Source organism: Vreelandella halophila (assembly GCF_019903425.1).
Lineage (GTDB): Bacteria > Pseudomonadota > Gammaproteobacteria > Pseudomonadales > Oleiphilaceae > Halospina > Halospina halophila.
This window is the reverse complement of the sequence record NZ_JACHUZ010000012.1, coordinates 286,947-339,644: the sequence shown is the minus strand read 5'-3', so window position 1 is coordinate 339,644 and position 52,698 is coordinate 286,947. Positions and strand designations below refer to the sequence as shown.

Here is a 52,698-nt window from a genome sequence, read left to right as displayed (position 1 = left end):
GTAAATACTACTAATTGAGCGTGGCTATGATTCGTGACCGGGTTATTGAGCTATTCGATTGTCTGGACCTCTCCTCAAAGGAGATGGAGGCCAGAACTGGGATAGATCGATACAAGTGGGGAAATATCCGCGGCAAAAAACAGAAGGTGAACGAAGATCACCTGGATGCTCTAACCAAGGAATTTCCGCAGTTCGCCTATTGGTTAATGACCGGCGAGACGATGCCTGAGCAGGGGCAAATCAGTCCCAAGGAAGAGCTAGCGAGGCGCACCAACGCCCTCGGACACGGAGAGGCTTCCGGTTAGCCGCAACAATCCGACAACGATGGCACCAGGGAACGCCCAGGGAATAACAAGGACAAGAGGGAAACGGCCAGAGTGCATAGGGGTACTGGCTTACTTAGCGTTAATGTTTGTGACACTTTTTGACAGTGACAGATTCTGTATCTGACAAATCCGTCATATGACTAACTCAATGAATTATGTATAAATCCCTAACAAAGCTCTCAACGCTGACGCTGGCCCTAAAAAGTGGTGTAAAAATAACCAGTATCTTTCTGTGCAACTATGTGGTGACATGTGCGTACTGGTCCTGTAGAGTCGCCAAGCCGTAATATAGGCAGGGAGAGCAAAGGCGATGAGCTATAGCCTTATACAGGTTGGCCCCAAAGTTATCGAGGATCTGCATAACAACTGGCTAGATCCTCTGAAAGATGAGGAAAACATCCCAGATACACCATACGAGATGGCTGTATCATGGGCGGAAAAATCACGGAATTCTCACGACAATTCAACAGCTTATGCTGTTTATGGTGGTGAAGAACCCCTGGCGCTAGTTGATATCCGCCAAGTGTTTCCAGGGCAGGAAAATGGCTGGCTAAAGGTGATGAATATCGTCGTGGCACCGCGCTACGACCTTCGACAGCCGAACACAGAAGCGCTCAATAAGTGGACACGAGGGAAGGAGTTTGGCGACATAGCGGCCGCTTTGGTACTTGAATCCCTCGAATTAGCAACTACTGTTAAGGTACCTAAGGTCAAAATTTACGCGAGTTCTGAGATCACGCTCGATTTCTTCGAGCTGGTGATCTCGCACATGGACGAGCAACTACTGGAGCGAGCCCAACTGGATGTGGACTCCCACGGTAACTGGCTTGTCTTCACAATCGGCTGATAGATAGCTGAAAGTGTCAACTGGAGGATAAAATGACTACCAAGCATGCTGCCTTTGCAGCTCATAAAGAAGCTCTTAGGAAAGACTTCTCCAATGCCTTTGCAAAAGCGTTAACCCAGATGGGAGATGACGCTAAGCGCATCGATTGGTTTGCTGGTAACTCTAAGCAAGAAAGCCGCAAAGCCGCGTAAATCATTAAAGAATTTCTAAGCCTGGTTCCATGAGCCAGGCTTTTTTTTGTCTGCGACATCCATAGCGATTAACGACTAAACAGTGTCAACGAGCTGTCAACATAACTGCGGCTTACAGTGATTCAGTAAGGAACTACAATTTGCTAAAAGACTGACTGTGAAGGATTATGGTTTACTGTGATTGCTAAGCTCTGGATTGAAAATCCTCGTGTCGGTGGTTCGATTCCGCCTCCGGGCACCATTTCCCTTTCTTTAGCCTTCCAAACGACGAACCGAACCCCTCTTAACCCCCTGATTTTGCAGTAACAGGCAGGATTCACGGACACCCGTGGAACCCGCTAGAACCCGTTGGCAGTGTAGCAGCCTTTGGGGTATGTTTGGGGGTACGTTGGCGATACCCCGGTTATTGGCCGTTTACATACCCCCAAACAGGGCTGAGAGATGGCGCACTCGCTGAATCGGCTGACGGACTCGACGCTCAGGAAGTCGACGTTCTACACCGTTGGCAATACCAAGCTGTTCGACGGCGGCGGCCTGTATCTGCACGTTCAGAAGGCAGGCCAGTATTGGCGGATGAAGTACCGCATTCACGGGAAAGAGCGCCTTCTGTCTATCGGCAAATACCCCCAAGTTACGTTGTCGCAGGCCAGAGCGGAGCGCGATGAGGCCCGCAGGCTGGTGAGCCAGGGCATCGACCCGGTGCAGCAGCGCCGCCAGCAGGAGCAGCAGCGCCGTGCTGAGGTCGATAACAGTCTGATGGGGGTATCTCTGGAATGGCTTGAGCACGTCCACAAGCCCGGCGTGGCGGCCAATACCGCCCGGCGCAATGAGCAGCGCCTCCACCGTCATGTATTCCCGGCCCTCGGACGTACCCCCATCGCTGACATTGAGCCGCCAGCAATACTGAATCTGCTGCAATCGCTGGCGGATAGGCCGGAGACCGCGAGCCGGATCAAGGTTCTGTTGAGCATGGTATTCCGCTATGGGGTAGGTGCGGGGTATGTCAGCCGAGACCCGACTCAGGATTTGAAAGGGCTGACGCCTACACCGAAACGCAATCACTTTGCCGCTCAGGTAAAGCCTGATGACCTGGTGCCGGTGCTGACGGCGATGGACGGCTATCAGGGCGCCCCTGAGACGACTGTGGCGCTTCAACTGTTGCCGCTGGTGCTGTTGCGCCCCTATGACCTGCGTAACCTTCAGTGGGATCAGGTGGACGTCAGCGCCCGGCAGATTGAGCTGCCCGCGACGAAAAACGGCGATCCGCTGGTGGTGCCGCTTTCGGATCAAGCGCTCGCCCTGCTGGAACGAATCGAGCCGCTGAGTCGTCACCGTAGCCGCTATGTCTTCCCCGGCGCCCGCAGTGCCGCCCGACCCATGAGTGAAAACACGCTGGGGGCTGCACTGAGGAATCTGGGATTCAGCGGCAAACAGACAGCGCACGGATTCCGGGCCACCGCCCGCACGATGCTGGTCGAACGCCTGGGGTACCCGGTGGAGCTGGTGGAGATGCAGCTCGCGCACTCAGTCCGCGACGTTCACGGCAGAGCCTACAACCGCACTCAGTGGTTCGATGAGCGCACCCGCATGATGCAGCAGTGGGCGGATTACCTGGATCAACTGAAAGCCGGTGGCGGAAACGTGGTCTCGATTGGGGCTGCCAGCGGTTAACTCAGGGTTAACGAGCATGGCCGCATCTAGCCTTGGCCGGGCGAAAAGCGGGAACACCCTGCCCGCCTGGTGCGGCCTCCTATTCAAGGGGCGCTAAGGGGGCGCAATGTACTGGGTGATTGATCCCATCAAGTCTTTCTTGCCCGGCGAAGAAGGTGAGCAAAGCAGGTTGCTTGTGGCAGAAACCCCAGGGGGACCGTATGAAGACGAGACCTTGTGGATGGCGGGTAAATGGGCTTTCGACGTAATTCATCATCGCTGCTTTGAGGCTGTAGAAACTAAAGATAGTTTGGAGCAGGTAATCCACAGTAACGCCGAAGAGTTGCTAAAGCTCTGGAACGGGATGGTCGATCTCCTTAATCCGTACTTGGCTGAAGGATGGCTGCAAGTTGTAGATCAGGATACTAAGGAACCGGTTGCTGAACTGGAGTCTTTAACGATTGATCTAGGGAAGACCGGAGCCCTGTACAAGCTGGAGTCCTCTATCTGGATGCTGGACGACCTGTATGAGGATTGGGTCTTGCAGGGTGGGGAGGTTGACTTCCCTTACGACCGAGAGTTTGTGGCTGCTTACTTTACGCTGTTGCACGTCAATGATTCAGCTATGGGGCTTGAAATGCGGGACTCTTTTGAGCCTGATGCTTATGCTTGGGCAACCCGCTGGCGTGAAAAGCTGGATTTCTACCAGAAAACGGAGCGTGCGATACAGGCGAGACAAGAGCGCATTCAACGAGACAAAGCTCAGGCCATGAATCAGAGCCGTCATGCTCGACGTAACGAGGCAGTTAGACTGGTTACGGAAGACTGGAACCAGCGAAAGTCTGAGTTTCGGAGTGCTGAGAAGGCGGGGCAGTATTACGCAGACTGGCTTGCCGCTAAAGGGTATGAGTATGAGCCAAGAACTGTAACCGACTGGATCAGGAAGTTCGCGAAAGACAATAATATCCGTCTGAAATAGCAGTCTCCTGAGGAGACCGTACCCTCTCCCGAATGCGCTGCGCCCTGTCCAGAGGACGGGCGTTTCAGCGCTTAATGACTCCCTTGAACATACCCCTGTGTTCCAAGCAACGGCACAGAGGTATAGCCATGACCAAGCGACCTACCCCCGAACCCCGCGAGCGCCTTCTCCGTCGCCCGGAAGTTGAACAGCGCACCGGTAAGAGCCGTTCCGGTATCTATCTGGATATGCGCAGGGGCTGTTTCCCACTGCCGGTACGCATCGGCATGCGCGCCGTCGCGTGGCGTGAAAGCGACGTGCAGGCATGGATTGATGAGCGCGGGGAGGGCAATGCGGCATGAGCAAAAAAAAGCCAGCCCCCGCCACCGACCAAGGCATGCAGGGGGCCAACGACACCAACAACGACAGCGTAACCCGTCGCCAGCTCCAGAAACTACAGCCGCGTCACATCCGTCTGCTGGCGGCCCTGATTCAGCGCCCGTTATGGCGAGAGGAAGCGGACAGAATCGCGGGTGCGTCCAATTCACCCCACTACATCCAGGAACTGCGGAGCCTGGGGCTACAGATCCACTGTGAGCGCGTTGAATCACTGGATCGTGACGGGCGCCCATGCCGCCCCGGGCGGTACCACCTGCTCCCCTCGTCGCGGCGTCAGGCCCGCGCCCTGCTGTCGGCTGTGTCGGGCATGGGGGATGCGGCATGAGAACTATCATCGCTGTGAACAAGGCCGACAATGAGGCCACCGGCAACGACTTCACGCATGGCAACTGGCTGCACTGCATTCGGTGGTCGCGGGTGAGGGCTGAGGCGACCGGCAATCCTTATGTCATCGCTGTGGCCCGGCCCGGGGAGAAGTACGCGCCGCTGGTGGCAGAGGTTACTGCTGATGGGGTCAGGCCGCTTTCCGGTGGCCGTTATCTGCGCACCAAGCGGATGCGGCAGCTCTATGGGTAAGCGAGCTGGAGCGAAGGACGCGGCGCACGTTCGCCTGCATCACTGGTGGATGGAATCGGAAGCGTATCGAGACCTGAAACCAGTGAGCCGGTGCCTGCTGCATGAGCTGATGCGCCTGGCGGGTAGGGATAACAACGGGCGCGTTTCACTTGGAAGGCGACGGGCAGCGCCGATCCTCAACGTGAACCCGGGTACCGTCACATCCGCCTATGCAGAGCTGGTGGAGCATGGGTTCCTCGCGCTCACCCGGGAGGACCAATGGCAGCGAGGGCGTGAGCGTGAGTGGCGGATTACCGTGCTTCCGTGTAATGGCCATGAACCTACCCATGACTGGCAGCAGTGGCAGAAGGGCCAGCCGGTGCGCCGCCCGCCTCGGAAGCGTCCAGGATGACGCCCGGGGTGCCGACTCAAAAAATCCCGGGGTATCCGATTGGGCCAGTACCGGGTACTCGATTGGGCCACCCCTGGGTATCCGATTGGGCCACCCTCTGAAATCGAGAATGCCCGAAAACGAAAAATCAATGGTTTACGCGCCTTCAAACCCTCCCGAGGTGGCCCAAAATAGTGCCCCCCATATAATTACCAAGGGCGCAGCCCACTACGGATACTGTTCAGCACCGGGCGCGGCCCAGCGAGATCCGCGAAAGCTCGCCCGAAGTTTCTGCATCCCCTAAAGGCACCTCGATGCAGGCAATCTCTGGCGGCGGGTGCTCAAAAGAGTTTTTCGGAGTCCTGAAAAAGGGGAACCGAACCCTTGATGCAGTAGTCGGAAGCCTACATGCAGGAAGCGTCTCAGAAGCCACACAGAGCCCGCCCCGCAGATACCGGACTCGCGCACCAGCAACCGCCCGGAAGACCACACAGCGCTTGTCAGGGCGGCTGAATGCTGAGGTGGTGTTAAGGTTTGCGAAGGTGAGATGCACCCCAAGGTTACCCCAAGGTGAGCCGGGACACGCTAACATCAGGCTAAGGGCCAGCCCTGGCACGGTAAGGTTGCCGTAAGGGCCAGGCGCAGATCCTCGCTGCCGGATAATCCGACAACAGCGCAACCGGCAGGCAACTCCGGAGCGGCGGCGGTTTTCGGAGCAGTAACGTGCACGGGGAAACGGCGTAACGCACCGTAACGCTCGACAGTAACGGCACGATTGCCCGGGATTCCGGGTGTTTTATAGGCGGGAAAATCCCGCAATTCTGGTTGCGTGACAGAGATCCGCGAAATCAGCAGGTTGCACGTCCCCAAAGTGATTCAGGCTCACTTTTACTGGCTGGCCCGAGGCAAGCGCCCGACAACGGAAGCCTTACAATGCCGGACACCGGCCCCGGATCAGCCTGCGGTAAGCCCTGGTTCACTGAATGTCGGCAATCTCAGCGTCCCGAGCACCAGCGTCACCACAGAAAAGCGTGATGCAGCAGGTGCGGGCGCCGGGGTGCGTCCGGGCCAGCTCGCTCAGTGCGGTTTCTGCCTGTTCTGGCGTGGCGTATTTCGGGCTGATTGGGCATTGATGAACCTTGGTCCCGTCGGCCAGGGTGCGATCCTCAACCACGCGGTAATAGCTCACGTCGAGACCGTCACCTCTGATTGCTTCGTGCTCCGGCATGATGTCGTCCTCCGTCGATTTGCGCTATGCAGTTGCTTGAGGGGTATTACGCCCCGTCACCGCCTGAATCGGTACCGAACTCGCGCTTCAACTCATCCGCCAGCAGATCTGCCAGATTTGCTGCCTTGTTGAGCAGCGCCGCCTGCGCTTCCTGCCGGTAACCGTACTCCGGCGTATTGCCTTCGCCTTGTAGCACCATGGCATCGAGATCCGCGCCCATACCTTGTGAGGCCCCGGTGGCGAGACGTACATCCTCAGCGAGTCTGAGCAGCGCCTCGTGCCGGGTCTCAATGCCAGGCAGATCCAGCCTGGGGCGGGCGGCTTCATAGCGGGTTTCCATTACGCGTCCTCCGTCTGGTCGCTACGTTCAACGTGTATTTCAGGTCCAGAGACCACGAGCCGTGAATCATCGGCAAAGGTCCACACCGTGCGCTCGCCTTGCCAGTCCTGATCCACTCCTGCATCGCTGTCCGCCAGCAGAGCTGCGTGCTCCGCATCGACAGCGCTGGCAGCAGTCGCCTCTGCCTCCGTACTGGCAACAGCGAGGTGCCGCACCATTTCCGTTAGCGCGAACACAGACAGGCCCTGGTGCCGCCCCGTCTCTGCCGGTGACAACCCGGCCCGCTTGCGCAGATACATGAGCTGTTCCAGCAATCGCCAGTGCTCCGTCACAGGAAAGCCCACAGCACGTTGTGTGCGGCAATCGGCCCCGCCTATGGCGTACCAGTCCACTACGGGGTCGGTCCAGCCCACCAGTGTTTCAGTGTCAGCAAATGTTAGCTCTGCGTGAGCGTCCAGGTAGGCGCGAGGCGTCCAGTCTTTCGCGTCAGCGGTCGTAATCTGGCCGGATTCGTCGCGGTAGTAGATGCGTTGCATCGTTGTTTCCCCCTCAAAGTCGCATCGGGATTGCGGGGGTATTTTTGGGGGTAGGTCTGCCGTTTTCGTTAGGTGTTTTCCAATTAAATCAGCAACCTATAAGACGGAAGTGGTGCCGCCTCCGGGCACCACCAAATTGAAAAGACTCAGCCCGCCTTGTGCGGGCTTTGTTGTGTCTGGGGACCCTCAAGTGTTCCACAGCGCGCAGCTCAGCTAGAACAGCGTGGTACATAGCGACGCTTACCCATAGGCCGCCAAGAAACTGATTGCGATGTCCCGGCGTAGAGGAAGACCCAGCGACTTCGACCTAGCGAAACTGATTGTAGGGACAATCTTTCTGCTGTCGCTTGTTTATACCGGGAGTCTGAAAGGGGCATTGCAGCTTGGCACTGCCGTTCTTCTAATTGGTGGTGGCCTTGTAGTTGCAGGTCTATTCATTCTGAAAAGCAGGCGTCAGGCTATCGCCACGCCAGCAAGATCCTCCCGGCGACCCTACGTAAAGCATCATACTGATGATCCGCCCATCTCTGGTCTGGATCAGGAAGTTGATCGGCAATCCCACCGCCCCGTAGATACCGAAGCTGAGAAACCCACCGAATGGTCCCATGAACTCATTCAGAGCCTGGATTGGAAGCGCTTTGAAGAGCTTTGTGCTGCCTACTTCGAAGCAAAAGGAAGAAAGGCCACAGTTACCGACCTCGGAGCAGACGGAGGTATCGATGTACTGCTGTATGGGGAGAGCGATCCTGAAAAGGTTCTGGGAATCGTTCAGTGCAAAGCGTGGCGTGAAAAGCCAGTAGGCGTAAAAGAAATCCGCGAACTGCTTGGGCTGATGACCGATAAAGGCTGTCCGCTGGGAGTCTACATAACCACGTCAGGTTACACCCCGGACGCCAAAGCATTCGCGGAAGGAAAACATATCAAGCTCATGGATACCGGGCAGCTCCTGCAATTGATACAGGAACTGCCACCAGAGAGCCAAACCGCACTGCTTCAGAAAACCACGGAAGGCGATTACACTACGCCCTCCTGCCCAAATTGCGGCACAAAGCTGGTCTCACGTACATCTCGCAAGGGTAAAAACGCTGGGCAGTTCTTCTGGGGGTGTCCCAATTTCCCTGGTTGCCGGTATACGATGCCTTTTGGGAAGTTGACCTAACTATCCAGGGCTGAATACTTGGGAGGTATTCTACAAGGGCCCTGAGGTGCTCTGGTGACAGATGCGCACAGCGCATCGTCAGCTTTATTCTGGGCATACCATCAATTGGCTCTATCTGAGCGTGGAGCATTTAACAGCTTTTCAGCTCCCATCCCCACCGCGCCACCGGCCAAAAGTACGCCTGTTGCAGCTATCCAGGACCAGAAATAGAGCCCAACCAGAAGAGCTGCTATAAACGTTATACTGAAAATGAGCTGACTGGAGATATAACCCAATACGGGGTGAGTCTTTTTCATGGAATTCGGCCACTCCTCGTTTCTGGGCTTGTTTTGGCTTATTGGCAGATGCTTTCGAGATTTTTGTTTCTGGGTGTTTGGATTTTAGGATGCCGCTCTCAATCGCCTGCGGTCAGCTTCCGATCAATCGCCTTCAAAAGACTACCAAACGCCTTGGTCCCAGCCTTAGCGGCAACTGGAGACAGAACCCTACCCAACACCGGAATCCGGATCCGGAACACAGACGTCCAGGTAACCCTGGTCCCCTGCTCGGTCTCTTCCAGCCTGATTTGCCCGCTCTCATGCTCAATGGGCGGCCGTGAGCGCAGAATCCGGTAGTCCATGCTTGTGGGTCGGTGGAAGTTGCTGATCTCCTCCTCGAACCAGACCGCGCCCAGGTCAATCCGGCGTACGGCTCCGTTGCCGTTTCGCTCTTCGGTACCTTCCTTCACAAGCCAGGAATCCCGGATGCCGTCGAACTGCTTGTAGTTGGCGTGATCACTCAGCAGATCAAATACCTGCTCAATGGGGGCGTTGATGGTGCGTTCCACGACGATCGTCTGCATGGTTTGGGACCTTGGGAGGGGTAATTAAAGGGAAATGTCGATGGCCCGCGCTGATAGGCAGGCGGCCCATCGGTACTGACGGCGTCAGCGTTTACCAGTCGGAGTCGCCAGCGTGTTCGTCGCTTTCTTCTGATTCAGCTTCCTCGCCGGCGTGTTCGTCGGATTCGGATTTTTTGTCTTCCTTGGACTTTTTATCGTCCCTGGACTTGGCTTCATCTCCGGCATGCTCGTCTTCGGCATGTTCTTCGGAGTGAGCTTCGTCACCCGCGTGTTCGTCTCCGTAATTGGACGCGAGAGCCTGGCCCCCGAATGCAAGACCTGCCAGAACCGCCAGTACTGTTGCGATGGATTGGAAACGTTTCATTCTTTCTTCTCCTTGTTGATGGAACCTGCCTGCCAGCGTACACCTTGGACTCTTGAGAAGTGCGCTTCTACAGTCAAGTACTTATGAAGTTTACGTCGTTGAGCCTCGCTCCGGATCATCCTGGTTGTGGTTGCGCCGGGTGAACGGCTCAGCCAGCCAGGTGGCGAAGGAGAGGTAATCGTCCCGCCCCTCGGCCAGGCCGAGCTCCCGCATCTCCGTTTCATCCGGCTCCTTGTAGGTGTCGAAGAGGTGATCCCAGATGATGAAGATGGTGGCGAAGTTGGCATCGCCTGTGCGCCGGGAGACCGTGTGATGGCTGGTGTGGAAGCGGGGCGTGACGATGAACAGGCGCAGGATCCGCTCCCAGCGATCCGGAAAATCGATGTTCGAGTGGTGGAACTGGCTGGCCAGGCTGACCGAGATCTCGAAGGCCGCGAATGCAACCAGACTCGGGCCCCAAACGGCAATCCAGACCAGTTTGACGAAGAAGGAGATGAAGAGTTCGCCGGGGTGAAAGCGCAGTGCCGTCGTGACGTCCACATGAGTATCCACGTGGTGCACCTTGTGGAACCGCCAGAGCAGGCCGACTCGGTGATTGAAGCGGTGCCACCAGTAGTCGAACATGTCCAGCACGATGATGGTCGCAACGATCCCCCCGAACCCGCTGTAACCAAGCATGGGGGCCAGCCCCCAGCCCTGGCTGGCAATGTATTCCGTCCAGTAGAGGAAGGGCGCCAGGATGATCAGCTTGAGCACCACGGTGTTGAACACGGCCATGGCCGCGTGCATTCTCAGGCGTTGCCCGCGTGGTTCCTGCCAGGGCCGTTTGGCGGCGAGCCCCTCGATCAGGAAGAACAGCGCAAAACCGCCAAGGAAGATGGGTAGCTTCAGCTCGTCCATAGTCGCTACCTGAGCAGGTTGATCCGGTCATCCACGAAGTTGTACCGCGGCTGCTGTACCCATTCGCCGTGCTTGTGCACGGGCAGCTTGTGAACGTTTTCCTCGTACACCACCAGCTCGCCGTCATGGACCTGCAGCCAGAAGTCCAGGTCATAGGTCTTGTAGGGATCGCCAATCTCCGCAAAGTTGGTGCACGCGAAGTAGTGGCCATCGCCCATGGTGCGCACCGGGTCGTGGATCTTCTGGAACCGAAGCTCCAGCGTCTGGCTGGTGCGCGGGTCCGTGATCTCGAAGACGCCGGGGTTGCCCATCTGGGTGCGGTTCTCGATGTGCTCGCGCATCGCGGCCTTGATCTCTTCAGCAGTGAAGGACTCCGGGTCCCGCTCCTTGGTCTGGGCCTGGTCGCGATTTTCCTCCTCGGCGTCCGTCTGCTCCGGGGTGGGCTCAGACGCCTGATCCGTGGAGGTCTGCTCGCCACTGCCGTCCGGTTCACCGCCGCATCGGGCCAGCAGCACCAGGATGAGGATGATGGGGAGGGCGATCAGTCCCTTGTGAAGCAGCCACTTGATTCGTTCACTCTGCATGGGTCGTTTCCTGTTCCTATCCTCTACCGACTCTATACGTTCGGTGGGCGCCTTCCGTGCACTACTTGAGCTTGGAGGCCCAGATCGCCAGCTTGTGCTTCATGGCCTTCTGTGAGATCTGGTCTTCCGGGATCGGCTGGATAACGTTGTCGTGCACGAGGAGCCGGTAGATGTATTCGATCTTCGCCTCCTGGGAGTCCGTGGCCTCAAACTCCACCACGCCCCGGTTCTCGCCGTACTTCATGCCTTCCTCAATGGCTTTTTTGACCATTTCCTTTTCGTTCTTCATTTTCTTCATGGTCACCTCATCGGATATGTGCCTGAATCCACTGTAACGCCCTGGCTGAACACCGGCCAGCGGCCACGGGCGGATGTTCCTGGTTTTCTGGTGCATAATGCGGGTTCAACCCGGGAGTTGCGTTATCCATGTATATTCTGGACATTGAAGCCAGCGGCCTTGGCCTGTCTGAAGTGGTCCGGTCCGTGGTTGGTCAGCAGTGATTCCATAAGGAGGGGATATGCGTAGCCCATTGATGATGATTGCGGCACTGGCTGTACTGGCCGGCTGCAGCGACAAGGATGCGGATGAGCCGCATCGGGTTGAGGTCAGCGGCACGGGCGAGATCAGCCTGCCGGCGGAGCTGGCGGATCTGCACCTGGGGTTCGGGGTAACGGCGGATGGTACCCACGAGGCAAGTGAGCGCCTGCGGGCGAAGGTGAATCCACTGGTCGAGAAACTGCGGGGTTCACTGCCGGATGGGGCTGAACTCCAGGCCCGTACCCTGGCGGTTGCACCGCAGTATCGCTGGGACGAGGGGGAACAGAGCCTGGAAGGTTACAAGGCTACTCGAAGCATTCAGCTGATGGCGTTGCCGGTTGCGGAACTGGGGGAATGGACAGCACGGCTTTCGGAGAAGGGCCCCCAGCGGCTTTCCGTCAGCAATTTCCGGCTCCGGGAGGGTGATACGGCCGAACAGCAGGCGCTGGCCCGGGCGTTTCAAAGCGCGCGCCGGCGGGCTCAGGCACTGGCGGACAGCGCCGGTCGTGAGCTGGGACAGACGCTTTCCATTCAGGAGCAGCAGGTGTCCCAGCCTGGCCCGCGCCGGATGATGGCGGCGGATACACGCGAGGGAGCGCAGGAAGCGGACGACTTTGAGGCGGGCAGTGTGCAGGCCAGAGCTGATGTGCGTGTGACCTTCGCTCTGGAATAAGGGGCGAACCAGGGGACGATACACAGCGTATCGCCTCACATGGCAAACCAAACACCCCGCAATCTAATCCTGATCCTCGGCGATCAGCTCACTCCTTCGCTGCCTTCCCTGGTGGAGGCCGACCCCGGGCGTGACCACGTCCTGATGGCGGAGGTTGCGGAAGAGGCCGGCTATACCAACCACCACAAGCAGAAGCTGGTGCTGATCTTCAGTGCCATGCGCCATTTCGCGGCCGAGCTTGAGCAGGCGGGTTGGTGTGTTCATTACCACGCGTTCGATCCGGACAGTGCCTGTGAAAGCCTCGGGGATGTGGTCCGGTCTTCGGCGGAATCACTGGGTGCCGAAGGGGTCGTTGCCACCGAATGCGGTGAGTGGCGGCTCGACCATGCAATGCGCCAGTGGGAACTACCCGCGCCGCTGAGCATCCGCTCCGATAACCGGTTCTTCGCCACGGTTGACCGCTTCCAGAAGTGGAGCCGGAACCGCAAGCAGTGGCGCATGGAATACTTCTACCGGGAACTCCGCCGAGAGACCGGCCTGCTGATAACTGCCGATGGCCAGCCCGAGGGTGGCGAATGGAACCTGGATGCGGACAACCGCAAGAAGTGGAAGGGCGACCCGCCCGCGCCGCCGCCGTTCCGGGTTGAGCCGGATGCAACCACTGAAGGGGTGATTGCGGAGGTTGAGTCCAACCTGGGCGGGCACGTCGGGCGCACGGATTCCTTCGGCTGGGCCGTGACGCGGGCGGACGCGCTCAGGGCGCTGGATCATTTCCTGGCGCACCGTCTGCCCTGGTTCGGTGACTTCCAGGACGCCATGGCGGATGACGAGCCGAACCTGTTCCACGCGCTGCTTTCGCCTTACCTCAACATTGGGCTGCTGCTACCGAGGGAAGTCTGCGAGGCGGCAGAGGCCGAGTACCACGCGGGCCGCGCGCCCCTGAATGCCGTCGAGGGTTTCATCCGCCAGATCCTTGGGTGGCGCGAGTTCGTGCGCGGGCTTTACTGGACGCTGATGCCCGGTTACGCGGCGGAGAACCGGCTCGGCAACACGCGCCCACTCCCCTGGTTCTATTGGACCGGTGATACCCGGATGCGCTGCATGGCGAAGGCCATCGGCAATACCCTGGAGCACGCCTACGCCCACCACATCCAGCGGCTGATGGTCACGGGTAACTTCGCGCTGCTTGCCGGCGTCCATCCGGAGGCCATCTGCGACTGGTATCTGGGCGTCTACGCGGATGCCTTCGACTGGGTGGAGCGGCCCAATACCCAGGGCATGGTGATGCACGCGGATGGCGGCATCCTCGGCTCCAAGCCCTACGCGGCCAGCGGCAAGTACATCCACCGAATGTCCGACCACTGCCGCCACTGCGCCTACAACGTAAACGACACCACCGGGCCGGACGCCTGCCCCTTCAACAGCCTCTACTGGCACTTCATTCATCGGCATCGCGAGCAATTCCAGAGCAATCCCCGCATGGGCATGATCTATCGCAACTGGGACGGTCAGGGCGAGGAGAAGCGCGGCGCGGTGCTGGCGAAGGCGGAAGAGGTCCTGATCAATATCGAAGATCTGTAGCAGGCAGTGGCCCGCCTCTTACTGGAAAAGATCCATCTGCCCGTTATTGCCTGAGCCGGACTGGCGCCTTGAGGGGCTTGTGGACTGCCGGTTCCGGCCGCGTGTAGCCCGGCTGCCATGGCGCTCCAGAACCAGGTCCGTGACTTCCCTGCGAACGTGCTGTTGCCGCCAGGCCTTGATGTGCGCCCGGGCGCGGCGGGCCGCTTCCTCGTGATCAATCAAGGGCAGGGGGTAGGCGCCGGCGCCGAGACGGCTGCGTTGCGTGGACGACAGGCCCCAGGGCGTGTGGAGCCACTCGTTCGGGACGTCGGCCAGTTCCGGAACCCAGGCCCGGATGAAGCGGCCCTCCGGGTCCAGCTTGTGGGACTGGAGCACCGGGTTGTAGATGCGCAGGGCGTTGATGCCGGTCAGGCCGGACTGCATCTGCGCCTGGGGGTAGTGGATGCCGGGCTCGTAGTCTGTGAACAGGCGCGCCAGGTGCAGCGCCGGCTCCCGCCAGTGCTGGTGCAGGTGGTAGCTGGCCACCGCCATGAGCATGGCCCGCATCCGGAAGTTGATCCAGCCGCTGTGGTGCAGGGCCCGCATGCAGGCGTCCACCAGTGGCCAGCCAGTAGTACCCTCACGCCAGCGCTCGAGCGCTTCCGGCCAGTCGCCGGGGTTGCGCAGTCCTTCCAGGTCCGGGTGGATGGTCTGGAGCTCAATGGCCGGTTCGTCTTCCAGTTTCTGGATGAAGTGACAGTGCCAGTGCAGGCGTGAGCGGAACGCCTTGAGGCTTCGCCTTTGGGCGCCGGAGGTTTCCGGGTCTGCGGTGGTAGCCCGGCACTGCTGGACGATCCGCCGAACGGAGACCGTGCCGTGGGCAATATGCGGGCTCAGGCGCGAGCTCGCCTCCCAGGCCGTAACGGGGCTGGAGATGCGCTTCTCGTACCCCCGACTTCGCTGCTCGAGGAAATCCGCGAGCAGGGTCTGGCCCTGGCTTATGCCGCCGCGCTGGCGACCGGGGCAGGGCCGCTGATCGCAAAAGGCCGGTGCCGTCAGCGACTCAAGGGCGCGAGGATCGGCTGTGAATGCCGGGGTGAGGCGTGGAGGCGTTGGGTAAGCGGATGCCTCCATGACCCGGCGCCAGGCCTGATCCCAGTGGTCGCGGTCATGCGGGCCACGAACCACGCCGAACTGGCGGTATTCCCGCCACTGGATGCCCTGTTGCCGACACCAGAGGGCCACGGCGCGGTCGCGCTGGAAGGTCCAGTCGTTGCCGGTCTCCTCGTGGCTCACAAGCCGGGTGAACCCGGTTTCTTCCCGGAGTCTGTGCAGGACAGTGGTTACCTCGCCGTAACGCACGGTCAGCGGTGCGCCTAGGTCACGCAGCGTCGCATCCAGGTCGAACAATGAATCGTGCATGAAGGCCCATTGGCGTTCACTGGTGTCCAGCAGCTGCCAGTAATCCGGCTCCACCACGTAAAGCGGAATTACGTCGTCGGCCGCGGCGTCATGCAGTGGCCCATGGTCGTCCACCCGCAGGTCGCGCTTGAACCAGACAACCGTCGTCATCGCAGCACCTCCTGCGGGTGCCGCTTGTGGCGACGGCAGCGTTCACTGCAGTAGATGACCTGGTCCCAGCAGCGGGCCCACTTGCGACGCCACTTGAATGGGCGCCCGCAGACCGGGCAGTTTTTTTCGGGCAGTGGTTTATGACCCATGTTCCAGCATACGCCTGCTTGCCGGTGCTGGACTGCTCGCGGGGTGGGTCCATACCGGGGCTTCATTGCGTATCATAGGGGAAATGCCACAAGTACCGGGTAACCGCTTAATGAATGAATCGAAGACCAATATCGCGTTGATCGGCATGCCAGGGTCGGGCAAGAGCACGGTGGGCGTGCTCCTGGCCAAGGCCAGCGGCCGGGACTTCGTGGATACGGACCTGCTGATCCAGAGTCGTGCGGGGGCCACCCTGCAGACCATTGTGGATGAGAACGGCTATGAGGCGCTGCGCGAGGTGGAGGAGCAGGTGCTGCTGTCGCTGGATCTTTCCAACCACGTGATCGCGACCGGCGGCAGTGTGGTCTACACCGAATCCGGTATGGCGCATCTGAAAACCAGCAGCGTGGTGGTTTTCCTGGATGTTTCCCTAGAGACCGTGCGTGAGCGTATCGGGGACTACAGCCTGCGGGGTATTTCCAAGCGGCCGGACCAGAGCATCGAGGATCTGTTTGATGAGCGCCTGGATCTGTACCGGCGTTACGCCGACATTGCCATCACCTGTGATGGCTGCTCCATGGAGCAGGTGTGTGAGTCGGTGATGGCGGCACTGCCGAGCGCCTGAGGTGTTCGGGTTCAGCTAAGGAGGCGGCGTATCGGGGCGGGCAGCCCCGCCTCGAGGGCACTCTCCCGGTGGAGCCACGCGCGGCTGCGGTCATTCTGGAGCGCCCGGGTACTGATGGCGGTGAGCCGCACCGGCCGGATCCACAGATGGTAGTGGCTGAAGGTGTGCCGGAAGGGTTCCTGTGTTTCGGGTTCGGATGTTTCCAGCCCGAGTGAGGTCTCGCAGTGTTCCGGCAGCTCTTCCGGCTGCAGCGCGGGATCGGCTTCTGGGAAGCTCATCAGGCCGCCCCAGATACCACTGGGCGGGCGCTGCTCCAGCAGGATCCGGCCCTCTCCGTCCTCAATCACCAGCATCCAGACGCTTTTCTCCGGCTTTTCCTTTTTCGGCTTGCTGCCGGGGTAGGCCTCCGGGTTGTTGCGTGCATAGGCCAGGCAGCCCTCGCGTACCGGGCAGGCGGCACAGCCTGGGCGGCGCCGGGTGCAGACCATGGCGCCGAGGTCCATGATGGCCTGTGTGTAGGCTTGGATGCGTTCGTCCGGGGTATGCGCCTCGGCATGCTCCCAGAGTTCATTGGCAATCGCCGTGCGCCCGGGCCAGCCCTCCACCGCGTGGTAACGGGCCAGTACCCGCTTGGCGTTGCCATCCAGAATGGCGGCACGCTGGCCATGGGCCTGGGCGACAATGGCGGCGGCGGTGGAGCGGCCGATGCCGGGCAGCTGCTGGATTGCGTCCTGTCCTTCCGGAAACGCACCATCGTGCTGCTCCACAATGGTGATCGCGGCCTTGTGCAGGTTGCGCGCCCGGGCGTAGTAACCGAGCCCGGACCAGTAACCCATCACCTCATCCGTGCTGGCGGCGGCCAGGTCCTCGACTGTGGGGAAGCGCTCCATGAAGCGTTCGAAGTAGGGAATGACAGTAGTGACCTGGGTCTGCTGCAGCATGATCTCCGAGACCCAGATCCGGTAAGCGGATGGGTCCCGGTGCCAGGGCAGGTTCTTGCGCCCGTGCTGGTCGTACCACTGCAGCAGCTGTTCGGCGAACCAGTCGGTCATGATCAGTTGAACAGGTTCCGGATCCGGTCCCGTGTGTCCTCGTCCACGCGTTCCTTGATTGCCTTCTCGACGCGTTCGCGTGCCTTGTCCTTGGCCTCTTCCTTCTTGCGGTCGATCTCCTGGCGGGCCATGGACTCAAGCACATCGCCAAAGCGGCTGCTGTCGAAGCCGCAGAGCCCTGCCGGGTCATCCCCGAAGCCACCCTCGCAGCGGACCGGGATCACGACGTTCTGGACGCGCTCGTTCACACGGCAGGCCTGGTCGCGGTGGACCTCACCCACAATCCGCAGGCCCAGGCGGTAGTCCAGCATGGATTCAATCAGGTTCACCACGCCGTCGCCCTCAAGGCGCAGGCCAGCGAGGTCGGCGGTCAGGTTCTCGTTCTCCAGTACACCGCTGTTGATGGTGAAATTGCCGCTCATGTCGTTGAAGGGCGTCTTGTTGCCCCAGTCATCCACGCTCAGGGATTCGCCGTGTACCCGGCTGATGCTCTGGCAGGCCATGCGCGTCATGTTGACCTTCTCGATGGCGCCTTCCTCGATCCGGAAGTCAGCCTTGCCGTTCGAGTTCTCGAGCAGGGCGTTGATGCTGTTGCCCTGGGAGGTGCCGTTGGCGTTCAGGTTCACGCTGCCGGAGAGCAGATCCATTTCCGCCAGGTCCATCAGCAGGGGCTGGGTCTGGACACCGGAGAGCTTCTTGTCGAACTGCCATTGCGGGTTGTCTGTGCGGGCATCCAGCGACGCCGTCATGTTGAAGCCGCCGTCATAGAGCTTGGCACTGAGCTCGTCCAGTGACAGGCGCCCCTCGCTGCCTGTGACCTTTACCAGCAGATCGGTCAGGGTCAGGTTGCTGGCCACCAGTTCCCCGAGGCCGAGCTCAATGTCCAGATTAAGGCCGCGCAGCGTCTCCAGCGGCAGCAGGTCGGCATCGCCTGAGCCGGCTGTCTGGCTCCCGGAGTCTTCTGCCGGCGCGTTTTCCTCCTCGTCCTCGGCTTTAGGCGGCAGGTAGCGGTCCAGGTCAAAGCGGTTGCCCTGGAGATCCACAAGGATCGCCTGGTTTTCCAGTCCATAGCCGAGTTCGCCCTTGAATTCGGTCTCGTCCAGCTGGAAGCGGGTGTCCTTGAGCCGGACCATGCCCTCGCGGGTGGCCAGGGTGGCCTCGAAGCCGGCCTGGTCGAGAACCTCGCTGTCACGTGTCTCGATGGCGGGTTGGCCGAGTCGCTCCAGCAGGGTCCGCGGAGAGAAATCGGCCAGCTTCAGGTCGCCACTGACGTCGGGTTTGGCATTGAAGCCCTGGATGTTCAGATTGGAAGTGACCTCCAGGTTCTCCAGGCTGGCCACCAGGTCGCTCACGCTGGCGGTTTCTGCCTCCAGGTCCGCGCTGGCGGACCCGCTCAGCCCGGCGCTGACCGTTTCCCCGTTGAAGGGCGCGCCGGCCAGGGTGAAGTCGCCCTCAAGGCCGCTCATGCTGAACTGCTTCAGGTTCTGGGCGGCATTGAGCTGCATGGCCAGGGTGCCGTCCACATCCAGCTCCGGCTCATTGAGGGAGACACTGAAACCCAGCTCCAGAGGGAAGTCCTGCCCCAGGGCAATGTCACTTGCATCCAGGCTGGCATTGCTGAGCTGGAAGGACTGGCCGGACTGGCGGTTCTCGAAGTTCACCTGGGCATTGCTGATGCGTACTTCCTGAACATTGAAGCTGATCAGTTCACTGCCCGAGTCATCGGTCAGGGTCTGTTGCGTCTCGTCGGCCGCGGCTTCTTCTTCCTGAGTCTTTTCCGCCTCCGGCATGACCCGGGTCCAGTTACCGGTGCCGTCCTCGTCCATCACAAGATTGGCGCGGAAGCCGTCCAGCTGGAAGGTGTGGACGGCGGGGGTCATCGTGATCAGCGACCACAGGTCAACGCTTGCCACCAGTTCATCCAGCGCGACGAACTCCTTGCCCTCCAGGGAAGCTTCCACATCCGCAACCGAGAGCCCCAGGGGGATGAAGGACCATTGGATGTCGCCATTAAGCCTGAGTTCCAGGTTGGTGTTGTCCGCGGCGGCCTGTTCGATGTGGCCCTTATAGTCGTTCGGGTCGATGACCATCATGGCCGTGCCCACGGCAGCGACAAGCAGGATGACCAGTGCGACAATGACGATGAATGCGATGCGGAGGGCTTTCATTCTGCTTTCCCTGACAGTGGCTTCAGACAATCAAGGTAACGCATGGCTGGGGCTTGAGGAACCACTGAGTAACGCGCTGCCTTGACCGGGCGCGGGGAATTGGAGAAGGTGCGCAGACCTTAAACAATGCTTCATGAACAACGACAGGAACGGAACCATGTCCATTACGGTAGCCATTGAGATCCAGCGCGAATTCACGCTGGATGGCGATTACGATGCGGTTTTTGAGCTGCTGGCCGACGTGCCGCGCTCGGTGTCCTACTTTCCGAAAGTGCACGAGCTGACGGATCTGGGGGACAACACCTACCGCTGGGAAATGGAAAAGGTCGGTGTGGACAAGTACAGCATCCAGACCGTTTATGCCTGCCGTTACGAGGCGGACCGCGACCGCGGCGTGATCGAATGGACCCCGGTGCGAGGGGAGGGCAACGGCCTGGTTGGTGGCCGCTGGGATCTGCATGATGCCGGCGAAGGCCAGACCGCGCTTACCTTTCAGACTGAAGCGGAGCTGAACCTTCCGCTGCCGGGGCTGCTCAAGATGGCGATCTCCCCGGTGATCAAGCACGAGTTCAACAGCTTCGTTGATACCTACATCGACAACCTCAAGAACGCGTTCCGCAGCGCCTGAGACGCTGAAAAGGGGCGCGTATTCGGGCTATAATGGCGGTTTTGCACGCCAGTGGATGAATGACATGGCTGATCGGACGGCGCGCGTTGAGCGCGATACCCTCGAAACACGGATCTCGGTAAGCCTGAACCTGGACGGAACCGGGCAGGCGGAATTCGATACAGGTGTGCCCTTTCTCGAGCACATGATGGAGCAGATCGCCCGTCACGGCCTGGTGGACCTGAACGTCCAGGCCAGTGGTGATCTGGCGATTGATGACCACCACACCGTCGAGGACATCGGCATCACCCTGGGTCAGGCACTGGCCAAGGCAGTGGGCGACAAGAAGGGCATCAACCGTTACGGCCACGCCTATGTGCCGCTGGACGAGGCGCTGTCGCGGGTGGTTCTGGATCTCTCCGGCCGCCCGGGGCTGACCATGGAGGTGCCGTTCACACGCCCGCGGGTGGGAAACTTCGATGTGGACCTGTTCGAGGAGTTTTTCCGTGGCTTCGTGAACCACGCCATGGTCACCCTCCACATCGACAACCTGCGCGGCACGAACAGCCACCACCAGATCGAGACGGTGTTCAAGGCCTTCGGCCGAGCCCTGCGCATGGCGGTGGAAGAGGATGAGCGCGCCGCCGGCGCCATGCCCTCGACCAAGGGATCGCTCTGAGATGCAGGAAGTCGCGATCATTGACTACGGCATGGGCAACCTGCACTCGGTGGGTAAGGCCATTGAGCGGGTGGCGCCGGAAGTGCGCGTCTCCATTACGGACCAGTATGAGCGGGTGCGCGCGGCGGACCGGGTGATCCTGCCGGGCGTTGGCGCCATGCGGGACTGCATGGCCGAGATCCGCCGCCTGGGGGTGGATGACTGGGTGCGCGAAGTGGTGGAGCAGAAGCCACTGCTGGGGATCTGTGTGGGCATGCAGGCGCTGATGGCGGCCAGCGAGGAGAACGAGGGGACCGAGGGGATCGGCATGCTGCCGGCCAGCGTCCGTTTCTTCGGCCATGACCTGCGCGAGGACGGGCAGCGCCTGAAGGTGCCGCACATGGGCTGGAACCAGGTGTTCCAGACGGCTGCACCGGCACTGTGGCGTGACATTGCCGATGGCACCCGCTTCTACTTCGTGCACAGCTATTACGTGGAGGCCGAGGGCAACGCTAATCTTGCCGGTCGTTGCCATTACGGCGTTGACCTGGCCGCGGCGGTGGCGGCACCCAACCTGTTCGCGGTGCAGTTCCACCCGGAAAAGAGCCATGACGCCGGACTCAAGCTTCTTCGCAACTTCATTGATTGGGACGGTTCTCTCTGATGCTGATCATACCCGCCATCGACCTCAAGGACGGTGAATGCGTCCGGCTGCGGCAGGGCCGCATGGAGGATTCCACGGTCTTCTCACGGGATCCGGTGGAGGTCGCCGGACGCTGGGTGGAGGCCGGTGCCCGCCGCCTGCACCTGGTGGACCTGAACGGCGCCTTTGAGGGCAAGCCGGTCAACGACGGAATCATCCGCGCCATCGCGCGCCAATACCCGGATCTACCGATACAGATCGGCGGCGGCATTCGCTCGCGCGAGGTGGTCGAGGCCTACCTGGATGCGGGCGTGCAGTGGGTCATTATCGGCACCCAGGCCGTGCGCGATCCGGATTTCGTGACGGCCATGTGCCACGCGCACCCGGGCCGTATCATCGTGGGTCTGGATGCCCGCGACGGGATGGTGGCCACCGAGGGCTGGGCGGAGACCTCCAGCGTTGAGGCCACGACCCTGGCCCAGCGCTTCGCCAACGATGGCGTGGACGCCATCGTCTACACCGACATTGCCCGTGACGGCATGATGGAAGGCGTGAACGTGGACGCCACCCGTCGGCTGGCGGAATCCACCTCCATTCCGGTGATCGCCTCCGGCGGTGTCTCCAGCATGGTGGATGTGCGGGCCCTGGCGCAGGTGGCCAGTTCCGGCATCGCCGGCGCCATCACGGGCCGTGCCATCTATGAGGGCACACTGGATCTGACCGAGGCCCAGCGCTACTGCGATTCGGTGGCCTCGTCATGAGCCTGGCACGCCGCATCATTCCCTGCCTGGATGTGGACAAGGGCCGCGTTGTGAAGGGCGTGAATTTCGTCGAGATCCGCGATGCCGGGGACCCGGTCGAGATCGCGCGGCGCTACAACGAGGCCGGGGCCGACGAGATTACCTTCCTGGACATCACAGCCAGCCATGAGAGCCGGGACACCACCTATGAAACGGTGGAGCGCATGGCTGGCGAGGTCTTCATCCCGCTGACCGTGGGCGGCGGCGTGCGCCACGTGGGGCATATCCGCAACCTGCTCAATGCCGGGGCGGACAAGGTCAGCATCAACACCGCCGCCGTGCATCATCCCGAGTTCGTGCGTGAGGCCGCCGAGCGCTTCGGCTCCCAGTGCATTGTGGTGGCTATTGATGCCAAGCGCGTCAGTGGCGAGGGCGAGACGCCGCGCTACGAGATATTCACCCACGGTGGCCGCAATGCCACGGGGCTGGACGCGGTTGAGTGGGCCAAGCGGATGGCGGACTACGGCGCTGGCGAGATCCTGCTGACCAGCATGGACCGGGATGGTACCAAGAGTGGTTTTGACCTGGGTCTGACCCGGGCCATCAGTGATGCGGTGCCCGTTCCGGTGATCGCCTCAGGTGGTGTGGGCAACCTGCAGCACCTGGTGGACGGCGTTCTGGAAGGGGGCGCCGATGCGGTCCTGGCCGCGTCCATCTTCCACTTCGGTGAGTACACCATCGCCGAGGCGAAGGATTACATGCGCGATCACGGCATTGTCATGCGTTAAAGCCCTTCTGGCGCTGAATTTCTGCGCTTGATGCGCCTTGAACTTCAGTGCCAGAAGGGCGTTAACCTGTAACTGGTTACTCCTGTTTCTGGACCAGTCGTGGATTCGGCAGATTCCGCAGTAGTGGCTGGTTTTCGTGGCGCATGGACCATAGCCGGCTGACTGTCGCAATGGCATAGCCGTGCCTGTCCAGCTCCGGGAGCACCGCCTCTAGATAGTCCAGCGTTTCCTCATACGGGTGGGCGATACCGATGGCGGTGCCATTCTCCCGTGCCTTCCTGAGCAGAAGCCGGAACTGCTGGTGGATGCTGGCCTGATCCCGCTTGTTGTCCAGGAAGACGTCCCGGCTCATGACGGGCACGTCCTTTGACAGCGCGGTGGTTGCCGCAACGGTGGCCGCCGTGGTGCGGCTGTCGATGAACAGCAGATCCCGCCCGGCCAGTTCGTCCATGACCCAGCCCATGGGCTCCTCAACCTGCGTGAGCAGGCTGCCCATATGGTTGTTGACACCGGTTGCTCCTGGTACCGAGGCCAGTGCGCTGCGCAGCGTGGTCTGGACTTCCCGGCGGGACATGTCAGCCGCCAGCCCGCCCGGCCCAAGACCGATGCGGGCCTCATTGGCCATGGGTGCGTGGAGTATGACCTCCTTGCCATTGCTGGCCGCGGCTCTGGCCTGTTCACGGGTATAGGGACGGTGGGGCAGGAAGGCCAGTGTCAGCGGCTGGTCCATTGCCAGCAGCCGTGCCCCGGCCTTCTGGTTGAGGCCGAGGTCATCGATAATGATGGCAATGGTCGGAGGCGGGCCCTGGGCAGCTGTGCTGCCTGGGCCCAGAAGCAGCAGTGCGCTGAGTGCAAGGCTGAGCGTGAACCGCATGCCTGTGTCAGTCCGCCTCGCCATTGTCCCCCTCGGACTCCGCTTCCGGGACCTTGCCCTGCTCCGGGGTGAGGATCCGCATGCCCTTGAGCAGGTTCAGTGCCGAGCGCAGCTGGTAGTCCAGGCGCTGGGCCTCTTCCTCTTTCTCGTCGCTGCTGGTGTCATCCGACTCCCCGGCCTGGCCGTTCTCAAGGTGGCCAGGCAGGTCTGCCTCGCTGAACCGACGGCCGGATTCCACATCACGCAGTTCCGCCGGCCGTACTTCGATGTCCGGCTCGATGCCCTTGGCCTGAATGGAGCGGCCATCCGGGGTGTAGTAGCGTGCCGTGGTGAGCTTGATGCCGTGGTTGTCGCCCAGCGGCATGACGGTCTGAACCGAGCCCTTGCCGAAGGACTTGGTGCCCATGATCACGGCACGGCGCTGGTCCTGGAGCGCGCCGGCAAGGATTTCCGAGGCCGAGGCCGATCCGGAATTGATCAGGGCCACAATAGGCACGTTTTCGGCAATGCCGCCGGCGCTGGCCTCAAAGCTCAGCTGGCTGCTCTCGACCCGGCCCTTGGTGTACACGATCCGCCCCTCATCGATCAGCGAATCCGCCACGTCCACTGCAGCCTCAAGCACGCCGCCAGGGTTGTTCCGGAGATCGAGCACCACGCCCTCCAGCTCTTTGCCGTGCTCCTTCACCAGCGCCTCATAGGCTGTCTTGAACTCCTGGCCGGTGTTCTGTTGGAACTGGCTGATGCGGATATAGCCGTAGCCGGGCTCCAGCATGCGTGAGCGAACGCTGTCCACCTCGATAATGGCCCGCTCAATAGTCACCTCAATGGGGCTGCTCTCTCCGTCACGGCCTATGCTCAGGGTGATCTCGGAGCCCGGCTCGCCACGCATCTCCTTGACCGCTTCCTCCAGGCTCATGCCTTTCACCGGCGCGCCGTCGATTTCGATGATCAGATCCCCTGCCTCGATGCCGGCCTCCTGCGCGGGGGTGCCATCGATCGGAGCGATGACCCTGACAAAGCCATCCTCCATGCCGACCTCAATACCCAGACCGCCAAACTCCCCGGAGGTGCTTTCCTCCAGCTGGGAGAAGGCCTCGGGTTCCAGGTAGGCGGAGTGGGGATCAAGCCCCGAAAGCATGCCATCGATGGCCTTGTTCAGGAGTTCTTTGTCGCTGACCTCCTCAACGTAGCCGCGCTTGATGCGCTCAAACACTTCGGTGAACTTGCGTAGTTCGTCCAGTGGCAGCTGTTTCTCCGGGTCCGCAAGCTGGACTTCCAGCTCGCTGGTCTGACCGTCCACGGGCGGTTCTTTATCGATGTTCCGGGTGGGGGTGTCGTCATCCCCCTCCATGGGCTCGGCCGCGACGCCGGGGAGGGCGGTCAGCGTCAGCGCCAGGCTGAGGGCGAGGGTGGTGACGGGGTTCCGGGAGCTGTATCGCATGGGCGCTGCGTTCCTGTTCAGTGCTTTTCGAGCCAGGCTTCGGGATTTTCCGGCTGGCCGTTATGGCGTATCTCAAAGTAAAGACCAGACTGGGAACGCCCGCCACTGTTGCCGGTGCGGGCGATGGTCTCGCCGGCCTGTACCCATTCCCCGGCCGAATGGCTCAGGGTATCGTTGTTTCCGTACAGGCTCATGAAGCCGTCGCCATGATCTATGATGATCATGAGACCGAACCCGCGCAACCAGTTGGCGAAGACAACGCGACCGTAGTGGACGGCTGTTACGGGCGTGCCCTTGTCCGCGCGGATGCGGATGCCATTGGCCTGCATGCCACTGTTACCGACCGCATCCCCGAAGTGGTTGCTGACGGTTCCTTCCAGTGGCCACGGCAGTCTAGCACGCAGTTCGGAAAATGGCCGGACATCCTCCGGGGCTTCGATGTTTGAGATGGACGCTGCCATTTCCTCCAGGAGTTCCTCAAGCCGCTCACGGTCCTCGCGCAGGGAGGCCAGACGGTTTTCGCGCTCACTGATGCGCTGGCGCAGTTCCGCCAGGCGCTGCCCGCGCTCTTTGCGGCGCTGCTGCAGCTCATCGCGCTGCTCGCGGGCCTGCTCGCGCTTTGAAGCCAGCTGTTCGCGCGTTGCCTGCGTCTCCTTCCGGTTGCGCTCAAGCGCCTCCATGGTATCCGCCAGGTCCGCCAGCTGCTGGCGGGTGTAATTGCCCAGGCGCTGGTGCCACTCCAGCAGACGTGCGGCCTCGCCGGGGTCCTGCTGGGAAAGGAACAGCCGCAGGGCAGCCTGGTCGCCCTGGCGCCAGGCGGAACGGACGACTTCCCTGAGAGTTTCCCGGCCGCGCTCGGCTTCTGCTTCCAGCTCCTGGTTGCGCTGTTCCAGTTCCGCAAGCTCATCATCCAGCCCGGCTATCTCCGAGTTGAGCTCGTTGAGGCGTTGCTGGCTGCGCGCGACGGCCTCCTCGGCCTCCCGCAGACGGGTCAGGTGGGCATCCTCGTCGGCGCGGGCATCCTCGAGCCAGCGGGATACGGACTCGATGGCCTGTTTGACCTCATCCAGGCGCTCGCGGGCAGCCTGCTCATCCTCCTGTGCCGGAGCCGCGAGCGCCGTCCCGAGCAGCATCGCCAGAACGACGCGGCGCATCTCAGGCTCCGGGCTGGATCAGCGTCTGGCCGGTCATTTCTGCGGGCTGCTGCTGGTCCAGAAGGTTCAGCAGCGACGGGGCTATGTCGCACAGCGCACCCCCATCACGCAGGCTGATCTTCCGGTCACCGACATATACCAGCGGCACGGGCAGGGTGGTATGGGCTGTGTGCGGCTGGCCGGTTCCCGGGTCGCGCATCTGTTCGCAGTTGCCGTGGTCGGCGGTCACCAGGGCCTGGCCGCCATTGGCCTTCAGGGCTTCCAGTACCCGCCCGACGCTTTCATCCACCGCTTCGGCCGCCTTGCTTGCCGCCTCGATGCTGCCGGTGTGCCCGACCATGTCGCCGTTGGCGTAGTTGCAGATCACCAGGTCGTACTGGCCGCTGTTGATGGCCTCGACCAGCCGGTCCGTGACTTCCGGGGCACTCATTTCCGGCTGCATGTCATAGGTGGCCACCTTGGGGGAGGGCACCAGGATACGGTCCTCGCCCGGGAAGGGTTCCTCGCGGCCGCCGTTGAAGAAGAAGGTGACGTGGGCGTATTTCTCCGTCTCCGCTATGCGCAGCTGCTTCAGGCCCTGGTTGCTGGCGTATTCGCCCAGCATGTTGGGCAGGGACTCGGGCGGATAGGCGCAGCTGGTGTCCAGGTTGGCCTCGTATTCCGTAAGCATGACGAAGTCGGACAGGCGCGGTTCGCTGCGGCGGTTGAACCCAGTGAAGTCCTGGTCCACGAAGGCGTGCGCCAGCTGGCGGGCACGGTCGGCGCGGAAGTTCATGAACAGGACCGCATCGCCATCATCGATGGTGACCGGGGATTCGTCTTCCGCGGCAATTACACTGGCCGCTACGAATTCGTCGTCTTCACCCCGCTCGTAGGCGGCTTCCAGCGCGGCAACCGCAGAGTCGAAACGGTGCTCCGCCTCGCCCAGGGTGAGCAGGTTGTAGGCTTTTTCGATGCGGTCCCAGTTGTTGTCCCGGTCCATGGCGAAGTAACGGCCGACGACGGAGGCCACGCGACCGACGCCCGCTTCGCACAGCAGCCGATCCGCCTTTTCCAGGGATTCGCGGGCGCTGCGCGGCGGTGTATCGCGACCGTCCAGGAAGGCATGGATATAGACGTAGCGCGCGCCCTGTTCCATGGCCATGCGGCAGGCGGCGAACAGGTGCTCTTCGTGGCTGTGAACGCCGCCGGGCGAGAGCAGGCCGATCACGTGAACAGCCCCGTCGGCCGCGATGGCGCTGCGGATGGCGCCGCCGAGCACCGGGTTCTCCGCCAGGGTACCGTTCTCGATGTCACGGCTGATGCGGGTGAGACTCTGGTAGACAACGCGGCCGGCGCCCAGGTTCATATGGCCGACCTCGGAGTTGCCCATCTGGCCTTCGGGCAGGCCCACCGCCAGGCCGCTGGTATTGAGCAGCGTGCGCGGGCATTCCGCCCAGAGCCGATCCCAGACCGGGGTATGGGCAAGGCTGACGGCGTTGTCATCGGTGGGCTCACGCTGGCCCCAGCCGTCCATGATGATGAGCGCGGTTGTCTGAGGTCTGTCACTCATGTGTTCGGGTTCCGGGTTGCCTCGAAAGGGTCTGATTCTAACCTGATTACGGGTGCCCCGGCCATTGGCGCACCTGTCGTCGCTGCCGGGCCCTGTGTATAATCGCCGCTGAACGAACAGGGCCGTTATGGCCCGGACACAGGTGTGGCGGAGAATGATCCAACAGCTATTTGAGTTTGTCGTCAATCACTGGATGCTGGTCAGTGCCTTCTTTGCGCTGCTGCTGGCGCTTTTCTGGGTGGAAAGCAGCCGGGCCGGGCGCAAGGTAGGGCCGCAGGAGGCGGTTCTCATGCTTAACCGTGACGAGGCCGTGGTGGTCGATGTCCGTGAGAAGAAAGAGTTTTCCGAGGGCCATATCCGTGGCGCGGAGCATATTCCCATGGCGAAGCTTAAGGAAAGTGGGAACCAGCTCCGGAAACACAAGGACAAACTGATTATCCTCGTGGACAAGGCGGGCCAGCATTCAGGCATGGCCGTGAAGGAGGTTCCCAACCGTGAGGAGCTCCAGTTGGCACGGCTGACCGGCGGCATGATGGAGTGGCGTAACGCCAACCTCCCGGTCACCAAGTGAATGCGCCGGTGACGCGGCGGGCCGGGGTTGCCGGCCCGTGCAGCAGTAACACTAGATAGGAATAACGCAATGGCCGAGAACAATGATACACAGGCTGGCGCCGCGGGCGGCCAGCAGGGCGACGAGAACCAGCCGCAGTTCGCGCTTCAGCGCGTCTACATCAAGGACAGCTCTTTCGAGTCACCCAACACGCCGACCATCTTCCAGGAGCAATGGAAGCCAGAGGTCACCATGGACCTCAATACCAGCCATACCGCGCTGGGGGAAGGCCAGTATGAAGTGGTGCTGCAGCTGACGCTGACGGCGAAGATCGGCGAGAAGACTGCCTACATCGTGGAAGTACAGCAGGCTGGCATCTTCGTGGTGCGCAATTTCGACGAAAGCCGCCAGGGCCAGATGCTGGGCGCCTACTGCCCCAACGTGCTCTTCCCCTATGCCCGGGAGTCCGTGGATACGCTGGTGACCAAGGGCAGCTTCCCGCCCCTGATGCTGGCGCCGGTCAACTTCGACGCCATCTACCAGCAGGCGCTGGAACGCCGCCGCCAGGAACAGGCCGGCGAAGCGGAGCAGCAGAACCACTGACTATCGGTCAGCGGCAGAGCCCGACCTCAGGCGGATCCGCCCATACCAGGCGCGGGTGCTGCCTCCGTGGTTGTCGCAGTCGGTCATGATGGCCAGGGCCGTGAGCTCTTCCGGTACCTCGCCGTGGTGGCGCCTGAAGTCTTCCCGCAGGTCCCGGGTGACGGTCTGCCATTTGGCACCGTCCTCGGGCGGCCCCGAGTTCACCGCCACCATCCGGGCCCGTGACTGGAAGGGGTTCTGCCAGCTGCTGCCTTCCGGCTCCCCGCTGGCCCAGACGTAGTTGAGGGCCCGTGTCTTCCAGCGCAGCCAGGTGGGTTTGTGGACAGCGTAGATGCGGGCTGGGAAATCGTCGCCTTCCTGGGTTTGCTCGTCGATATCGCTGTAGACGGAGTCCACCCGCCAGCGCCACTCGATGATGCGCGTCTCGCTGAGGTCAATGGGTTCCTCCAGGTACAGCCCTGATGCGGAGTCGCCGCTGCAGGTGGCGCGGACGGCCTTGCGGCCATCAACGGTGACCAGCTCGTAGTCTGTCTCGCCGGTGAAGCTGTGGTGCTCCCACTCGGCGATGGCTTCGGGCGGGAAAACGCGCTCGGCCAGACTGTGGGCACTGAGGACACAGAGCCCCAGAAGAGCCAGCGCCTTGGCACGAGGGGCGGGCATTTCAGATATGACCACCAAGCCAGGCCCAGGCAATACCGAGGTACTCGTGGATTGCCCGTTCGCTCATCTCGAGGGCGCCCGCGGAGGGTAACCAGAAGGAAGGATCGGACTTCAGGGCGGTGCCCGCGGCGCGGCGGGCGGTGGGTGCGGGGATGGGGTTCAGGCCCGCCTTGCGGTTGAGCATCATGGCCCTGGGCATGTGCGAGGCTGAAGTGACCAGCAGGAAAGGCGACTCACCGACCGCCTCCCGCATGAACTCGGCCTCTTGGCGAGTGTTCATTGGATTGGGGTGAATGCGCAGGCGCTCCGAGTCCGCGCCCATCTCGATCGCCGCCCGGCTCATGACCGTTGCACTGGGCGCATCCCCGAAGACGCTGCCCCCGGAGAGGATTAGGGTGCTTTCCGGGAGTGCGTTCTGCAGTCGCAGCCCTTCCGCCAGGCGGAGACTGGCGATGCCACTGAGACGGGTGGTGGGGGGGGCATCCGCGTCGTCCGAGGCACTGGAGCCCAGCACCAGTATCCAGCGGACATTGCTGAAAGCCTGCGGCTGGGTGATGGGCTCGTAGCGGGACTCCAGGGGCAGGATCAGCCAGCGGGCCAGGGGCTCGACGGAGAATATCAGGAATAGGATGCCGGCCATGCAGGCCGCCGTAACGGCCAGCCGGGTCCGTTTCAGGAGGCGCAGGCCCCATGCCACCAGCAGGATGAGTCCAACCAGGGGCAGGGGGCTGAGCAGGGCGGCGATGATTTTGGTGAGCAGCATGCAGGAAGGGTACCCGATACTGTCCCGAGCGGGAAATATTTGACAGCGGGTGCGCGCGCATCAGAATTGGGGCATGTCCCAACGCCCGGAACGCCTAGCCAGCCTCGATATACTGCGTGGATTCGCCATACTGGGTATCCTCGTGATCAACGTTCGGGCCTTTGCCGAAGTCTCCACCGCCCAGCTCAACCCCGGAGTTATGGGTGGCTTCGAGGGGGCGGAGTTCTGGGTCTGGTTCGTTTCCCATCTGCTGTTCGAATACAGCTTCATGCCGCTTCTGGCCGCGCTTTTCGGGGCTGGGCTGGTGATCCAGGGAGAGCGGCTCAGCGCTGAAGGGTTCCAGGTGGGCCGGGTGCTGCGGCGGCGTATGGGGGCGCTGGCGCTCATCGGGCTGGGGCACCTGGTCTTCATCTGGTACGGCGACATCCTGCTGCTGTACGCCGTGGTTGGGCTGGTCGCCGCGCGTTTCCGGAACCTGCCGCCGACCCGGCTGCTGGGCTGGGCGCTGCTGTTCTATCTCGTGCCTTTCGGGTTCGCGCTACTGATGACCGGCATGCTCAACTGGATTCCGGCCGAAGAGTATGAGGCCTTCAGGCAGCAGTTCTGGACTGCGGATTCCTCGCTCGTCCAGCAGGAGATTGAGGCTTACCGGGGCGGCTGGCTTGCCCAGTTGGAGCATCGGCTCATGGTATTTGTCGAAAGCTGGCCGAGCATGCTGCTGACCGAATCGGGCTGGCGGGCGCTGGCGCTCATGCTGGTGGGCATGGCGCTCTATCGGGGCGGTTTCTTTTCCGGGCAATGGCCAGAGTCGCCCTACCGGCGGCTGGCGCTGCTCGGGTTTGGCATCGGCATTCCGCTGTGCCAGTGGGGGGTACTCTACAATATGACCCATGAATGGCGCATGGCAGAGTCACTTTACGCCGGCCGTCAGTTCAACATCTGGGGCGGCCCCCTGGTGGCACTGGGCTGGGCCTCCCTGGTGATGCTGGCGCTCCAGCGCGGTCTGTTCCAGGGGCTTCTGGAGCGCGTGAAGTCACTGGGCAAGCTGGCGCTCAGCGCCTATCTGCTGTGTTCGGTGCTGGGGACGGCGTTCTTCTACACCGGAGGACGCTTTGAGGCCACGCCCCGGCTGGTACAGCTGCAGTTCATTCTGGCGGTCTGGCTGGTGCTTCTGGTGGTCGCGCCACTGTGGTTGCGGCGCTGGCGCACTGGCCCCGCCGAATGGCTGTGGCGGCGCTTCGCCTACCGGGATCGAGGGTAGGCGGCGTTACCCTTGGAAGCTCCAGATCTGGGGAATCAGTGTGATGACGGTGGCGGCCACCAGCAGACTCAGCGGCACCCCCATGCGCATGTAGTCCGTGAACCGGTAGCGGCCCGGTCCATAGACCATGAGGTTGGTCTGATAGCCCAGCGGCGTGATGAAGCTGGCACTGGCGGCGAACATCACCGCGATGGCGAAGGGCAGGAAGTTGACCCCGAGCTGCTCGGAGATCGCCAGGGCGATGGGGAACATGAGCACAGCGGCGGCATTGTTGGTGATGACCTCGGTGAACAGGGCGGTCAGCAGGTAGATGATGGCCAGGGCCAACCAGGGCGACATCTCACTGTTACCAAGCAGGCTGCCGGCCACCCACTGGGCCGCACCGGTCTGGTCCATGGCGTTGCCCAGGGCAAAGGACGAGGCGATGATCACCAGCACCGGCAGGTCCAGGCTGCGCCTTGCCCGGGAGGCGCTGGTGCAGCCGAAAAGGATCATGGAGCCGCCGGCAAGGAAGGCGGCTTCCATGATGCTGAGCAGGCCGCTGGCACTGAAGGCCACCATGCCGGCAAGGATGCCCAGAGCCGCCGGCGCACGGCTGAAGTCCGGCGGTGTGGAATCGTTGAGGGCGCTGACCAGCAGGAAGTCGCGGCGGAAGCGGTACTGCTCCACGAACTCATGGCTGGCTTCCAGAAGCAGGGTATCCCCCATGCGCAATCGGATGTCGCCGAGCTTGCCCGAAACGCGCTTACCCTCACGGGAGACGGACAGAATGGCCGCGTTGAACCGGGAGCGGAAGCGGCTTTCGCGCACGGTCTGCCCGAGCCCGGCGAATTCCTGGCCGAGGACCACTTCCACCAGGCAGCGCTGGTGGTTGGCCAGCTCCAGCTTCTGCACATTGGCGTTGGCCGGCTTCAGGCCCTGGATGCGGCGCAGTTCGCTGGCGCATTCCGGAGCCCCCACGAAATAGAGCCGGTCTCCGCCCTGCAGGTCCCGGTCTGGTTCCACCGGTGAGATCAGATGGCCATCGCGCTCAATCTCCGTTAGGTACCCGTAGTTCAGGGCGCGCAGGCCAGCCTCGGCAACGGTTTTGCCTGTGAGCGGGCCTTTCTCGTCCACTTCCACTTCCACGCCGTATTCGCGCACGGCGTCCAGGTCCTCGGTGACGCCGCCGCGGTCCGGCAGCATACGGTCGGCGAACAGGACCAGGAAGGTGCCACCGATCAGCAGCAGTGGCACCCCCACCCAGGCCAGTTCAAAAAGGCCCAGCTGGATGTCGAGGCGGGACTGCAGCAGCCCGTCCACCACCAGGTTGGTGCTGGTGCCGATCAGAGTACAGGTGCCGCCCAGGATGGCGGCATAGCTCAACGGCAGCAGCAGCCGGGAGGCGGGAATGCCCAGCCGCTGGGCCCAATCCTGGACCGCCGGGATGAACATGGCCACCACGGCGGTGTTGTTCATGAAGGCGCTCATCAGGCCGGTTGGTACCACCAACCGTGCCTGGGCTCGCCACGTGCCCTTCGGGTGGCCCAGGAGGTGGCGGGCCAGCCACTGGATAGCGCCGGTCTCCTTGAGCCCGGCGGCGACCACGTAGAGGGTGGCGATGGTGATCACGCCGGGGTTCGAGAAGCCGGCCAGAGCCTCGGCCGGGGACAGGATGCCAAGGATCAGCATGACGGCCATGGCCGTCATCAGCACCAGGTCGGCGGAGAGCCGGGTGAAGATCAGGGTGCCCAGAACCGTGACCAGTGTGGCCAGGGTGAACGCCGCTTCCCAGTCCATGGCGGTCAGGCATCACCCCCGGGCTTGAGCAGTGCGCGTTCTTTCAGAAAGCACAGCAGGTTCTCCACGCAGGCATCGACGCTCAGGTTGGAGGTGTCCAGTGTGATCTCCGGGTGTGCCGGGGCCTCATAGGGGGAGTCAATCCCGGTGAAGTCATGGATCTCGCCACTGCGTGCCTTGCGGTAAAGGCCCTTGGGATCGCGTTCCTCGCAGGTGGCCAGCGGGGTGTCCATGAACACCTCGATGAACTCACCGGCGGGGAACATGTTGCGCACCAGCCGCCGGTCGCTGGCGAAGGGCGAGATGAAGGCGCTGAGGACGATCAGCCCGGAGTCCGCGAACAGCTTGCTCACCTCGCCGATGCGGCGGATGTTTTCCACCCGGTCCTCGTTGGAGAAACCCAGGTCCCGGTTAAGGCCATGGCGGACATTGTCTCCATCCAGCAGGAAGGTGTGGTAGCCCTGCTTGTAGAGTGCTACGTCCAGGGCATTGGCGATGGTCGACTTGCCCGAGCCCGACAGCCCCGTGAACCACAGCAGGCAGGGATGCTGGCATTTGATGGTGGCGCGCTCGGTGCGCGAGATCTTGTGGTCGTGCCAGACAATGTGCTCGCTCACGCTGGATCCTTCCTCAATCGGTGCCGGAATCTGAAAGGTGTTTATTCTCGTCCAGTCACTATGACTGGTGCAATGCCGTATCAGGCCTAAGCGGCCCGCCATCTGGTAAACTTGGACCAAAACAGGGGAAACAGGAGCACACAATCATGCGTGACGTTGTCATTGCAGCGGCCCGGCGTACCGCCGTGGGCACTTTCGGGGGCAACCTGGCCGGCCAGAGCGCGGCCCAGCTCGGGGCCACCGTGATCCGTCAGCTGCTGAGCGAGACCGGCATTACCTCGGAGCAGGTCGACGAAGTGATCCTCGGCCAGGTGCTGACCGCCGGTGTTGGCCAGAATCCCGCGCGCCAGGCGGCCATCGGGGGTGGCCTGACTGAGTCAGTGCCGGCCATGACCATCAACAAGGTCTGCGGTTCCGGCCTCAAGTCCCTGCACCTGGCGACCCAGGCGATCCGCTGCGGCGACGCGGACCTGGTCATCGCCGGCGGCCAGGAAAGCATGAGTCAGGCCCCGCACGTCCTGCCCAACAGCCGTAACGGCCAGAAGATGGGACACTGGCAGCTGATCGACTCCATGATCCAGGACGGCCTCTGGGACGCCTTCAACGATTACCACATGGGCGTCACCGCCGAGAATATCGCCCGCGAGTACAGCATCACCCGCCAGGAACAGGACGAATTCGCTGCTGCCTCCCAGCAGAAGGCGGAAGCGGCCATCAATGCAGGGCGTTTCAGCGATGAGATCGTCCCGGTGAGCATTCCCCAGCGCAAGGGCGATCCCAAGGTCGTGGATACCGATGAGAACCCCCGCCCGGGTGTAACGGCGGAAGGGCTCTCCGGCCTGAAGCCGGCCTTCCAGAAGGAGGGCGGTGTGACGGCGGGGAATGCCTCGGCACTGAACGATGGGGCAGCGGCCGTGGTCGTTTGTTCCGCCGAGAAGGCCAAAGAGCTGGGCCTTGAGCCACTGGTGACTATCCGGGGTTACGCCAATGCCGGGGTAGCGCCGGAAATCATGGGCACCGGTCCCGTCCCCGCCACCCGCCGTGCGCTGGACAACGCTGGTTGGGGCATGGATCAGCTGGAACTGGTCGAGGCCAATGAGGCGTTCGCCGCCCAGGCTATTGCCGTGAACCGGGATCTCGGCTGGGACACGAACAACGTGAACGTCAACGGCGGTGCCATTGCCCTCGGGCACCCCATCGGCGCCTCCGGCTGCCGGATCCTGGTGACCCTGCTGCACGAGATGCGCCGGCGCGAGGTCCAGCGCGGCCTGGCAACGCTGTGCATCGGCGGCGGCATGGGCGTGGCCCTGGCCGTTGAGCGCTGAATGCTCAACATCGCGCTCTATGAGCCGGAGATCCCGCCCAACACGGGCAACATCATGCGGCTGGCGGCCAGCACCGGCTGCCGGCTGCACCTGATCCGGCCCCTGGGGTTCCAACTGGATGACCGGCGCATGAAACGGGCCGGTCTGGACTACCGGGAGTACGCCAGCGTGACCGTTCATAATGACTACAACGCCTTCCTGGAGGCTGATGCCATCCGGTCGGGGCGCCTGTTTGGTATCTCCACCAAGGGCATGACAGGCCATCATCAGGCGGCCTTTCAGCCCGGCGATACCCTGATGTTCGGCCCCGAGACGCGCGGTCTGCCTGAAACGGTCCTGACCGGCCTGCCGGAAGGGCAGGTGCTGCGCCTGCCGATGATGCCGGAGCGACGCAGCCTGAACCTTTCCAACGCGGCCGCCGTAGTCGTCTATGAAGCCTGGCGTCAGCTTGGTTTTGAGGGAGGCATTTGATGCAGGTCTACGAAGTGGGCGGCGCGGTGCGCGACTGGCTTCTGGGCCAGACGGTGAAGGACCGAGACTGGGTAGTGGTGGGCGCCACGCCCGAACAGATGCTGGCAGCCGGGTACAGGCAGGTGGGGGCGGACTTTCCCGTCTTCCTGCATCCCGAGACCCACGAGGAATACGCATTGGCCCGCACCGAGCGCAAGAGCGGCCATGGCTACCATGGCTTTGAGGTGCACAGTGCACCGGACGTCACCCTCGAGGAAGACCTCAAACGCCGGGACCTGACCGTCAACGCCATGGCCCGGGATGCCGAGGGGCATCTGGTGGATCCCTTCGGGGGTGAGCGGGATATCGCTGATCGGGTACTGCGCCACGTCTCTCCCGCATTTGCGGAGGACCCGCTGCGCATCCTGCGAACGGCTCGTTTCGCTGCGCGTCTCGCCCCCATGGGGTTCGAGGTGGCGGTGGAGACCATGACCCTGATGCGCTCCATGGTGGCCGATGGCGAGGTGGATCACCTGGTGCCTGAACGGGTCTGGCAGGAAACACGGCGGGCCCTTCACGAAGCGCGCCCCCGGGTCTTCTTTGAGGTCCTGGAAGCCTGCGGCGCCCTGGCTGTGGTGATGCCGGAGATCGCCTCCCCGGAAGAGGTGCTGGAAAAGGGCTTGGCTGCCCTGGTGCGTGCGGTGGGCATCAGTGAGGCCACCGAGGTGCGCTTTGGCGCCCTGGTCGCGCCGCTGGACGCGAACACCGCACAGGCTTTCAGTGAACGGCTGAGGGTGCCCAACAGCTGCCGGGACATTGCCGTGAGTTCGGCGGCACTGCCGCGCTGGCCGAGACCATTGAGCGCGGACTGGGTGGAGGAGCTCCTGGAAAAGGCGGACGCCTGGCGGCGCCCGGAGCGCTTCGAGCAGCTGCTGATGGTGATGGAAGCCTGTGGACTGGATGCTCAGGCGGCGGGCCGGGTGCGAGAAGCCCGTTCCCGAGCCGCGGCCGTGGATCCCCAGGCCCTGATGAAGGAAGGCTACCAGGGGAAGGCGCTGGGTGAGGCTATTGGGGCCCGCCGGCAACAGGCGATTGAACAGGTGATTGAGGGAGAAGCGGATCATGAATGAGCACGGTGGCGTGGCCCTGGTGACCGGTGCGGCAAGGCGGCTGGGCGCGGCCACGGCAAGAGCCCTGAATGGGAGGGGGTACCGGGTGGTGGTGCATTACCGCAGCCGGGCGCATGATGCGGAAGCGCTGGTGGCGGAGCTGAATGCCGAGCGTGCCGGTTCAGCCGTGGCACTGCAGGCGGACCTGCGGGACCCGGAGGCGATCCAGGCGCTGGCGCGCCAGGCGCGGGAATACTGGTCCCGGCTGGATGTGCTGGTTAACAATGCCTCCGAGTTCTTCCCCACGCCGGTGGGGGAGCTGAGCATGGAGCAATGGGGGCGCCTGATGGATACCAACCTGCGCGCTCCCGTGCTTCTGCTTGAGGCCCTTGCCGGGGAACTGAAGCTGCAGCGCGGCTGTATCATCAACCTGATCGACGTCCATGCCGAGCGCCCGCTGGCGGACCATCCGGTCTACTGTGCGACGAAAGCTGCGCTGGCTTCGCTGACGCGCTCCTGGGCACGGGATCTGGCGCCGCTGGTACGGGCCAATGGGGTAGCCCCCGGGGCAATCCTGTGGCCGGAAGGCGAGGGGGGTGGCGCCATGCCGGAGGAAGAGCAGCAGGCGATCCTGCAGCAGGTGCCGCTGCACCGCACCGGTGAGGCGGATGATATTGCCGGTGCCGTGGCCTGGCTGGCCTGCGATGCGCCCTATGTGACCGGGCAGGTTCTGAACGTGGATGGCGGGCGCAGTGTGACCGCCTAGATAACGGTTGCTAGCCCGGTCGAACCTGGTCCAGGTCCATGGACACCCGGTGCTGTTTCTGCAGGAAATCGATCAGCACCATCGCCCGGGTTTCCCCGTCGTATTCCTGGAAGACGGCGTTCAGGCCCCGGAAGGGTCCTTCCAGAATCTCCAGCTTGTCCCCCTTGTGGATGCCGCCGGCCTCGGCCGCGGATTCCAGCCCCTCCCGGATCCCCTCGATGACCTCGTCGGCAATGGGCGCCGGCCGGTTGCCGAAGCTCACAACCCGCACCACACCCCGGGTGGAGCGCAGCTTGTGCCAGACCGGATCGGTCAGCTCCAGATTGATGAACAGGTACCCCCGGAACAGGGGCTCCCGCCGCATCCGGCGTTTTCCCTGCTGGATGGTTTCCACGTCAATCTCGGGGAAGAAACACTCGATCCCCTGGTTCTCCAGGTTCGCCAGCGCGCGAGCCGCCTGGGCCGGTTTGTGCTGTAGGGCGTACCATGCCATGGGGAGAAATCCTTTCCCTTACTAACTGTAAGGCCATTCTAGTGCGCAATACCCGGCGAGGTTAAGCAGGACGTTGATAAAAGTCCTTTTACAGGTGCCGGGATGGGCTTATGGTGGTTCGTATCCACCGCAAGGGTGCGGTATACGGATGAAAAGGAGGTGACCATGAGTGTTCTTCTACTGCTGCTTGCCGGGCTGGTTCTGCTCTATCTCGGGGCGAACTGGTGGCTCGGCACCATCGGGCTTGTCATTGCCACGGGCATCGGCTTCTGGCTGGACAGCTGGCACTGGCTGAGTGTCTTCATCGGAACCGTGCTGCTCCTGGGTACGCTGGTGGTCATCATCCCATCACCACTGCGCCGCAGTCTCATCAGCAGCCCGCTTCTGGGCATGGTCCGGGGCATGCTGCCCACGCTCTCCGACACGGAACAGCAGGCGCTCAACGCCGGCAGCGTGGACTGGGACGGCCAGCTGTTCTCCGGCCGGCCGGACTGGAACCACCTTCTGGATCTACCGCACCCGAAGCTGACCGAAGAAGAGCGGGCCTTCATTGACGGCCCCGTGGACGAGCTCTGCGCCATGCTGGACGACTGGTCCATTACCAATGAGCGCTACGACCTGCCGGAAGAAGCCTGGAAGTTCATCCGGGAGAAGGGCTTCTTTGGCCTGGTGATCGACAAGGAGCACGGCGGGCTCGGGTTCTCGAACACCGCGCACTCCGAGGTGGTCATGAAGATCGCTTCCAGGGGCGTCTCCGCCGCGGTCACCGTGATGGTCCCGAACTCCCTCGGGCCGGGCGAACTGATTACCTACTACGGCACGGATGAGCAGAAACAGTACTACCTGCCGCGCCTGGCGAAGGGCGACGAGGTGCCCTGCTTTGCCCTGACATCGCCCGTGGCCGGCTCGGATGCCGGCGCCATTCCGGACCGGGGCGTGATCTGCCGGGGCTACTGGAATGGCCAGGAAGTGCTGGGCATGAAGGTCACCTGGAACAAGCGCTACATCACCCTAGCGCCGGTGGCGACGCTGATCGGGCTGGCGATCAAGGTCTATGACCCGGAGCACCTGCTGGGTGAGGAACACGACCTGGGCGTGACCACGGTGATGGTTCCAGCGGACACCGAGGGCGTGAACCACGGCCCGCGGCATCTGCCCATGAACACCGTCTTCATGAATGGGCCGACCTGGGGCGAGGATGTGTTCATCCCGCTGGATCAGGTCATCGGCGGGCGCGAGATGATCGGCCAGGGCTGGCGCATGCTGCTGGAGTGCCTGTCCATCGGGCGTTCCATCTCACTACCGGCACTGGGTACCAGCGGCGGCAAGATGGCCTGCCTGACCACCGGCTCCTACGCCTCGGTGCGTGAGCAGTTCGGCCGCTCCATCAGCGACTTCGAGGGGGTCCAGGAAGCACTGGAACCCATGGCCGGTTACACCTGGATGATGGACAGCGCTCGGGTCTTCACCTCGGGCATGCTGGATCGTGGCGTGAAGCCCTCCGTGCCCTCGGCGCTGCTCAAATACCGCAACACCGACCTGATGCGCAAGGTCGTGACCAACGCCATGGACGTCGTGGCCGGGCGTGGCGTCATCAAGGGGCCGCGTAATTTCCTGGCCCGCATCTACCAGGCCATCCCCATCGCCATCACGGTTGAGGGGGCGAACATCCTGACCCGGAGCCTGATGGTCTTCGGCCAGGGCGCGATCCGCTGCCACCCCTATATCGTGCAGGAGATCGAGGCCGCCGGCATGGAGGATTCCGGCAAGGCGGTGCAGAAGTTTGATGGCGTCTTCTTCGCCCACATCGCCCACACCAGCCGCAACGTACTGCGCTCCCTGGTTCTGGGGCTGACCGGTGGCCTTGTGCATCCAACACCCAGCGAGGGTGGGCTGCGGCGTTACTACCAGCAGCTGTCGCGGTTCGCCTCCGCCTTCTCCGTGCTGACCGACGTGGGCCTGCTGACCCTCGGGGGCAGCCTCAAGGGGCGCCAGCGCTTCACAGGGCGCATGACGGATGCGTTGGTAGGACTCTATTACGCCTCCGCCTCCATCAAGCAGTGGCATGAGGAAGGCTATAACGAGGAGATGCGGGATGTGGTTGAGTGGAGCCTGCAGCGCTCTCTCTACGACATCCAGACAGCGCTCTACGCGGCCGTGACTAACTTCCCGGTCAAACCCCTGCGCTGGCCGCTGAAGGTGCTGGTGTTCCCGTTGGGTGTGCGTCTGCGTCAGCCGGACGATCAGCTGGGCCAGCGCGTGGCACTGAGCATCGTGAAGGAAGGGGGCGCCAAGGAGCGGATCCCACGTGGCGTCTATCAGACCGAAGAGCCGGAGGACCCGGTAGGCCGCATTCTCCATGCTCTGCGCCTGGCCCGTGATACCGAGCCGGCGCGCAAGCGCATCAACGATGCCATACGCAAGTCCGACCCGGATGAGCTGCAGGACATCGAGATGCTGCTCGGCCACCAACGCGAGGAACTCCTCGACTGGGCCCAGGAGCGGGATCTGCTGGACGACAGCGAGCGCGAGAAGGTCTCAGAGGCCATGGCCGCCATGTACGACACCATCCGTGTGGATGCTTTCTCCAAGGAGAGCATCGAAGCGCTGGCCCGGGACTCGATCGGGAGGCTGGAGCTGGTGGAGCGGCCAAAAGCGGAGGATGAACCGACCAATTAATGACGGTTCTGGTCCCGTTTAGGAGCGAGCCCCGCTCGCGATAGGTCCTATCGCCGGCGGGGCCAGCAGCCATGTCGGTGTTTCATCGGTAACCCGCAGGAGCTGGTTGTATGACGACGGACAGCGACAAGCCGGACTTCCCCGTCACCGACGTACGGCGATACCTTGAGCCCGGCCCGGTGGTTCTGGTGTCCTCGAAATGGCAGAACGAAACCGACATCATGACGCTCGGGTGGCATACCGTTATGGAATTCGTGCCCTCGTTGATCGGGTGCATGATTTCCAGCGCCAACCATACCCACGAAATGATCCGCCAGAGCCGCGAGTGCGTTATCAATCTGCCCACTACGGCCCTGACCGATACAGTGGTGGGGGTTGGGAACAGTTCGGGTCTGGAGATCGACAAATTTGCTGAGTTCAATCTGACAAGGCAGAGCGCGAGCCGGGTTGGCGCTCCCCTGATCGGCGAATGCCACGCCCATTTCGAATGCCGGCTGCACGATGATGTTCTGGTGGATAGCTACAATTTCTTCATCTTCGAAGTGGTCAAGGCGCATGTTGCTGCGCAACCGGAACGTCCGGAAACCCTGCACTACAGGGGAGACGGAGAATTCATGGTTGCGGGCGAAACCATAGACCGGCGATCCCTGTTCACCAAAGTACTGTGACCTATATGCAGGATGATGCCGTCGGATATGGGCAGCCGATACGGATAGGGCCCAAAGGTTGAGCCTGAGTCGTTTCACAACAGCGGTAATCATCCACTCCTTGGCAATGACAGCAACACTTGATGTATATGCGACATAACGGATCAAGGGGTGCGTCAGACTGGCGGCCGTGAATCCGCACAGACCACTGTTGCAGACGTTCATCTCCTCCCGGAAGTGTTCCTGAGAGCTGCAAATCCAGCTTAAGGTTATTCTGCCGTAGGTTATCCGGTTTTAGTTCGTTGAACGCCTCCCTGTCTGCAGCTTCTAATGTTCGAAGAAGAGAGCAGCAAGTACTTCCACGCCCAGGGGCGGCTCTGCGACCATTGTCTAATACTCTCCTGCGTGCGGGATCGTTAGTTTTTTGACGACAAACTGTATCGCCCACCCGGAAACGCCCGAGGAACGCACCATGACATCGATCTTCGATCAATCCCTGCCACAGACCGGAGCCAACCACAGCCCGCTTTCGCCCATCGATTTCATTGCACGCAGTGCGGATGTGTATCCCGAGAGCACCGCCGTCATCCATGGTGATATCCGGCGTGACTGGCAGGAGACCTACAGCCGCTGCCGGCGCCTGGCCTCTGCTCTCGAGGGCCGCGGTATTGGTCGCGGTGACACCGTGGCCGCGATGCTGCCGAATATTCCGGAAATGCTGGAAGCCCACTTCGGGGTGCCCATGATCGGGGCAGTTCTGAATACCCTCAACATCCGCCTGGATGCCGATGCCATTGCCTATATGCTGGAGCATGGCGAGGCGAAGGTGCTGCTGGTGGACAGGGAGTTCACGCCAGTGATCCGGGAGGCTGTCACTAAGCTTGAAACACCGCCCCTCCTGGTGGACGTGAATGACCCGGAACTTGGTGAAGGCGAGCCCATCTCTGAGCTGGACTATGAGGCGTTGCTCGGGGAAGGGGAGCCGGACTTTGAATGGTCGCTGCCCGACGATGAGTGGGATGCCATATCCCTGAACTACACGTCCGGTACCACGGGCAACCCCAAGGGCGTGGTCTATCACCATCGTGGTGCCTTCCAGAACGCCATGGGCAACCAGGCGGTCTGGTCCATGGGCGAGCGCCCGGTCTATCTCTGGACCCTGCCCATGTTCCACTGCAACGGCTGGTGTTTCCCGTGGACAGTGACCGCACTGGGCGGTACCCACGTTTGCCTGCGGCGTGTGGAGGCGGAAAAGATCCTCGAGCTGATCCGTGATCACGGGGTTACCCATATGTGCGGGGCGCCGATCATCCTGAACACCCTTTTGGGTGTCCCGGAAGAAGCCCACGAGGGCATCAATCATCGGCTCCAGGCCATGACCGCCGGTGCCGCGCCTCCGGCCAGTGTAATTGGTTCAGTCGAGGCAATGGGGATTGAGATCACACACGTTTATGGCCTCACGGAGGTGTATGGCCCGGTAACAGTCTGTGCCTGGAAACCGGAGTGGGATGATCTGCCCCTGGAAAAGCGCGCCGCGCTGAAGGCCCGGCAGGGCGTCCGCTACCCGACGCTGCAGGGGCTGATGGTGGCGGACACCCAGACAATGGAACCGGTTCCGCGGGATGGTGAAACGGTCGGGGAGATCTGCCTGCGTGGCAACACGGTGATGAAAGGCTACCTGAAGAACCCGGAAGCAACGGAAGAAGCCTTCCGTGGAGGCTGGTACCACACCGGCGACCTGGCCGTATGGCACGAGGACGGCTACATCGAGATCAAGGACCGGCTCAAGGACATCATCATCTCGGGAGGCGAGAACATCTCCACCATCGAAGTGGAAAGCGTTATCTACAGCCACCCGGATGTCCTGGAAGCAGCGGTTGTGGCTCGTCCGGACGAGAAATGGGGTGAAATCCCCTGTGCCTTTGTCACCCTCAAGCCTGAGGCCGGGGAAGTGAGCGAGGAGGCCATCATCAGCTACTGCCGCGAGCACCTGGCCCGGTTCAAGGCCCCGAAGAAAGTGATCTTTGAGGAGTTGCCCAAGACCTCCACCGGGAAGGTGCAGAAGTTTGTGTTACGGGAAATGGCTAAGGACGCCTGACACCAGATCCGCTAACCAAGCGGCTTCAGTGCCAGTACGCTCTCACGGGCTGCCAGCTTTTCGGAGCGCACTTCGGCAATAAGGTCATCGAGTGCGCTCAACTGGCGTGCTTCCAGTTCCGGGGCTACTATGTCTTCCAGTAAGGTCACCTGAACGTGGCGATCCTGAAATTGACCCAGGCGTTTCTGGCGCGACTTCAGTTTACGGATGCCGCCGGCCAGGTGCTCAGGATCCAGCTCGATCAGGTAACGGATCCGTTTGAGCGACTTTCGGACGCGGTGGATGTCGTCGTCCGGCGATTCCTCGGTCAGCGCACCAAGCAGACGGTCGTGGACGACGATCTGTTCCTCAAGGGCTTTCGTGATGTGTTTCCGCTTGAGGCGGCGCGCAGCGTCCTCGATGGCGCCATCCCGCACCAGTGAGCGCCAGCGGTCGATGCCCTTGTGATAGCGCGCGCCCTCGAGGATTTTCCGCAGTCGCTGATGCTCTGCGCGTTGGCTGGCCCGAATGATGGATTCCGTACCAGATGCCGTAATGGTGGCCCGCATCCGTGAATCCTCCCGCCAGACAGCCAGGGTCTCCAGGAACACATCGAGATCCCTCAGATGACTCGTTTCCCGAGCCTGGCGTTTCAGCCCCTTGATCCCCTTCCTGAGCGATTGGGCGCCGAGGGCGCGTTGCAGGGCTTCCGCAATGGCGCGACTGCGCCGCAGGTTCACACGGAACTGGTGGAGAAACTCAGGGTCCTGCCCCTCGTGAACGCCGGGCTCCAGAGCCTGGATCAGATACATCTGGTGCTCCAGACTTTGTACGATTCGCCGTCGGAGTGACCGCCCTTTTGAGCCCGGCGCACTGGGTATCTGGCGCGCAAAGCGTTCATAGTCTAAGAGTTCGGGGAAGGTCCCTGTCATTTCCATGGTTTTCTCCCTGCGGTCCCTTGTTATGCGACGGGTCATTCCTGATCCCCCGTAGAGCCATTGTTCGCCGTTTGGATTGGTGGAACAAGTGTGGGATCCGCGACAGGTAGGGATTGCCCCGATCCCTACAGGTCCAGTAAGAAGGGTGGGTTGATGTCGATACCTTCAACCTCAACGCCGCTGTCCTGGAGATAGAAGGCATCGGACAGGGCAGGCAGGGCCAGCTCCGGGCTCTCCTGCAGCAACGAGTCATGGTTGCCCGCGATCACTATCTTGTGTCGGTGGGGCAGTTCTCCCAGCTAATCATTGAAGTCCGACAGGTTCCGCCTCAGGCCGAGGAAATCGCCGGCATGGATGAGCACATCGTCGTCGGGCATCTCGGGCACTCCGCGGTGCAGTCCGTGGGTGTGGGAGAGGCAGACAATTCGGGTCATTAAGTTAGCCGCTCTCAGGAGTGCACTGTACGGGCGCCTGCCATCCCGCTAGTGATAGCAGGCTTTTCGGAAGTGATTATATCGGCTCCATCTCAAGCAATGGCAGATTGAAAATCAGCATCATTGTCAGGAAAAGGGTGGCCGACACCAACAGCATCCAGAGGTTGATCTTCACGCGCTTCCTTGTGGGCGTAATCATCCACTCTTTGGCAATGGCAACAATGATGATTGCATATGCGATATAGCGGACAAGCGGGTGCGTGAGGCTGGTTGCCGTGAATCCGCACAGACCACTGTTGCAGACATTCATCTCCTCCCAAAACCCTCTCATTTCAGGGAATTGAGAGATTGCCGTAAGCAACATCAGAAGCAGGAGCATGATGGCACGGTTGCTCCACACCAGAAGCTTGGAGTCTTGGGGTTTGTCGTTCACACTTAATCCCTGTTCAAGCGAGTTTTTCACCGTTCAAAATTTTTCACTTTCGTTTTTGGCATCTGGTAAAGCTTGCCGCGAATATTTGTAGTGCTCATCTGGAAGTCAATCCTCGCAGGAAGTAGTTGAGACGCAACCTTGGAGGCTATGGCTCTGTGGCAAGCCCTCGATAGTCCTGTTTGGGCTGATATATGCGATTCGTCAGGAGCCCCTCCACCATCGATCGGACAGAGGAGTTGATCATGCCACTTGAATGTCCGCGCTGGCAGTCCACCCGGATTGGCAGCAACAACTATGTGAAGAAGGGCGCCGGAGTGGTCAGCGCGGGTTCCGGCACTGTCGGTGGGATCAGCGCCGCGTCTTCCGGTGCCGCTTATGGCGTCTCCTTGGGCTTATTCGCTGGGCCCGTTGGCGCCACGGTTGGCAGCCTTTCAGGGGCCATCATTGGAGGGCTGTTGGGTGGTACCACCGAAGCGTCCGCCGGCATGGCCCTGGGTAGCGTGCTTGATGAGCAGGTGCTGGATAACTACCGGTGACTTGCCGCTACTGCTTCCGTAATGCCCCATCAGAGGAAAGCGAGGCATCCGGAGATCCCGGGGGAATAAGCTGAGGGCGGAGCGGCGGGAGCTTCGGTCGAAGATGTTCAGTGAGTGTTGATGCAGGATCACCCTGAACAGTCAGGGTGATCCAAGCAGAGATGGTCTACCGGGCAATCAGGGGCTCTTCTGGGTTAAACCAAAGTTCGCGCCCTGCTCATGCGTGCTGGGGTTGATTCATGCGCTGTAACGTGGCCACCAGATCGTTAAATCGCTCGCCTTGAAGCATGACATGATTACGCAAGCGTGACGCAGCTAGATCTTCATCACGATTCGCAATCGCGTCAACGATCGACTGGTGCTCTTGGAACGATCGTCCGAGACGGTGCTTAGCCTGGAGCTGCATTCGCCGATAGGGTTGCAAAGCTGAATGTAGCCTAGCCGCTTCCTGCGCTAAATACGTGTTGTGACTGGCCTCATAAATACACTGGTGAAAGAGGCTGTTTTCGTAATAGTAGGCATTGACGTCCCCTTCCTCGGATTTCTCTCGACACTTCTCATGGACCTGATGAAGGGCGGTCAATTCCGCATCAGTGATACGCCGTGCCGCCAGTCGTGCACACAATGCCTCGAGCTCCGCCATTACTTCGAAGCGCTCGCTAAGCTCGATTACACCGAGCTTGGCCACGAAGGTGCCACGCTTGGGAAATACCTGCACCAATCCCGATACAGCCAGCTGTTGAATTGCCTCGCGAACAGGGGTTCGTGAGCAGTTGTATTTTTTTTCCAATGCTGCTGGGTCTAGTCGGGAACCGGGCGGCAGACGCCCTTCCACGATATCGTCCTCCAGCAGGTTACAAAGTCTTTGCGCTTGGGAAGGCTTTGGCATAACGGCTTTTAGGTTCCTTTTCTTGACTCATAAATATTTTGCCACTATAACTTATATATAACAACTTAATCTGAAATATTTCAGAGGGGTTGTGTGTTGCAGCAGGCACGCAGCGTTACAGGTTATTAAGGCCGCGATTATGAGCTTAAACATGAGTTTTCTGCAGGATCTTCTTTCACGCATTGTGACGCGCTCTCGAGAGAATACCCTCGATGCACCCCCTGACGGGAGACAACGCACAGATTCCGCACTGGAAAAACTGGAGTCTGCTTGCAATACCCTGATGCAGGGTGGGGGTGAGGCGTCTCGCATACTGGTGGCCCAGAAAGCACTGGAACACTATGCCAGCCTTGATGTTACGGAACGTCTGGCTTTTTTTACCCTGCTCACGGAGCAGTACACGGCTGAACCAAGTCACGTTCACGCGGCCTATGCTGCCTATCGGGAAGAGGAGAGCAGCACGAACCTGCAGCGCCTGTTCAATGTCTGTGAGCCACGGCGCCAGGAACTGCTGCGCCGTCTCAATCTTTGTCCGGGTGGTACTTTCGAGCTGGTCAAGATGCGTTCTGACTTGCTTAACCTGTTGCGAGACTCCCCAGAGCTGGCCCCCCTCGACGCTGATTTTGTTCACCTGTTCACGTCCTGGTTTAACCGTGGATTCCTGATGCTGGAAAGCATCGACTGGAATACTCCAGCAACCGTGTTGGAGAAAATCATTCGGTATGAGGCGGTTCACGAAATACGTGACTGGTCTGACCTACGCCGGCGTCTCGATCCCCAAGATCGACGGTGCTATGCGTTTTTCCATCCTGCCATCGGTGATGAGCCATTGGTCTTCGTGGAAGTCGCTCTATGCAAAGGTGTTGCCGAGAATATCAAGGATATTCTTGAAAGTGACAATGAGCTCTCTCTGGCTGACGTGGATACCGCTGTTTTTTACAGCATCAGTAACTGTCAGCGGGGACTGAAGGGGATTTCCTTTGGAAACTTCCTTATAAAACAGGTGGTTCAAGAGCTCAAGCGTGAGCTTCCCCGCCTTACCCAGTTCGTCACGCTCTCTCCCGTGCCCGGGTTTGCCAACTGGTTGGATAAAGCTCGGCGCACGGGGCGCTGCCAGCTCTCTCCCGCTGCGGAGTCTGCTCTCGAATCGAATGAGTGGGTCAAAGACACACGTGCTCAGCAGTCGTTGGAGTCGGAATTACGAGCCGAAGCTGCTCATTATCTGGTCAATACCAAGAACCATGCCGGCCAACCGTTTGACCCGGTAGCACGGTTTCATCTGGGTAACGGAGCGAGCTTACACCAAATCAACTGGCCCGGTGATACCTCGTCCAAGGGACTTCACCAGGCGCATGGCCTGATGGTCAATTATCGCTATCAGCTTGACCAGATTGAAAAGAACCACGAAGCCTACAGTCGTGAGGGCACCGTTATCTGCACACCCGACATTCGACGTGAGGCAGTCCGAGCAAAAACGCAACAGGCCGAATCGGCTGATGTTTGACGTCCCCTTGCAACAAAATCCTTAAGGAGGCCCCCAATGAACAATAATCTCTACCTGCAGTTCCTGCCGCATTTTCAACAGAAGCCGGGAAAAGTCTTGATAGCTACGCCGGAAGGTGAACGCTATTGCTACCAGAATGTTCTGGATGTGTCACAACGTATTGCTTCGGCATTGCTTGAGCTCGGGGTCCAGCGTGGTGACCGTGTGGCCGTCCAGGTAGATAAGAGTCCTCAGGTGCTTATGCTGTATCTGGCCTGCCTGCAGGTTGGTGCTGTTTACCTTCCGCTCAACACAGCATATACCGATGCTGAGGTTGAGTACTTTCTGGGAGATGCGGAACCGCGACTTTACGTTTGCACGCCTGAGAGGCTGGAGCAGTCGCGTTCCTACGCTCTAAATGGGAGTGTGACTCACGCTGAAAGCCTGGGAACCAGCGCCGACGGAACTCTGATGGAACGGGCCGACGCGGCTGAGCCGACAAGTGATGTTGCCGAGCTTGATGCTGATGATCTGGCAGCCATTCTTTATACATCGGGTACTACGGGTCGCTCCAAAGGGGCGATGCTCAGCCATGAAAACCTGGCCTCCAACAGTCACTCCCTGGTGGAAGCCTGGCGTTTTACGTCTGATGATCACTTACTGCATGCGCTCCCGATCTTTCATACCCATGGCCTGTTCGTGGCCTGCAACGTAACGCTGATGTCGGGCGCCTCCATGACTTTTGTACCCAAGCTGGATGTGGATACGCTGCTTGACTTGATGCCCCGTGCGACAGTCTTGATGGGCGTCCCCACCTTCTACACCAGGTTACTTGAATCGCCCCGCCTGGATCGTGAAGTTGTTGCGAATATGCGGCTGTTCGTGTCCGGTTCGGCGCCGCTTCTGGTGGAAGCGCATGAACAGTTTGAGGCGCGCACCGGTCATGCGATTCTGGAACGTTATGGTATGACAGAGACTAATATGAATACTTCTAATCCCTATCAGGGCGAGCGTCGACCGGGGACAGTGGGGATGCCGTTGCCAGGAGTCGAGTTGCGCATCACCGAGCGTGAGAATGGAGTTGAACTTGCGCAGGGAGAAACCGGTATGGTTGAAGTACGGGGCCCCAACGTCTTCCAGGGGTATTGGCGCATGCCGGAGAAGACCCGGGAGGAGTTCCGTGAAGATGGCTTCTTCATCACGGGTGATCTGGGTCGTATTGATGAACAGGGTTATCTGCAGATCGTCGGGCGGGACAAGGATCTGGTGATTTCCGGCGGTTACAACGTCTATCCCAAGGAGATCGAACAGTTTATTGATGAGCTGCCAGGAGTGGTGGAGTCAGCGGTTATCGGGGTTGCCCACCCGGATCTGGGAGAAGGGGTTACTGCGGTGGTTGTACCGGAGGCCGACTCGTCCCTTACCGAGGACAGGGTTTTGGAAAGTCTGAGCGATAAGTTGGCCCGTTATAAACAGCCCAAGCGCGCGTTCTTCGTCGACAGGCTTCCACGAAACGTTATGGGAAAGGTTCAGAAGAAGGAAATGCGGGATACATACGCCGATACTTACCTTCAGAAGGAGGATGTCAAAATTAAATCTTAGGATACTTCGCCCATGGGTATGACCTGGGCGGAGCATTGAAATAACCGTTGTTTTAGAGCCAGTACACGGTAGAAATTTACACAAAAACAATATGAGGATTCGGCCATGGCAATTTATGGAGTCGCCCTGCTGGCAGGGTGCATGATGTTTGGATTGATAATAGGCGATCTTCTCGGCCAGGTATTGGGAATCGAAGCCAATCTTGGAGGAGTCGGCATCGCCATGCTTCTACTCATCTTTGTCACGAATGTCATCCATCAATGGGGAAAGCTACCCGACTCAACGTCGTCCGGCATCACTTTCTGGAATGCCATGTACATTCCCATCGTAGTGGCGATGGCAGCCAGTCAAAACGTTGCAGCTGCATTTAGCGGTGGGTTGGTGTCATTGCTGGCGGGGGTCTTGGCGGTCGTTCTAGGACTGGCGTTGGTGCCCGTAATTGCGGGGAAGCCGGAGCCGGAGCAGGATTGCCAGGATGAGCCTGCAACCGCAGTCGCCAGTAATACAGCCGGGTCCCGGAGGGGGTAAGAAATGTTTGAATCTCTGATTGAACTGTTTGATGAATACCATTTGATCGCGGCGTTTGCTGTAATTGGACTAACGATGTACCTGTCTAACTGGCTAAGTGTCCGATTTACAAACGGTAAGTTTCATGGCTCAGCAATAGCCATTCTTCTGGGATTGCTTCTGGCTTATATTGGAGGTGTCGTTACGGGCGGCGAAAATGGCTTAGCCGACCTGACTCTTTTTTCAGGACTGGGATTAATGGGCGGAGGCATGCTTCGTGATCTTGCGATCATCGCCACGGCTTATGGGGTCAGATTTAGCGAGATCCGGAAGGCGGGGGTTCATGGTGTTGTCGCTTTGTTTGCCGGAGTTATTGTTTCTTTCCTCGCAGGAGGGATTATTGCGGTTGGGTTCGGTTACACAGACCCTGTTGATATTACAACGGTAGGGGCTGGTACAGTGACATACATTGTCGGGCCAGTGACTGGCAGTACGTTGGGCGCTAGTTCTGAAATCATTGCGCTATCGATCGCGGCCGGCCTAGTTAAGTCAATACTGGTCATGATTGTTACACCGATGACTTCACGCATAATCGGTCTTGATAACCCTCGTTCAGCAATGATCTTTGGTGGGCTTATCGGCACCACCAGTGGGGTCGCCGCTGGTCTTGCTGCCACCGATGCACGCTTAGTGCCATACGGAGCAATGACTGCAACGTTCTATACAGGCTTAGGGATATTGCTGGCTCCTACTGCACTCTTTTTGATGGTTAGAGCCATAGCCTAGCCCGGATTTCTCACGAATGCCCGGAGGCTGTGTTTCTGCCAGTGTAGTCGCCCCGGCCAAGACTCGCAGGGCTCGCCTTAGATCAGATTCTGACCGCTGAGCCGGCTCTGGATACACTGCCCCCTTCCCCATTGGTTCGGGCCGGGGGCGCCCGTTGGATTTATGTCGGGACAAGCCGGCCAACGAGCTGGCTGAGTTCATCTTTCCAAGGATAGTGCTCGCTGATCATCAGCCGGATACGCCGGGTATTGCGGATCACTACCGCCGCGACCTTGATCAGCTTCAGTCGCAGGTTATGGATGCTCATGCGCTCGAAGACAGTGTTTTTCAGATACCGGCGCAGGCGCTCGAACAGCGTGTAGGCAAAGCCTGACAGCAACAGCCGCCACTGGTTGGCCCACCAGTCGGTACTTGATGAACGATCCGCGAACAGATCCAGCTGCTGGTCCTTGATCCGGTTCTCCATGTCGCCACGAGCGCAGTACCGCTGGTAATAGAGTTTGGCGCCATCGTCGTAGCGTGAGCTGATGATAAAGCGCGGGTTAGCACCGAGTTCGCTATGCTCCAGCCGGGAGACGATCCAGCGCGAACGTTTCCAGCTTCGAGCCCGATACTGGAAGCGGTAAACGCCACTCATTTTCTCCCCGGCTTGCCGGTAATAGTGGCGCACCCGCGCCATCGGGATTTTGACCTCATCCAGCAGTTTATTGTTTTTGCTGAACCCGACCAGGTAGTCCACGCCGTTGCGGTCGCACCATTCGAGCAGCCTCGGGCGATAGAAGCCGGCATCGCCGCGGAACACGATCCGGGTAGCCGGCCAGTGCTGGCGGATGAAACGCACCAGCAGCGCCAGGATGGCCCAGCTGTGGCGGGCATCGCTGTAATAGCTCGGGCGCAGGTAGCTGACCAGCAAGTGGCGGCCGCAGAACACGTACAGCGGCAGATAGCAGTGATGATCGTAATACCGGTGAAAGTGCTTGGCCGGCTGCTCACCGTGCAAAGGAATATCGGTGCCATCAAAATCCAGCACCAGCTCTTTGGGTGGCGCCTCATGCTGGTCAATGAACTGCTGCCACAGCACCCGGTGGGCCTCGACAACCGCCTGGCGATCCACGCCGCGCTCCATCTGGCTCAGCGTGGACTCGCCGGCCAGGGCCTGATCCCGGCCGATGGCGCTTTGCAGGATCTGGTCAAAGCGCAGTTGCTGGTGATCGTTGAAGTCCTCGTAGCCGGCTGCCAGCCCCTACACC

60 protein-coding genes and 1 pseudogene (1 of these 61 cut by a window edge) are annotated in these 52,698 nt (G+C 61.0%); 33 read left to right on the top strand and 28 right to left on the bottom strand.

The window, feature by feature from the left end; genetic code table 11:
• The first annotated feature begins 26 nt into the window (after positions 1 to 26).
• The 9 genes from H4I92_RS04160 to H4I92_RS04120 all read left to right on the top strand — a co-directional run bounded on the left by H4I92_RS04160 (position 27) and on the right by H4I92_RS04120 (position 5,338).
• Positions 27 to 305, top strand: a complete 279-nt coding sequence (locus H4I92_RS04160) for a DNA-binding protein (protein WP_077528620.1) — start codon at positions 27 to 29, stop codon at positions 303 to 305.
• Between the two features lie 331 nt (positions 306 to 636).
• Positions 637 to 1,173 carry a hypothetical protein gene (locus H4I92_RS04155; RefSeq protein ID WP_077528619.1) on the top strand — a complete coding sequence of 179 codons (537 nt, stop codon included), beginning with the start codon at positions 637 to 639 and terminating at the stop codon, positions 1,171 to 1,173.
• Positions 1,174 to 1,205: 32 nt separating this feature from the next.
• On the top strand, positions 1,206 to 1,364 hold the full coding sequence (locus H4I92_RS04150; protein WP_179105569.1) for a hypothetical protein: 159 nt from the start codon (positions 1,206 to 1,208) through the stop codon (positions 1,362 to 1,364).
• A 441-nt stretch (positions 1,365 to 1,805) separates the two neighbouring features.
• Positions 1,806 to 3,035: a tyrosine-type recombinase/integrase gene (locus H4I92_RS04145; protein WP_077529392.1), complete on the top strand. Its 1,230-nt coding sequence runs from the start codon at positions 1,806 to 1,808 to the stop codon at positions 3,033 to 3,035.
• A 106-nt stretch (positions 3,036 to 3,141) separates the two neighbouring features.
• On the top strand, positions 3,142 to 3,993 hold the full coding sequence (locus tag H4I92_RS04140) for a hypothetical protein (RefSeq protein WP_077529391.1): 852 nt from the start codon (positions 3,142 to 3,144) through the stop codon (positions 3,991 to 3,993).
• A 128-nt stretch (positions 3,994 to 4,121) separates the two neighbouring features.
• On the top strand, positions 4,122 to 4,334 hold the full coding sequence (locus tag H4I92_RS04135; protein ID WP_077529390.1) for a helix-turn-helix transcriptional regulator: 213 nt from the start codon (positions 4,122 to 4,124) through the stop codon (positions 4,332 to 4,334).
• Entirely contained in the window at positions 4,331 to 4,696 is a 366-nt protein-coding gene (locus tag H4I92_RS04130; RefSeq protein WP_143512598.1) for a hypothetical protein, read from the top strand. Before H4I92_RS04135 ends, H4I92_RS04130 begins: the two co-directional genes overlap by 4 nt.
• Positions 4,693 to 4,947 (top strand): hypothetical protein, encoded by a 255-nt coding sequence (locus tag H4I92_RS04125; protein ID WP_077529389.1) that lies wholly within the window; start codon positions 4,693 to 4,695, stop codon positions 4,945 to 4,947. The genes H4I92_RS04130 and H4I92_RS04125 overlap by 4 nt, the downstream gene beginning before the upstream one ends.
• Positions 4,940 to 5,338, top strand: a complete 399-nt coding sequence (locus H4I92_RS04120) for a helix-turn-helix domain-containing protein (RefSeq protein WP_143512597.1) — start codon at positions 4,940 to 4,942, stop codon at positions 5,336 to 5,338. The genes H4I92_RS04125 and H4I92_RS04120 overlap by 8 nt, the downstream gene beginning before the upstream one ends.
• Before the next feature lie 955 nt (positions 5,339 to 6,293).
• On the opposite strand, the gene H4I92_RS04115 is transcribed toward H4I92_RS04120, so the two are convergent.
• The 3 genes from H4I92_RS04115 to H4I92_RS04105 are packed head-to-tail and all read right to left on the bottom strand — an operon-like array spanning position 6,294 to position 7,421.
• Positions 6,294 to 6,545 (bottom strand): hypothetical protein, encoded by a 252-nt coding sequence (locus H4I92_RS04115; protein WP_077529388.1) that lies wholly within the window; start codon positions 6,543 to 6,545, stop codon positions 6,294 to 6,296.
• 46 nt (positions 6,546 to 6,591) lie between these two features.
• Positions 6,592 to 6,885, bottom strand: coding sequence for a hypothetical protein (locus H4I92_RS04110; RefSeq protein WP_077529387.1), 294 nt, complete (start codon positions 6,883 to 6,885; stop codon positions 6,592 to 6,594).
• Positions 6,885 to 7,421, bottom strand: a complete 537-nt coding sequence (locus H4I92_RS04105; RefSeq protein ID WP_077529386.1) for a hypothetical protein — start codon at positions 7,419 to 7,421, stop codon at positions 6,885 to 6,887. Before H4I92_RS04105 ends, H4I92_RS04110 begins: the two co-directional genes overlap by 1 nt.
• Positions 7,422 to 7,692: 271 nt before the next feature.
• Between H4I92_RS04105 and H4I92_RS04100 the strand changes: the two genes are divergently transcribed.
• Complete coding sequence (locus H4I92_RS04100) at positions 7,693 to 8,580, top strand: restriction endonuclease (protein ID WP_077529385.1); 888 nt, start codon at positions 7,693 to 7,695, stop codon at positions 8,578 to 8,580.
• Between the two features lie 101 nt (positions 8,581 to 8,681).
• Here H4I92_RS04100 and H4I92_RS04095 read toward each other — a convergent pair whose 3' ends face one another.
• From H4I92_RS04095 to H4I92_RS04070, 6 genes are all read right to left on the bottom strand, one after another.
• Positions 8,682 to 8,876: a hypothetical protein gene (locus tag H4I92_RS04095; protein WP_143512596.1), complete on the bottom strand. Its 195-nt coding sequence runs from the start codon at positions 8,874 to 8,876 to the stop codon at positions 8,682 to 8,684.
• Between the two features lie 98 nt (positions 8,877 to 8,974).
• A complete protein-coding gene (locus H4I92_RS04090) occupies positions 8,975 to 9,421 on the bottom strand; it encodes an SRPBCC family protein (RefSeq protein ID WP_077529384.1) in 447 nt (148 codons plus the stop codon).
• A 91-nt stretch (positions 9,422 to 9,512) separates the two neighbouring features.
• Positions 9,513 to 9,785, bottom strand: a complete 273-nt coding sequence (locus tag H4I92_RS04085; protein WP_077529383.1) for a hypothetical protein — start codon at positions 9,783 to 9,785, stop codon at positions 9,513 to 9,515.
• Positions 9,786 to 9,875: 90 nt separating this feature from the next.
• On the bottom strand, positions 9,876 to 10,685 hold the full coding sequence (locus H4I92_RS04080; protein WP_077529382.1) for a sterol desaturase family protein: 810 nt from the start codon (positions 10,683 to 10,685) through the stop codon (positions 9,876 to 9,878).
• A 5-nt stretch (positions 10,686 to 10,690) separates the two neighbouring features.
• Complete coding sequence (locus tag H4I92_RS04075; RefSeq protein WP_077529381.1) at positions 10,691 to 11,269, bottom strand: hypothetical protein; 579 nt, start codon at positions 11,267 to 11,269, stop codon at positions 10,691 to 10,693.
• A gap of 61 nt (positions 11,270 to 11,330) precedes the next feature.
• On the bottom strand, positions 11,331 to 11,567 hold the full coding sequence (locus H4I92_RS04070; protein WP_077529416.1) for a DUF5062 family protein: 237 nt from the start codon (positions 11,565 to 11,567) through the stop codon (positions 11,331 to 11,333).
• Between the two features lie 220 nt (positions 11,568 to 11,787).
• On the opposite strand from H4I92_RS04070, the gene H4I92_RS04065 reads away from it, so the two are divergent.
• Together H4I92_RS04065 and H4I92_RS04060 are read left to right on the top strand one after the other, a co-directional pair.
• A complete protein-coding gene (locus tag H4I92_RS04065) occupies positions 11,788 to 12,480 on the top strand; it encodes an SIMPL domain-containing protein (protein WP_077529380.1) in 693 nt (230 codons plus the stop codon).
• 39 nt (positions 12,481 to 12,519) lie between these two features.
• Positions 12,520 to 14,061: a cryptochrome/photolyase family protein gene (locus H4I92_RS04060; RefSeq protein WP_077529379.1), complete on the top strand. Its 1,542-nt coding sequence runs from the start codon at positions 12,520 to 12,522 to the stop codon at positions 14,059 to 14,061.
• An 18-nt stretch (positions 14,062 to 14,079) separates the two neighbouring features.
• Here H4I92_RS04060 and H4I92_RS04055 read toward each other — a convergent pair whose 3' ends face one another.
• Together H4I92_RS04055 and H4I92_RS04050 are read right to left on the bottom strand one after the other, a co-directional pair.
• On the bottom strand, positions 14,080 to 15,612 hold the full coding sequence (locus tag H4I92_RS04055) for an FAD-binding domain-containing protein (RefSeq protein ID WP_077529378.1): 1,533 nt from the start codon (positions 15,610 to 15,612) through the stop codon (positions 14,080 to 14,082).
• Positions 15,609 to 15,761, bottom strand: a complete 153-nt coding sequence (locus tag H4I92_RS04050; protein ID WP_077529377.1) for a DUF2256 domain-containing protein — start codon at positions 15,759 to 15,761, stop codon at positions 15,609 to 15,611. Before H4I92_RS04050 ends, H4I92_RS04055 begins: the two co-directional genes overlap by 4 nt.
• Positions 15,762 to 15,871: 110 nt before the next feature.
• Here H4I92_RS04050 and H4I92_RS04045 point away from each other — a divergent pair, with 110 nt between their 5' ends.
• On the top strand, positions 15,872 to 16,384 hold the full coding sequence (locus H4I92_RS04045; protein ID WP_077529376.1) for a shikimate kinase: 513 nt from the start codon (positions 15,872 to 15,874) through the stop codon (positions 16,382 to 16,384).
• Between the two features lie 11 nt (positions 16,385 to 16,395).
• Here the strand turns inward: H4I92_RS04045 and mutY are convergent, their stop codons facing one another.
• Positions 16,396 to 17,436 carry an A/G-specific adenine glycosylase gene (mutY, locus tag H4I92_RS04040; RefSeq protein WP_077529375.1) on the bottom strand — a complete coding sequence of 347 codons (1,041 nt, stop codon included), beginning with the start codon at positions 17,434 to 17,436 and terminating at the stop codon, positions 16,396 to 16,398.
• Between the two features lie 2 nt (positions 17,437 to 17,438).
• Complete coding sequence (locus tag H4I92_RS04035) at positions 17,439 to 19,604, bottom strand: AsmA family protein (RefSeq protein ID WP_077529374.1); 2,166 nt, start codon at positions 19,602 to 19,604, stop codon at positions 17,439 to 17,441.
• Positions 19,605 to 19,761: 157 nt separating this feature from the next.
• On the opposite strand from H4I92_RS04035, the gene H4I92_RS04030 reads away from it, so the two are divergent.
• The 5 genes from H4I92_RS04030 to hisF all read left to right on the top strand — a co-directional run bounded on the left by H4I92_RS04030 (position 19,762) and on the right by hisF (position 23,040).
• A complete protein-coding gene (locus H4I92_RS04030) occupies positions 19,762 to 20,232 on the top strand; it encodes an SRPBCC family protein (protein WP_077529373.1) in 471 nt (156 codons plus the stop codon).
• Between the two features lie 64 nt (positions 20,233 to 20,296).
• On the top strand, positions 20,297 to 20,890 hold the full coding sequence (gene hisB, locus H4I92_RS04025; protein ID WP_077529415.1) for an imidazoleglycerol-phosphate dehydratase HisB: 594 nt from the start codon (positions 20,297 to 20,299) through the stop codon (positions 20,888 to 20,890).
• A gap of 1 nt (position 20,891) precedes the next feature.
• Positions 20,892 to 21,533, top strand: a complete 642-nt coding sequence (gene hisH, locus H4I92_RS04020; RefSeq protein WP_077529372.1) for an imidazole glycerol phosphate synthase subunit HisH — start codon at positions 20,892 to 20,894, stop codon at positions 21,531 to 21,533.
• Positions 21,533 to 22,273, top strand: a complete 741-nt coding sequence (gene hisA, locus H4I92_RS04015) for a 1-(5-phosphoribosyl)-5-[(5-phosphoribosylamino)methylideneamino]imidazole-4-carboxamide isomerase (protein WP_077529371.1) — start codon at positions 21,533 to 21,535, stop codon at positions 22,271 to 22,273. The genes hisH and hisA overlap by 1 nt, the downstream gene beginning before the upstream one ends.
• Positions 22,270 to 23,040: an imidazole glycerol phosphate synthase subunit HisF gene (gene hisF, locus H4I92_RS04010; RefSeq protein WP_077529370.1), complete on the top strand. Its 771-nt coding sequence runs from the start codon at positions 22,270 to 22,272 to the stop codon at positions 23,038 to 23,040. The genes hisA and hisF overlap by 4 nt, the downstream gene beginning before the upstream one ends.
• Positions 23,041 to 23,116: 76 nt before the next feature.
• Here the strand turns inward: hisF and H4I92_RS04005 are convergent, their stop codons facing one another.
• From H4I92_RS04005 to gpmI, 4 genes are read right to left on the bottom strand one after another with little or no spacing between them, the layout of a single operon-like run.
• The gene (locus H4I92_RS04005) at positions 23,117 to 23,914 is read right to left on the bottom strand and encodes a divergent polysaccharide deacetylase family protein (protein WP_077529369.1); all 798 of its coding nucleotides are present in this window, start codon (positions 23,912 to 23,914) and stop codon (positions 23,117 to 23,119) included.
• 7 nt (positions 23,915 to 23,921) lie between these two features.
• Positions 23,922 to 25,355 carry a S41 family peptidase gene (locus H4I92_RS04000; RefSeq protein WP_077529368.1) on the bottom strand — a complete coding sequence of 478 codons (1,434 nt, stop codon included), beginning with the start codon at positions 25,353 to 25,355 and terminating at the stop codon, positions 23,922 to 23,924.
• A 17-nt stretch (positions 25,356 to 25,372) separates the two neighbouring features.
• Positions 25,373 to 26,509 (bottom strand): murein hydrolase activator EnvC family protein, encoded by a 1,137-nt coding sequence (locus tag H4I92_RS03995; RefSeq protein WP_077529367.1) that lies wholly within the window; start codon positions 26,507 to 26,509, stop codon positions 25,373 to 25,375.
• A 1-nt stretch (position 26,510) separates the two neighbouring features.
• Complete coding sequence (gpmI, locus tag H4I92_RS03990) at positions 26,511 to 28,061, bottom strand: 2,3-bisphosphoglycerate-independent phosphoglycerate mutase (RefSeq protein WP_077529366.1); 1,551 nt, start codon at positions 28,059 to 28,061, stop codon at positions 26,511 to 26,513.
• Positions 28,062 to 28,215: 154 nt separating this feature from the next.
• Between gpmI and H4I92_RS03985 the strand changes: the two genes are divergently transcribed.
• Together H4I92_RS03985 and secB are read left to right on the top strand one after the other, a co-directional pair.
• Complete coding sequence (locus tag H4I92_RS03985; protein ID WP_218668131.1) at positions 28,216 to 28,632, top strand: rhodanese-like domain-containing protein; 417 nt, start codon at positions 28,216 to 28,218, stop codon at positions 28,630 to 28,632.
• Between the two features lie 69 nt (positions 28,633 to 28,701).
• Positions 28,702 to 29,214, top strand: coding sequence for a protein-export chaperone SecB (gene secB / locus H4I92_RS03980; protein ID WP_077529365.1), 513 nt, complete (start codon positions 28,702 to 28,704; stop codon positions 29,212 to 29,214).
• Here secB and H4I92_RS03975 read toward each other — a convergent pair whose 3' ends face one another.
• Entirely contained in the window at positions 29,215 to 29,874 is a 660-nt protein-coding gene (locus H4I92_RS03975; protein WP_077529364.1) for a DUF3047 domain-containing protein, read from the bottom strand. It abuts the gene before it with no gap.
• Between the two features lies 1 nt (position 29,875).
• A complete protein-coding gene (locus tag H4I92_RS03970; protein ID WP_077529363.1) occupies positions 29,876 to 30,637 on the bottom strand; it encodes an ElyC/SanA/YdcF family protein in 762 nt (253 codons plus the stop codon).
• Between the two features lie 73 nt (positions 30,638 to 30,710).
• Here H4I92_RS03970 and H4I92_RS03965 point away from each other — a divergent pair, with 73 nt between their 5' ends.
• Complete coding sequence (locus tag H4I92_RS03965; protein WP_077529362.1) at positions 30,711 to 31,898, top strand: DUF418 domain-containing protein; 1,188 nt, start codon at positions 30,711 to 30,713, stop codon at positions 31,896 to 31,898.
• Positions 31,899 to 31,904: 6 nt separating this feature from the next.
• On the opposite strand, the gene H4I92_RS03960 is transcribed toward H4I92_RS03965, so the two are convergent.
• Entirely contained in the window at positions 31,905 to 33,677 is a 1,773-nt protein-coding gene (locus tag H4I92_RS03960; protein WP_077529361.1) for an SLC13 family permease, read from the bottom strand.
• Positions 33,678 to 33,682: 5 nt separating this feature from the next.
• Positions 33,683 to 34,294 (bottom strand): adenylyl-sulfate kinase, encoded by a 612-nt coding sequence (gene cysC, locus H4I92_RS03955; RefSeq protein WP_077529360.1) that lies wholly within the window; start codon positions 34,292 to 34,294, stop codon positions 33,683 to 33,685.
• Between the two features lie 146 nt (positions 34,295 to 34,440).
• On the opposite strand from cysC, the gene H4I92_RS03950 reads away from it, so the two are divergent.
• The 4 genes from H4I92_RS03950 to H4I92_RS03935 are packed head-to-tail and all read left to right on the top strand — an operon-like array spanning position 34,441 to position 37,944.
• Positions 34,441 to 35,619, top strand: coding sequence for an acetyl-CoA C-acetyltransferase (locus tag H4I92_RS03950; RefSeq protein WP_077529359.1), 1,179 nt, complete (start codon positions 34,441 to 34,443; stop codon positions 35,617 to 35,619).
• The gene (gene trmL, locus H4I92_RS03945) at positions 35,620 to 36,090 is read left to right on the top strand and encodes a tRNA (uridine(34)/cytosine(34)/5-carboxymethylaminomethyluridine(34)-2'-O)-methyltransferase TrmL (RefSeq protein ID WP_077529358.1); all 471 of its coding nucleotides are present in this window, start codon (positions 35,620 to 35,622) and stop codon (positions 36,088 to 36,090) included.
• Positions 36,090 to 37,199, top strand: a complete 1,110-nt coding sequence (locus H4I92_RS03940) for a tRNA nucleotidyltransferase/poly(A) polymerase-related protein (protein WP_077529357.1) — start codon at positions 36,090 to 36,092, stop codon at positions 37,197 to 37,199. The genes trmL and H4I92_RS03940 overlap by 1 nt, the downstream gene beginning before the upstream one ends.
• On the top strand, positions 37,192 to 37,944 hold the full coding sequence (locus tag H4I92_RS03935; RefSeq protein ID WP_077529356.1) for a pteridine reductase: 753 nt from the start codon (positions 37,192 to 37,194) through the stop codon (positions 37,942 to 37,944). Before H4I92_RS03940 ends, H4I92_RS03935 begins: the two co-directional genes overlap by 8 nt.
• 10 nt (positions 37,945 to 37,954) lie before the next feature.
• On the opposite strand, the gene rfaH is transcribed toward H4I92_RS03935, so the two are convergent.
• A complete protein-coding gene (rfaH, locus tag H4I92_RS03930; protein ID WP_077529355.1) occupies positions 37,955 to 38,437 on the bottom strand; it encodes a transcription/translation regulatory transformer protein RfaH in 483 nt (160 codons plus the stop codon).
• Positions 38,438 to 38,602: 165 nt separating this feature from the next.
• On the opposite strand from rfaH, the gene H4I92_RS03925 reads away from it, so the two are divergent.
• From H4I92_RS03925 to H4I92_RS03915, 3 genes are all read left to right on the top strand, one after another.
• The gene (locus H4I92_RS03925; RefSeq protein WP_077529354.1) at positions 38,603 to 41,116 is read left to right on the top strand and encodes an acyl-CoA dehydrogenase; all 2,514 of its coding nucleotides are present in this window, start codon (positions 38,603 to 38,605) and stop codon (positions 41,114 to 41,116) included.
• A 110-nt stretch (positions 41,117 to 41,226) separates the two neighbouring features.
• Positions 41,227 to 41,784 (top strand): flavin reductase family protein, encoded by a 558-nt coding sequence (locus H4I92_RS03920; protein ID WP_077529353.1) that lies wholly within the window; start codon positions 41,227 to 41,229, stop codon positions 41,782 to 41,784.
• Between the two features lie 451 nt (positions 41,785 to 42,235).
• On the top strand, positions 42,236 to 43,861 hold the full coding sequence (locus tag H4I92_RS03915) for an acyl-CoA synthetase (RefSeq protein ID WP_077529352.1): 1,626 nt from the start codon (positions 42,236 to 42,238) through the stop codon (positions 43,859 to 43,861).
• A gap of 11 nt (positions 43,862 to 43,872) precedes the next feature.
• Here the strand turns inward: H4I92_RS03915 and H4I92_RS03910 are convergent, their stop codons facing one another.
• From H4I92_RS03910 to H4I92_RS03900, 4 genes are all read right to left on the bottom strand, one after another.
• Complete coding sequence (locus H4I92_RS03910) at positions 43,873 to 44,652, bottom strand: CHAD domain-containing protein (protein ID WP_179105620.1); 780 nt, start codon at positions 44,650 to 44,652, stop codon at positions 43,873 to 43,875.
• 251 nt (positions 44,653 to 44,903) lie between these two features.
• Entirely contained in the window at positions 44,904 to 45,047 is a 144-nt protein-coding gene (locus H4I92_RS03905; RefSeq protein ID WP_179105619.1) for a hypothetical protein, read from the bottom strand.
• 30 nt (positions 45,048 to 45,077) lie between these two features.
• Positions 45,078 to 45,212 carry a metallophosphoesterase family protein gene (locus tag H4I92_RS16815; RefSeq protein ID WP_262411492.1) on the bottom strand — a complete coding sequence of 45 codons (135 nt, stop codon included), beginning with the start codon at positions 45,210 to 45,212 and terminating at the stop codon, positions 45,078 to 45,080.
• A gap of 76 nt (positions 45,213 to 45,288) precedes the next feature.
• Positions 45,289 to 45,645, bottom strand: coding sequence for a hypothetical protein (locus tag H4I92_RS03900; protein WP_077529349.1), 357 nt, complete (start codon positions 45,643 to 45,645; stop codon positions 45,289 to 45,291).
• A gap of 242 nt (positions 45,646 to 45,887) precedes the next feature.
• Here H4I92_RS03900 and H4I92_RS16810 point away from each other — a divergent pair, with 242 nt between their 5' ends.
• The gene (locus H4I92_RS16810; RefSeq protein ID WP_077529348.1) at positions 45,888 to 46,181 is read left to right on the top strand and encodes a hypothetical protein; all 294 of its coding nucleotides are present in this window, start codon (positions 45,888 to 45,890) and stop codon (positions 46,179 to 46,181) included.
• A 217-nt stretch (positions 46,182 to 46,398) separates the two neighbouring features.
• Here the strand turns inward: H4I92_RS16810 and H4I92_RS03890 are convergent, their stop codons facing one another.
• Positions 46,399 to 47,070: a GntR family transcriptional regulator gene (locus tag H4I92_RS03890; RefSeq protein ID WP_077529347.1), complete on the bottom strand. Its 672-nt coding sequence runs from the start codon at positions 47,068 to 47,070 to the stop codon at positions 46,399 to 46,401.
• A gap of 151 nt (positions 47,071 to 47,221) precedes the next feature.
• Here H4I92_RS03890 and H4I92_RS03885 point away from each other — a divergent pair, with 151 nt between their 5' ends.
• The 4 genes from H4I92_RS03885 (at position 47,222) to madM (ending at position 51,448) form a co-directional block, all read left to right on the top strand.
• The gene (locus H4I92_RS03885) at positions 47,222 to 48,574 is read left to right on the top strand and encodes a malonyl-CoA decarboxylase (protein ID WP_077529346.1); all 1,353 of its coding nucleotides are present in this window, start codon (positions 47,222 to 47,224) and stop codon (positions 48,572 to 48,574) included.
• A 36-nt stretch (positions 48,575 to 48,610) separates the two neighbouring features.
• Positions 48,611 to 50,155 carry a malonate--CoA ligase gene (locus H4I92_RS03880; RefSeq protein WP_077529345.1) on the top strand — a complete coding sequence of 515 codons (1,545 nt, stop codon included), beginning with the start codon at positions 48,611 to 48,613 and terminating at the stop codon, positions 50,153 to 50,155.
• Positions 50,156 to 50,260: 105 nt separating this feature from the next.
• Positions 50,261 to 50,683: a malonate transporter subunit MadL gene (gene madL, locus H4I92_RS03875; RefSeq protein WP_077529344.1), complete on the top strand. Its 423-nt coding sequence runs from the start codon at positions 50,261 to 50,263 to the stop codon at positions 50,681 to 50,683.
• Between the two features lie 3 nt (positions 50,684 to 50,686).
• The gene (gene madM, locus H4I92_RS03870; RefSeq protein ID WP_077529343.1) at positions 50,687 to 51,448 is read left to right on the top strand and encodes a malonate transporter subunit MadM; all 762 of its coding nucleotides are present in this window, start codon (positions 50,687 to 50,689) and stop codon (positions 51,446 to 51,448) included.
• A 160-nt stretch (positions 51,449 to 51,608) separates the two neighbouring features.
• Here the strand turns inward: madM and H4I92_RS03865 are convergent.
• Positions 51,609 to 52,698: pseudogene (locus H4I92_RS03865) on the bottom strand (IS1380 family transposase) (it continues 211 nt past the right edge of the window).

Bases quoted from the DNA above. Each gene is read 5' to 3' on its own strand.
- secB (WP_077529365.1), top strand. From the start codon at position 28,702: ATGGCCGAGAACAATGATACACAGGCTGGCGCCGCGGGCGGCCAGCAG.
- H4I92_RS04090 (WP_077529384.1), bottom strand. From the start codon at position 9,421: ATGCAGACGATCGTCGTGGAACGCACCATCAACGCCCCCATTGAGCAG.
- H4I92_RS04150 (WP_179105569.1), top strand. From the start codon at position 1,206: ATGACTACCAAGCATGCTGCCTTTGCAGCTCATAAAGAAGCTCTTAGG.
- H4I92_RS04105 (WP_077529386.1), bottom strand. From the start codon at position 7,421: ATGCAACGCATCTACTACCGCGACGAATCCGGCCAGATTACGACCGCT.
- H4I92_RS03880 (WP_077529345.1), top strand. From the start codon at position 48,611: ATGAACAATAATCTCTACCTGCAGTTCCTGCCGCATTTTCAACAGAAG.
- H4I92_RS04085 (WP_077529383.1), bottom strand. From the start codon at position 9,785: ATGAAACGTTTCCAATCCATCGCAACAGTACTGGCGGTTCTGGCAGGT.
- H4I92_RS03970 (WP_077529363.1), bottom strand. From the start codon at position 30,637: ATGCTGCTCACCAAAATCATCGCCGCCCTGCTCAGCCCCCTGCCCCTG.
- H4I92_RS04045 (WP_077529376.1), top strand. From the start codon at position 15,872: ATGAATGAATCGAAGACCAATATCGCGTTGATCGGCATGCCAGGGTCG.
- H4I92_RS03940 (WP_077529357.1), top strand. From the start codon at position 36,090: ATGCAGGTCTACGAAGTGGGCGGCGCGGTGCGCGACTGGCTTCTGGGC.
- H4I92_RS04080 (WP_077529382.1), bottom strand. From the start codon at position 10,685: ATGGACGAGCTGAAGCTACCCATCTTCCTTGGCGGTTTTGCGCTGTTC.
- H4I92_RS03920 (WP_077529353.1), top strand. From the start codon at position 41,227: ATGACGACGGACAGCGACAAGCCGGACTTCCCCGTCACCGACGTACGG.
- H4I92_RS03975 (WP_077529364.1), bottom strand. From the start codon at position 29,874: ATGCCCGCCCCTCGTGCCAAGGCGCTGGCTCTTCTGGGGCTCTGTGTC.
- madM (WP_077529343.1), top strand. From the start codon at position 50,687: ATGTTTGAATCTCTGATTGAACTGTTTGATGAATACCATTTGATCGCG.
- H4I92_RS04155 (WP_077528619.1), top strand. From the start codon at position 637: ATGAGCTATAGCCTTATACAGGTTGGCCCCAAAGTTATCGAGGATCTG.
- H4I92_RS03915 (WP_077529352.1), top strand. From the start codon at position 42,236: ATGACATCGATCTTCGATCAATCCCTGCCACAGACCGGAGCCAACCAC.
- H4I92_RS04160 (WP_077528620.1), top strand. From the start codon at position 27: ATGATTCGTGACCGGGTTATTGAGCTATTCGATTGTCTGGACCTCTCC.
- H4I92_RS04035 (WP_077529374.1), bottom strand. From the start codon at position 19,604: ATGAAAGCCCTCCGCATCGCATTCATCGTCATTGTCGCACTGGTCATC.
- H4I92_RS04130 (WP_143512598.1), top strand. From the start codon at position 4,331: ATGAGCAAAAAAAAGCCAGCCCCCGCCACCGACCAAGGCATGCAGGGG.
- H4I92_RS03950 (WP_077529359.1), top strand. From the start codon at position 34,441: ATGCGTGACGTTGTCATTGCAGCGGCCCGGCGTACCGCCGTGGGCACT.
- H4I92_RS03935 (WP_077529356.1), top strand. From the start codon at position 37,192: ATGAATGAGCACGGTGGCGTGGCCCTGGTGACCGGTGCGGCAAGGCGG.
- H4I92_RS16810 (WP_077529348.1), top strand. From the start codon at position 45,888: ATGCCACTTGAATGTCCGCGCTGGCAGTCCACCCGGATTGGCAGCAAC.
- hisB (WP_077529415.1), top strand. From the start codon at position 20,297: ATGGCTGATCGGACGGCGCGCGTTGAGCGCGATACCCTCGAAACACGG.
- H4I92_RS04120 (WP_143512597.1), top strand. From the start codon at position 4,940: ATGGGTAAGCGAGCTGGAGCGAAGGACGCGGCGCACGTTCGCCTGCAT.
- H4I92_RS03890 (WP_077529347.1), bottom strand. From the start codon at position 47,070: ATGCCAAAGCCTTCCCAAGCGCAAAGACTTTGTAACCTGCTGGAGGAC.
- H4I92_RS03960 (WP_077529361.1), bottom strand. From the start codon at position 33,677: ATGGACTGGGAAGCGGCGTTCACCCTGGCCACACTGGTCACGGTTCTG.
- H4I92_RS04070 (WP_077529416.1), bottom strand. From the start codon at position 11,567: ATGAAGAAAATGAAGAACGAAAAGGAAATGGTCAAAAAAGCCATTGAG.
- H4I92_RS03985 (WP_218668131.1), top strand. From the start codon at position 28,216: ATGATCCAACAGCTATTTGAGTTTGTCGTCAATCACTGGATGCTGGTC.
- H4I92_RS04115 (WP_077529388.1), bottom strand. From the start codon at position 6,545: ATGCCGGAGCACGAAGCAATCAGAGGTGACGGTCTCGACGTGAGCTAT.
- rfaH (WP_077529355.1), bottom strand. From the start codon at position 38,437: ATGGCATGGTACGCCCTACAGCACAAACCGGCCCAGGCGGCTCGCGCG.
- H4I92_RS04005 (WP_077529369.1), bottom strand. From the start codon at position 23,914: ATGCGGTTCACGCTCAGCCTTGCACTCAGCGCACTGCTGCTTCTGGGC.
- madL (WP_077529344.1), top strand. From the start codon at position 50,261: ATGGCAATTTATGGAGTCGCCCTGCTGGCAGGGTGCATGATGTTTGGA.
- H4I92_RS04030 (WP_077529373.1), top strand. From the start codon at position 19,762: ATGTCCATTACGGTAGCCATTGAGATCCAGCGCGAATTCACGCTGGAT.
- H4I92_RS04000 (WP_077529368.1), bottom strand. From the start codon at position 25,355: ATGCGATACAGCTCCCGGAACCCCGTCACCACCCTCGCCCTCAGCCTG.
- gpmI (WP_077529366.1), bottom strand. From the start codon at position 28,061: ATGAGTGACAGACCTCAGACAACCGCGCTCATCATCATGGACGGCTGG.
- H4I92_RS04065 (WP_077529380.1), top strand. From the start codon at position 11,788: ATGCGTAGCCCATTGATGATGATTGCGGCACTGGCTGTACTGGCCGGC.
- H4I92_RS04135 (WP_077529390.1), top strand. From the start codon at position 4,122: ATGACCAAGCGACCTACCCCCGAACCCCGCGAGCGCCTTCTCCGTCGC.
- trmL (WP_077529358.1), top strand. From the start codon at position 35,620: ATGCTCAACATCGCGCTCTATGAGCCGGAGATCCCGCCCAACACGGGC.
- H4I92_RS04145 (WP_077529392.1), top strand. From the start codon at position 1,806: ATGGCGCACTCGCTGAATCGGCTGACGGACTCGACGCTCAGGAAGTCG.
- H4I92_RS03965 (WP_077529362.1), top strand. From the start codon at position 30,711: ATGTCCCAACGCCCGGAACGCCTAGCCAGCCTCGATATACTGCGTGGA.
- H4I92_RS04095 (WP_143512596.1), bottom strand. From the start codon at position 8,876: ATGAAAAAGACTCACCCCGTATTGGGTTATATCTCCAGTCAGCTCATT.
- mutY (WP_077529375.1), bottom strand. From the start codon at position 17,436: ATGACCGACTGGTTCGCCGAACAGCTGCTGCAGTGGTACGACCAGCAC.
- hisH (WP_077529372.1), top strand. From the start codon at position 20,892: ATGCAGGAAGTCGCGATCATTGACTACGGCATGGGCAACCTGCACTCG.
- H4I92_RS04060 (WP_077529379.1), top strand. From the start codon at position 12,520: ATGGCAAACCAAACACCCCGCAATCTAATCCTGATCCTCGGCGATCAG.
- H4I92_RS04110 (WP_077529387.1), bottom strand. From the start codon at position 6,885: ATGGAAACCCGCTATGAAGCCGCCCGCCCCAGGCTGGATCTGCCTGGC.
- H4I92_RS04125 (WP_077529389.1), top strand. From the start codon at position 4,693: ATGAGAACTATCATCGCTGTGAACAAGGCCGACAATGAGGCCACCGGC.
- hisF (WP_077529370.1), top strand. From the start codon at position 22,270: ATGAGCCTGGCACGCCGCATCATTCCCTGCCTGGATGTGGACAAGGGC.
- H4I92_RS03910 (WP_179105620.1), bottom strand. From the start codon at position 44,652: ATGTATCTGATCCAGGCTCTGGAGCCCGGCGTTCACGAGGGGCAGGAC.
- H4I92_RS03995 (WP_077529367.1), bottom strand. From the start codon at position 26,509: ATGCGCCGCGTCGTTCTGGCGATGCTGCTCGGGACGGCGCTCGCGGCT.
- H4I92_RS04100 (WP_077529385.1), top strand. From the start codon at position 7,693: ATGTCCCGGCGTAGAGGAAGACCCAGCGACTTCGACCTAGCGAAACTG.
- H4I92_RS04050 (WP_077529377.1), bottom strand. From the start codon at position 15,761: ATGGGTCATAAACCACTGCCCGAAAAAAACTGCCCGGTCTGCGGGCGC.
- H4I92_RS04075 (WP_077529381.1), bottom strand. From the start codon at position 11,269: ATGCAGAGTGAACGAATCAAGTGGCTGCTTCACAAGGGACTGATCGCC.
- H4I92_RS04055 (WP_077529378.1), bottom strand. From the start codon at position 15,612: ATGACGACGGTTGTCTGGTTCAAGCGCGACCTGCGGGTGGACGACCAT.
- H4I92_RS04140 (WP_077529391.1), top strand. From the start codon at position 3,142: ATGTACTGGGTGATTGATCCCATCAAGTCTTTCTTGCCCGGCGAAGAA.
- hisA (WP_077529371.1), top strand. From the start codon at position 21,533: ATGCTGATCATACCCGCCATCGACCTCAAGGACGGTGAATGCGTCCGG.
- H4I92_RS16815 (WP_262411492.1), bottom strand. From the start codon at position 45,212: ATGACCCGAATTGTCTGCCTCTCCCACACCCACGGACTGCACCGCGGA.
- H4I92_RS03885 (WP_077529346.1), top strand. From the start codon at position 47,222: ATGAGTTTTCTGCAGGATCTTCTTTCACGCATTGTGACGCGCTCTCGA.
- H4I92_RS03925 (WP_077529354.1), top strand. From the start codon at position 38,603: ATGAGTGTTCTTCTACTGCTGCTTGCCGGGCTGGTTCTGCTCTATCTC.